This is a genomic window from Ornithinibacillus californiensis (assembly GCF_001038485.1).
In the GTDB taxonomy this organism is placed as follows: domain Bacteria; phylum Bacillota; class Bacilli; order Bacillales; family Amphibacillaceae; genus Ornithinibacillus; species Ornithinibacillus californiensis.
Genome location: NZ_LDUE01000021.1, coordinates 173,014 through 230,684, shown reverse-complemented (window position 1 = coordinate 230,684; position 57,671 = coordinate 173,014). Strand labels below are relative to the sequence as shown.

The 57,671-nt window shown below is 38.4% G+C and carries 55 protein-coding genes and 1 riboswitch (1 of these 56 running past the window's edge); of the genes, 40 read left to right on the top strand and 15 right to left on the bottom strand.

Features of this window, described 5'->3' with window-relative positions; translation table 11 throughout:
• Window positions 1-134: 134 nt before the first annotated feature.
• On the bottom strand, window positions 135-983 hold the full coding sequence (locus TE34_RS06080) for an N-acetylmuramoyl-L-alanine amidase (protein WP_053074981.1): 849 nt from the start codon (window positions 981-983) through the stop codon (window positions 135-137).
• Window positions 984-1,129: 146 nt separating this feature from the next.
• On the opposite strand from TE34_RS06080, the gene TE34_RS06075 reads away from it, so the two are divergent.
• From TE34_RS06075 to TE34_RS06050, 6 genes are all read left to right on the top strand, one after another.
• Window positions 1,130-1,906 (top strand): 3-hydroxybutyrate dehydrogenase, encoded by a 777-nt coding sequence (locus TE34_RS06075; RefSeq protein ID WP_047983932.1) that lies wholly within the window; start codon window positions 1,130-1,132, stop codon window positions 1,904-1,906.
• Window positions 1,907-2,163: 257 nt separating this feature from the next.
• Window positions 2,164-3,078 carry a hypothetical protein gene (locus TE34_RS06070; protein WP_047983931.1) on the top strand — a complete coding sequence of 305 codons (915 nt, stop codon included), beginning with the start codon at window positions 2,164-2,166 and terminating at the stop codon, window positions 3,076-3,078.
• Window positions 3,079-3,099: 21 nt separating this feature from the next.
• The gene (locus TE34_RS06065; RefSeq protein ID WP_047983930.1) at window positions 3,100-3,747 is read left to right on the top strand and encodes a DUF4129 domain-containing protein; all 648 of its coding nucleotides are present in this window, start codon (window positions 3,100-3,102) and stop codon (window positions 3,745-3,747) included.
• Window positions 3,748-3,762: 15 nt separating this feature from the next.
• Window positions 3,763-4,890: a DUF4350 domain-containing protein gene (locus TE34_RS06060; protein WP_047983929.1), complete on the top strand. Its 1,128-nt coding sequence runs from the start codon at window positions 3,763-3,765 to the stop codon at window positions 4,888-4,890.
• Entirely contained in the window at window positions 4,887-5,816 is a 930-nt protein-coding gene (locus TE34_RS06055) for an AAA family ATPase (protein ID WP_047983928.1), read from the top strand. The genes TE34_RS06060 and TE34_RS06055 overlap by 4 nt, the downstream gene beginning before the upstream one ends.
• The gene (locus tag TE34_RS06050) at window positions 5,767-7,125 is read left to right on the top strand and encodes a DUF58 domain-containing protein (protein ID WP_047983927.1); all 1,359 of its coding nucleotides are present in this window, start codon (window positions 5,767-5,769) and stop codon (window positions 7,123-7,125) included. Before TE34_RS06055 ends, TE34_RS06050 begins: the two co-directional genes overlap by 50 nt.
• Here the strand turns inward: TE34_RS06050 and TE34_RS06045 are convergent.
• A complete protein-coding gene (locus TE34_RS06045; RefSeq protein ID WP_047983926.1) occupies window positions 7,103-8,083 on the bottom strand; it encodes a stage II sporulation protein M in 981 nt (326 codons plus the stop codon). The two genes, TE34_RS06050 and TE34_RS06045, sit on opposite strands and share 23 nt — an antisense overlap.
• Window positions 8,084-8,164: 81 nt before the next feature.
• Between TE34_RS06045 and TE34_RS06040 the strand changes: the two genes are divergently transcribed.
• Complete coding sequence (locus TE34_RS06040; protein WP_047983925.1) at window positions 8,165-8,956, top strand: RDD family protein; 792 nt, start codon at window positions 8,165-8,167, stop codon at window positions 8,954-8,956.
• Window positions 8,957-9,043: 87 nt separating this feature from the next.
• On the opposite strand, the gene TE34_RS06035 is transcribed toward TE34_RS06040, so the two are convergent.
• Genes TE34_RS06035 through TE34_RS06010 form a run of 6 tightly spaced genes read right to left on the bottom strand, consistent with a single transcriptional unit; the run spans window position 9,044 to window position 13,955 of the window.
• Window positions 9,044-10,270: an ABC transporter permease gene (locus tag TE34_RS06035; RefSeq protein ID WP_047983924.1), complete on the bottom strand. Its 1,227-nt coding sequence runs from the start codon at window positions 10,268-10,270 to the stop codon at window positions 9,044-9,046.
• On the bottom strand, window positions 10,263-11,195 hold the full coding sequence (locus TE34_RS06030; RefSeq protein WP_047983923.1) for an ABC transporter ATP-binding protein: 933 nt from the start codon (window positions 11,193-11,195) through the stop codon (window positions 10,263-10,265). The genes TE34_RS06035 and TE34_RS06030 overlap by 8 nt, the downstream gene beginning before the upstream one ends.
• Before the next feature lie 12 nt (window positions 11,196-11,207).
• Complete coding sequence (locus TE34_RS06025; RefSeq protein WP_047983922.1) at window positions 11,208-12,071, bottom strand: ATP-binding cassette domain-containing protein; 864 nt, start codon at window positions 12,069-12,071, stop codon at window positions 11,208-11,210.
• A 1-nt stretch (window position 12,072) separates the two neighbouring features.
• Window positions 12,073-12,468 (bottom strand): GntR family transcriptional regulator, encoded by a 396-nt coding sequence (locus TE34_RS06020; RefSeq protein ID WP_047983921.1) that lies wholly within the window; start codon window positions 12,466-12,468, stop codon window positions 12,073-12,075.
• 17 nt (window positions 12,469-12,485) lie between these two features.
• Window positions 12,486-13,214 (bottom strand): hypothetical protein, encoded by a 729-nt coding sequence (locus TE34_RS06015; RefSeq protein WP_047983920.1) that lies wholly within the window; start codon window positions 13,212-13,214, stop codon window positions 12,486-12,488.
• Window positions 13,215-13,226: 12 nt separating this feature from the next.
• Window positions 13,227-13,955, bottom strand: a complete 729-nt coding sequence (locus TE34_RS06010; RefSeq protein WP_047983919.1) for a hypothetical protein — start codon at window positions 13,953-13,955, stop codon at window positions 13,227-13,229.
• A 285-nt stretch (window positions 13,956-14,240) separates the two neighbouring features.
• On the opposite strand from TE34_RS06010, the gene TE34_RS06005 reads away from it, so the two are divergent.
• Window positions 14,241-14,747 (top strand): DoxX family protein, encoded by a 507-nt coding sequence (locus TE34_RS06005; protein ID WP_047983918.1) that lies wholly within the window; start codon window positions 14,241-14,243, stop codon window positions 14,745-14,747.
• Between the two features lie 46 nt (window positions 14,748-14,793).
• On the opposite strand, the gene TE34_RS06000 is transcribed toward TE34_RS06005, so the two are convergent.
• Complete coding sequence (locus tag TE34_RS06000) at window positions 14,794-15,171, bottom strand: PH domain-containing protein (RefSeq protein WP_047983917.1); 378 nt, start codon at window positions 15,169-15,171, stop codon at window positions 14,794-14,796.
• A 102-nt stretch (window positions 15,172-15,273) separates the two neighbouring features.
• Between TE34_RS06000 and TE34_RS05995 the strand changes: the two genes are divergently transcribed.
• The 18 genes from TE34_RS05995 to TE34_RS05915 all read left to right on the top strand — a co-directional run bounded on the left by TE34_RS05995 (window position 15,274) and on the right by TE34_RS05915 (window position 33,978).
• Entirely contained in the window at window positions 15,274-15,873 is a 600-nt protein-coding gene (locus tag TE34_RS05995) for a superoxide dismutase family protein (RefSeq protein WP_047983916.1), read from the top strand.
• A 171-nt stretch (window positions 15,874-16,044) separates the two neighbouring features.
• A complete protein-coding gene (locus TE34_RS05990) occupies window positions 16,045-16,794 on the top strand; it encodes a DeoR/GlpR family DNA-binding transcription regulator (protein WP_047983950.1) in 750 nt (249 codons plus the stop codon).
• A 16-nt stretch (window positions 16,795-16,810) separates the two neighbouring features.
• Complete coding sequence (locus tag TE34_RS05985) at window positions 16,811-18,109, top strand: four-carbon acid sugar kinase family protein (RefSeq protein WP_047983915.1); 1,299 nt, start codon at window positions 16,811-16,813, stop codon at window positions 18,107-18,109.
• A complete protein-coding gene (gene pdxA / locus TE34_RS05980; RefSeq protein WP_047983914.1) occupies window positions 18,106-19,122 on the top strand; it encodes a 4-hydroxythreonine-4-phosphate dehydrogenase PdxA in 1,017 nt (338 codons plus the stop codon). The genes TE34_RS05985 and pdxA overlap by 4 nt, the downstream gene beginning before the upstream one ends.
• A 101-nt stretch (window positions 19,123-19,223) precedes the next feature.
• Complete coding sequence (locus TE34_RS05975) at window positions 19,224-20,624, top strand: GntP family permease (RefSeq protein ID WP_047983913.1); 1,401 nt, start codon at window positions 19,224-19,226, stop codon at window positions 20,622-20,624.
• A 266-nt stretch (window positions 20,625-20,890) separates the two neighbouring features.
• Window positions 20,891-21,007 (top strand): putative holin-like toxin, encoded by a 117-nt coding sequence (locus tag TE34_RS21410; protein WP_330218304.1) that lies wholly within the window; start codon window positions 20,891-20,893, stop codon window positions 21,005-21,007.
• Window positions 21,008-21,336: 329 nt separating this feature from the next.
• Window positions 21,337-21,425, top strand: a riboswitch (cyclic di-GMP riboswitch).
• A gap of 139 nt (window positions 21,426-21,564) precedes the next feature.
• Window positions 21,565-21,909, top strand: a complete 345-nt coding sequence (locus TE34_RS05970; RefSeq protein ID WP_047983912.1) for a DUF192 domain-containing protein — start codon at window positions 21,565-21,567, stop codon at window positions 21,907-21,909.
• Window positions 21,910-21,924: 15 nt separating this feature from the next.
• Window positions 21,925-22,125, top strand: a complete 201-nt coding sequence (locus TE34_RS05965; protein ID WP_047983911.1) for a hypothetical protein — start codon at window positions 21,925-21,927, stop codon at window positions 22,123-22,125.
• 90 nt (window positions 22,126-22,215) lie between these two features.
• Complete coding sequence (locus tag TE34_RS05960) at window positions 22,216-22,731, top strand: A24 family peptidase (RefSeq protein WP_047983910.1); 516 nt, start codon at window positions 22,216-22,218, stop codon at window positions 22,729-22,731.
• Entirely contained in the window at window positions 22,728-23,111 is a 384-nt protein-coding gene (locus TE34_RS05955) for a TadE/TadG family type IV pilus assembly protein (RefSeq protein WP_053074980.1), read from the top strand. Before TE34_RS05960 ends, TE34_RS05955 begins: the two co-directional genes overlap by 4 nt.
• 9 nt (window positions 23,112-23,120) lie before the next feature.
• Window positions 23,121-24,023 carry a pilus assembly protein TadG-related protein gene (locus tag TE34_RS05950; protein ID WP_047983908.1) on the top strand — a complete coding sequence of 301 codons (903 nt, stop codon included), beginning with the start codon at window positions 23,121-23,123 and terminating at the stop codon, window positions 24,021-24,023.
• A 9-nt stretch (window positions 24,024-24,032) separates the two neighbouring features.
• A complete protein-coding gene (gene cpaB, locus TE34_RS05945) occupies window positions 24,033-24,713 on the top strand; it encodes a Flp pilus assembly protein CpaB (RefSeq protein WP_047983907.1) in 681 nt (226 codons plus the stop codon).
• Window positions 24,714-24,729: 16 nt separating this feature from the next.
• The gene (locus TE34_RS05940) at window positions 24,730-25,536 is read left to right on the top strand and encodes an AAA family ATPase (RefSeq protein ID WP_047983906.1); all 807 of its coding nucleotides are present in this window, start codon (window positions 24,730-24,732) and stop codon (window positions 25,534-25,536) included.
• Between the two features lie 114 nt (window positions 25,537-25,650).
• Window positions 25,651-26,961: a CpaF family protein gene (locus TE34_RS05935; RefSeq protein WP_407944353.1), complete on the top strand. Its 1,311-nt coding sequence runs from the start codon at window positions 25,651-25,653 to the stop codon at window positions 26,959-26,961.
• A gap of 5 nt (window positions 26,962-26,966) precedes the next feature.
• The gene (locus TE34_RS05930; RefSeq protein WP_047983904.1) at window positions 26,967-27,935 is read left to right on the top strand and encodes a type II secretion system F family protein; all 969 of its coding nucleotides are present in this window, start codon (window positions 26,967-26,969) and stop codon (window positions 27,933-27,935) included.
• A gap of 3 nt (window positions 27,936-27,938) precedes the next feature.
• The gene (locus TE34_RS05925; RefSeq protein WP_047983903.1) at window positions 27,939-28,853 is read left to right on the top strand and encodes a type II secretion system F family protein; all 915 of its coding nucleotides are present in this window, start codon (window positions 27,939-27,941) and stop codon (window positions 28,851-28,853) included.
• Between the two features lie 165 nt (window positions 28,854-29,018).
• Window positions 29,019-30,221, top strand: coding sequence for an MFS transporter (locus TE34_RS05920; RefSeq protein ID WP_047983902.1), 1,203 nt, complete (start codon window positions 29,019-29,021; stop codon window positions 30,219-30,221).
• A 586-nt stretch (window positions 30,222-30,807) separates the two neighbouring features.
• Window positions 30,808-33,978 carry a DEAD/DEAH box helicase gene (locus TE34_RS05915; protein WP_047983901.1) on the top strand — a complete coding sequence of 1,057 codons (3,171 nt, stop codon included), beginning with the start codon at window positions 30,808-30,810 and terminating at the stop codon, window positions 33,976-33,978.
• Between the two features lie 288 nt (window positions 33,979-34,266).
• Here the strand turns inward: TE34_RS05915 and TE34_RS05910 are convergent, their stop codons facing one another.
• Window positions 34,267-35,559, bottom strand: coding sequence for a hypothetical protein (locus TE34_RS05910; RefSeq protein WP_047983900.1), 1,293 nt, complete (start codon window positions 35,557-35,559; stop codon window positions 34,267-34,269).
• A 237-nt stretch (window positions 35,560-35,796) separates the two neighbouring features.
• Entirely contained in the window at window positions 35,797-37,416 is a 1,620-nt protein-coding gene (locus tag TE34_RS05905) for a long-chain fatty acid--CoA ligase (RefSeq protein WP_047983899.1), read from the bottom strand.
• 209 nt (window positions 37,417-37,625) lie between these two features.
• Here TE34_RS05905 and TE34_RS05900 point away from each other — a divergent pair, with 209 nt between their 5' ends.
• The 7 genes from TE34_RS05900 to TE34_RS05870 all read left to right on the top strand — a co-directional run bounded on the left by TE34_RS05900 (window position 37,626) and on the right by TE34_RS05870 (window position 45,328).
• The gene (locus TE34_RS05900) at window positions 37,626-38,567 is read left to right on the top strand and encodes a TAXI family TRAP transporter solute-binding subunit (RefSeq protein ID WP_047983898.1); all 942 of its coding nucleotides are present in this window, start codon (window positions 37,626-37,628) and stop codon (window positions 38,565-38,567) included.
• A gap of 94 nt (window positions 38,568-38,661) precedes the next feature.
• Complete coding sequence (locus TE34_RS05895; protein ID WP_047983897.1) at window positions 38,662-39,189, top strand: DUF1850 domain-containing protein; 528 nt, start codon at window positions 38,662-38,664, stop codon at window positions 39,187-39,189.
• A complete protein-coding gene (locus TE34_RS05890) occupies window positions 39,182-41,188 on the top strand; it encodes a TRAP transporter permease (protein ID WP_047983896.1) in 2,007 nt (668 codons plus the stop codon). The genes TE34_RS05895 and TE34_RS05890 overlap by 8 nt, the downstream gene beginning before the upstream one ends.
• A gap of 435 nt (window positions 41,189-41,623) precedes the next feature.
• Complete coding sequence (locus tag TE34_RS05885; RefSeq protein WP_084710635.1) at window positions 41,624-42,973, top strand: MATE family efflux transporter; 1,350 nt, start codon at window positions 41,624-41,626, stop codon at window positions 42,971-42,973.
• A 133-nt stretch (window positions 42,974-43,106) separates the two neighbouring features.
• Window positions 43,107-43,703 carry a lysozyme family protein gene (locus TE34_RS05880; RefSeq protein WP_047983894.1) on the top strand — a complete coding sequence of 199 codons (597 nt, stop codon included), beginning with the start codon at window positions 43,107-43,109 and terminating at the stop codon, window positions 43,701-43,703.
• Window positions 43,704-43,763: 60 nt separating this feature from the next.
• Window positions 43,764-44,141, top strand: coding sequence for a RidA family protein (locus TE34_RS05875; protein ID WP_047983893.1), 378 nt, complete (start codon window positions 43,764-43,766; stop codon window positions 44,139-44,141).
• 14 nt (window positions 44,142-44,155) lie between these two features.
• Complete coding sequence (locus TE34_RS05870) at window positions 44,156-45,328, top strand: iron-containing alcohol dehydrogenase (RefSeq protein WP_047983892.1); 1,173 nt, start codon at window positions 44,156-44,158, stop codon at window positions 45,326-45,328.
• Between the two features lie 64 nt (window positions 45,329-45,392).
• Here TE34_RS05870 and TE34_RS05865 read toward each other — a convergent pair whose 3' ends face one another.
• The 3 genes from TE34_RS05865 to TE34_RS05855 form a co-directional block, all read right to left on the bottom strand.
• A complete protein-coding gene (locus tag TE34_RS05865; RefSeq protein WP_047983891.1) occupies window positions 45,393-45,638 on the bottom strand; it encodes a DUF1450 domain-containing protein in 246 nt (81 codons plus the stop codon).
• A 70-nt stretch (window positions 45,639-45,708) separates the two neighbouring features.
• Window positions 45,709-47,064 (bottom strand): MATE family efflux transporter, encoded by a 1,356-nt coding sequence (locus tag TE34_RS05860; protein ID WP_047983890.1) that lies wholly within the window; start codon window positions 47,062-47,064, stop codon window positions 45,709-45,711.
• A 348-nt stretch (window positions 47,065-47,412) separates the two neighbouring features.
• Complete coding sequence (locus TE34_RS05855; protein ID WP_047983889.1) at window positions 47,413-48,612, bottom strand: MFS transporter; 1,200 nt, start codon at window positions 48,610-48,612, stop codon at window positions 47,413-47,415.
• A 234-nt stretch (window positions 48,613-48,846) separates the two neighbouring features.
• On the opposite strand from TE34_RS05855, the gene TE34_RS05850 reads away from it, so the two are divergent.
• The 6 genes from TE34_RS05850 (at window position 48,847) to TE34_RS05825 (ending at window position 56,015) form a co-directional block, all read left to right on the top strand.
• Window positions 48,847-49,755 (top strand): DUF1002 domain-containing protein, encoded by a 909-nt coding sequence (locus TE34_RS05850; protein ID WP_047983888.1) that lies wholly within the window; start codon window positions 48,847-48,849, stop codon window positions 49,753-49,755.
• A 292-nt stretch (window positions 49,756-50,047) separates the two neighbouring features.
• On the top strand, window positions 50,048-51,742 hold the full coding sequence (locus TE34_RS05845) for a peptide ABC transporter substrate-binding protein (RefSeq protein WP_047983887.1): 1,695 nt from the start codon (window positions 50,048-50,050) through the stop codon (window positions 51,740-51,742).
• Window positions 51,743-52,133: 391 nt separating this feature from the next.
• The gene (locus TE34_RS05840; RefSeq protein WP_047983886.1) at window positions 52,134-53,069 is read left to right on the top strand and encodes an ABC transporter permease; all 936 of its coding nucleotides are present in this window, start codon (window positions 52,134-52,136) and stop codon (window positions 53,067-53,069) included.
• The gene (locus TE34_RS05835; RefSeq protein WP_047983885.1) at window positions 53,069-53,992 is read left to right on the top strand and encodes an ABC transporter permease; all 924 of its coding nucleotides are present in this window, start codon (window positions 53,069-53,071) and stop codon (window positions 53,990-53,992) included. The genes TE34_RS05840 and TE34_RS05835 overlap by 1 nt, the downstream gene beginning before the upstream one ends.
• A gap of 18 nt (window positions 53,993-54,010) precedes the next feature.
• The gene (locus TE34_RS05830; RefSeq protein WP_047983884.1) at window positions 54,011-55,039 is read left to right on the top strand and encodes an ABC transporter ATP-binding protein; all 1,029 of its coding nucleotides are present in this window, start codon (window positions 54,011-54,013) and stop codon (window positions 55,037-55,039) included.
• Window positions 55,032-56,015: an ABC transporter ATP-binding protein gene (locus TE34_RS05825; protein WP_047983883.1), complete on the top strand. Its 984-nt coding sequence runs from the start codon at window positions 55,032-55,034 to the stop codon at window positions 56,013-56,015. The genes TE34_RS05830 and TE34_RS05825 overlap by 8 nt, the downstream gene beginning before the upstream one ends.
• Before the next feature lie 83 nt (window positions 56,016-56,098).
• On the opposite strand, the gene TE34_RS20580 is transcribed toward TE34_RS05825, so the two are convergent.
• The gene (locus tag TE34_RS20580) at window positions 56,099-56,464 is read right to left on the bottom strand and encodes a DUF3899 domain-containing protein (protein ID WP_084710634.1); all 366 of its coding nucleotides are present in this window, start codon (window positions 56,462-56,464) and stop codon (window positions 56,099-56,101) included.
• A 327-nt stretch (window positions 56,465-56,791) separates the two neighbouring features.
• On the opposite strand from TE34_RS20580, the gene TE34_RS05820 reads away from it, so the two are divergent.
• Window positions 56,792-57,671 carry the 5' portion of a peptide ABC transporter substrate-binding protein gene (locus TE34_RS05820; protein WP_047983882.1) on the top strand. 788 nt of this gene lie beyond the right edge of the window, so only the first 880 of its 1,668 coding nucleotides appear in the window; it begins with the start codon at window positions 56,792-56,794; the stop codon falls past the right edge of the window.

The window sequence follows — 57,671 nt, the reverse complement described above, 5'->3', positions numbered from 1 at the left end:
AGACCCCGCAGCTCGGGACGAGCGAGGAGGCTCACCAGCCGCCCGCGGAAAGCGCAGTATATTTCCGGGGCGTGTTATATGCACTTATTGTTAATGTTCAGATTTACCCTTGGTATAAATACTTTGTCCCAACCTTATTCATGTGGCGAATCCCAAAAATAAGTAATCAAAGCAATGGTAATCGCTCGAGCGACTTGATCCTGATAGTTTTCAGATTGTAGTGTCACTAATTCTGTCGTATTCGTAATAAACCCTAACTCAATTAATACAGCAGGAGATTGATTATCTCGAATTACGCGATAACTACTTTGAATGACTCCGCGATTCCGTAACGAAACTTCTTCAGCAAGTGCTTGTTGAATTTCGTGAGCTAATCTTTTTCCATTATGATGATAATACGTATTGATCCCACCAACATAATCCGCATCAAAAGCATTAAAGTGAATACTAATAAAGGCATCTGCTTCACTTTCATTACTAACTAACACACGATCTTGTAGCGAAACAAAAGAGTCGTCTGCTCTCGTTAAAATGACATTCGCACCAGATTCCTCTAGTTGCTTTGCAATTTTAATCGAGGTATCTAAGATGAGGTCCTTTTCTAACACTCCATCTTGCCCGATTGCACCTGGGTCTTTACCACCGTGCCCTGGGTCAATAACAATCGTATAGCCAGATAATAACCCTTCTGTTAGAAAAGCCTCTTTTTCACTAACAGGGATAAGATGTTGTGATGTAATCCAAGCTTTTTCGCCATTAACGTATGTTTGAAACCAACCATCTTTTGATTGAAAAATCGTTACTTTGTTTCCACGTTTTAGTTTTCCAACAATTTTAGATGTGTTAGAAGGTGCATTATGTACCGTTAACCAATCCGTATTCACTTCATAGGTGCTTCCTGATTTAGCGTGTGCAGCAGCGAAAGCAATGGGTAAAAAGAATAACAATGTTGTTAGTATTGATAGACGTTTTATATCGTTCATGTGAGACTCCTTAAAATAGTATTCCACTGTAAGATTTTCCTTAAAAGCTAAAATTTAAACAGACATTTTTTTACCAGTTGATTTAGCAGGATTTTGTGGGGAGCTGTCGAATTGGTAAAGATGAGACTTACGTAGGAGGAATAGCGATGGTTGACAATAAAGTTGTTTTTATTACGGGTGCGGCAAGTGGAATTGGCTATGCAATTGGAAAGGAATTTGCTTCCAGTGGTGCAAAAGTAATGCTTACCGACATGAATACGGAAAAGCTAGAGGAGGCAGTGAAGGATTTAAAAGAGAGTGGACTAGAGGTATCAGGCTTTACTTGTGATGTAACGAAAGAGGAAGATATTGAGTCAGCAATAAATCATACATTAGAAAAGTATGGACGGTTAGATGTTTTGATTAATAATGCTGGAATGCAGCATATCTCGCCTATTGAAACATTTCCTACTGAGACGTTTGAAAAGATGACGAAGATTATGCTAGTTGGTCCATTTATTGCGACGAAGCTTGTGATTCCACAAATGAAAAAGCAAGGAGATGGTAGAATCATCAATATGGCTTCGATCAATGGTCTAGTTGGTTTTGCTGGAAAGGCTGCTTATAATAGTGCAAAACATGGTTTAATTGGATTAACGAAGGTTAGTGCGTTAGAAGGTGCAGAACATGGGATTACGGTGAATGCCATTTGTCCAGGATATGTCGACACACCGCTAGTTCGAAATCAGCTAGGGGATCTAGCGAAAACAAGAAATATCGAGTTGGAGCAAGTTCTAGAGGAAGTAATCTACCCACTAGTCCCGCAAAAGCGATTATTAGAAGTAGAAGAAATTGCCAACTACGCACTATTTCTAGCTAGCGACAAAGCAAAAGGTGTTACAGGCCAAGCGGTTGTGCTTGATGGAGGATATACAGCGCAATAACGAAGGGTCTGGGACAATAGCATAAGTGTTTATCTAAAGACGAATGTTGCACAATTTAGCGACGGAAATATACGTAGGCTCCTGTGAGAAGTAAAATCGATGTATATTTCCGGTGCAGGATTGGAGCGATTATTTCGTTTTTTCTTTTGTTAAAATACTATTTTACCAGTCGTTTGTAACTAATCCTCGAAATATAATCGTATAGTGATAAAATAGATTGTATATAGAGAATTTTATTTAATTTTAGGGGGATTTACATGGAAGAATATTTTTCAAAACCAAAAAGCTTCGGGGCAGTGTTAGATCAGACTTTCCGACTAAGCAAAAATAACTTTTCTACGTTTTTCATGATTATGCTAATTGTTGTTGGCCCACTTATCTTATTAGATGCGCTTGTATCGCTCATTGGCGGATATGGCCTTTTTCGAGATGTAGCAAATGGTGGTTCTTTCTTTGAGCAACTCACCAATACGATAGATGAATCGATTTATGCAACGCCGACGCTTGGAGAAAGTTTAGGTGAAATGATCGTCGGACTTGGTACGATTGTTTTATATCCAATCGCACAAGCAGCTATCATTTTAGCAATTGATGCGCAAAGAAGAAAAGAAGAGTATACAGCTGGCTCTGTGATTAAAAAAGCATTTAGTCGTTTTTGGCCAATATTCGCTAGTTCTTTACTCTTTGGTGTTATAGTTTTCGGACTCATATTTTTCCCGACGCTTCTTATCTCAGGAGTCGTTGCTGTCACCGTCATGATAAATCCGATCGTAGGTATATTCTTTGGAATCGTATTATTCTTAGCGGTAGCAAGTGTTATTGCATTTTTACTCACTAGATGGGGTCTTTACTTACCGGCGGTAGTGTTTGAGCGTTGTGCACCAGGACTTGGAAGAAGCTGGAACTTAACAAGAAGGAACTTTTGGCGGACGTTCGGGTTAATTGTAGTCATTGGTCTTATCGTGATTATCATTAGTACGGTGTTTGAGTTATTGTTTACTGCATTACTTGGTTATAGTGTGTTATATACCATTCTATTAAATATCATTACTATCATTGCAACGATGTTTTTCTCTGTTGGCTATGCTTTAATCTATTTTGACTTGAAGCTACGCAATGATGGAGATGACTTAATGGACATGATTGATAACTATGAAACTCCTATTCAATAATCCCTAATTAAGGTGATGAAAATGACAGATTTGGATCAAGCAAGAGATAAAATAGAGGATATATTAAACGAGCGTGAATATCAGATATATTATGAGGATAACCGGAACTTTCTAGAAAAATGGTGGGATTCGGTTGTGGAATGGTTTCAAGAATTAATCGCATCGATTTTTAATTCGTTAGAACCATCTAATGGACTTGCCTCAGGACTAGTTATAATTATGGTTATAGTGGTAATCGTGTTGGTTGTACTGGCTATTTACTTCTTAGTCCGGAACTACCGAAGGAAACGCGAATTTCAAGACAGTGAGCCACTTTATCATAATCATGAGAAGGATTGGACATACCGTGAACATTTAGTAGAAGCGAACAAGCTAGAACAAAAGGGGAGCTATCAATTGGCAATTCGCCATATGTTCCTAGCTTTACTGCTACATTTTCATCAAAGAGGGTTTGTTGAGGCGAGGATATGGAAAACGAACTGGGAGTATTATGAGGAACTGAAAAAGTTGCAGAAAGAGCGGGCAGAAAGCTTTTATCAGTTAGCGCGCAGTTTTGAAGATGTTGTATACGGGGAGCAAACGGTTGGAAGTGAATTATATGTATCTTATAAAACAGCTGTTATGCGCTGGATTGAGGAGCAACTAGAAAATGACAAGGTTGAAGGCTAAAGGAGTGACTCAGTATTGCAGAAATCTATAAAAAAGACATGGGTCTGGCTCTTTGTTTTGTTAATCATTTTTATTGCTCTTAGTTTCGTTCTTGGCTCGAAAGAATTAGAGGAATATCCTCCATATATTTCAACATCACCATCACCAACAGGGGTGAAAGGTTTTTATACGTATTTAGAAGAGGAAATAGGTGCTGTTAAACGATTGGAAGAAGCGCCTACTAGTCTGGAGATAGAAAACCAGCAGCTACTCATTATGGTTGAACCAGATCTATTTTCCGAGCAAGCTACGATGAATGACTATATCGCGTTTATGGAAGCAGGCAATACGGTGCTCCTATTGAAACAGAACCTAGAGGGTATGTTTGGACTTAGTACGGAGTATGGGATGCCGGGAGAAGAAGGGACCACAACAATATATGATTCTTTAAGAAAAGAATATAAGGTAACCATGCTTTCACCAATGAGAATTGTACCAGATGCAGAATCGCAAATAGTATACGAAGATGATGATGGAGTAATTGCGATTAAACAAGAGTTTGGTAAGGGGCAGCTAATTGCCGTCAATTCACCAGATTGGATAACGAATGAGTATATTTTAGAACAGGGTAATCTAGATGTAATACATAGCTTAATGGAAGAAGAAGCTTGGAAAACGATTTGGTTCGATGAATACTTACATCAGTCTACTTCATCAAAAAGTCTTATAGAAATATATCCAATGTGGCTACTGGTAACCTGTCTACAGCTCATCTTCCTTACGCTATTATGGTTACTTTATAAAGGGAAGCGATTCGGGCCAATTAGGACCCCGAGAGAAGAGTATGTCAGGTATAGTGATGAGCGTATAACAGCATTAGCTGAATGGTATAAAAAAGGTAAAGTTTACAGGGAATCATTGGCCCATCAAGCAGAATACTTAAGACTTCTCTTGAGAGAAAAATGGGGAATATCCTACCAAACGGAATGGAAAGATTTGATGGAGCCTCTTTCTACGAAGTTATCGAACATAAAAGATGATGAGCTATTATTATTTCTTCATGAGATAGAAACAGTAACCACCAAAGAAAACTTATCCAAGCAAGAATATTTATTATGGACAAAACGAATTGATCGTTTACAGAAAGAGGTGGAGCAAGGATGAGAGCCGAATTAACATCCTTAATGGAAAACTATGAAAAGCGGATTCTTGGCCAATCTACGAATCTACGGTTATTATTATCTGCCATATTGTCAGGAGGACATGTCTTATTAGAAGGTGTCCCTGGAACTGGTAAAACCCAAATGGTAAAGTCTCTGGCGAATCTGTTAGGGGGGGGATTTAACCGTATTCAGTTTACGCCCGATTTACTGCCAAGTGATATTACTGGTAGTACGATTTACAATATGAAGGATAATGCTTTTGAAACATTGAAGGGCCCTATTTTCGCTAACGTCTTGTTAGCTGATGAAATTAACCGTACTCCAGCAAAGACACAGGCTGCACTACTGGAGGCGATGGAAGAAAAGCAAGTGACGATACAAGGAGAAACGTATCCACTTCCAGATGTATTCTTTGTTGTTGCTACACAAAATCCGATTGAATTTGAAGGGACATACCCACTACCAGAAGCACAGCAAGACCGATTCCTTTTAAAGCTACATATTCAGTTTCCAACGTTGGAAGAGGAAACAAATGTATTAAAGAATGTCCTAGAGAATAAACAATTTCTAGAAGATATACAGTCTGTCATGGATATGGATACATTCCTTTCGATTCGTAGAGAAATAGAGGCGGTTACACTAAGTGAAGAGGTAGTAGCCTATATTATGCAGATAGTTCGTCGTACAAGAGAAACGGACTCCATTCGTTTTGGAGCGAGTACTCGTGCTGCGATCGCATTAGGCAAGGCCGCAAGATCCTGGGCTTATCTATCCGAAAGAGACTATGTAACACCTGATGATGTTAAAATGATTGCAAAACCAGCATTGCGACACCGAATCCAATTATCCCCTCATATGGAATTGGAGGGAGTGAACATTGACCAAGTTATTGAAGAGCTTGTGGGCTCGGTTCCTGTTCCAAGATAGGGGAATTGTACCAACGAAGAAGTTCTTAATCGGCTACTTGTTGGTATCTTTAGCTATTACAATGCTAACGTTTGTAGGGATTACCTGGACTTCCGTTTTCGTTTTAAACGGAAGTATCTTGGTTGTTAGTTTAATAGATTTATTATTTACACCAAAGCGAAGCCAACTACAAGTGAAACGGACCATGCAAACTCAATTGGAGCGTGGGATTACGTATGCGGTTCATATGGATGTACAAAATACATCAGACTATAACTGTAAACTAACTTTGATAGATGGTACTCCTCAGTCTTTTCATGCGGATTTTCCATTACAGAGTGTCCTTTCGGGTGGAAGTACGACCCGAATGACCTACAATTTGATTGCCCCTGTTCGCGGGCAGTATCGTCTAAATAAAGTTTATGCACGTTATACGAGTCGACTTGGCCTATGGCAGAAGCAGACAGCAACGGAAATAGTAGATGAAGTTAAAGTTATTCCTGATTTAACCGAAACGAAAAAGTATTTGGAGGACGCGCAAACCTATCTTCTCCATGAAGGAATGAAAATCCGAAAGCGAAAAACGGGGGTTGGAGAGTTTTCGCAAATACGTAATTATGTTGTCGGAGATGATCCAAGGAAAATTAACTGGCGCCAAACTGCAAAAATGCAATCCGTTATGACGAACGAATTTGAACCAGAGCACGGAAAGCATGTCATGCTTCTGATTGATTGTGGACGCATGATGGGCGCGGAATTGAAAGAAGCTAATCGTTTAGAAAAGGCGTTAGAGGCATCCATTACGGTTGCGGCTGCTGCACTCGGTAATGGTGATTATGTTGGTGTAATTGCTTTTTCGAAGAATGTTTCTGTATTTGTTCCACCTGATAAAGGAATGGCACAGTTACAGAAGATTCTCGATGCGGTTTACAATTTAAAGGTAGATGCTTCAGAATCTAATTACCTTCAAGCACTAAACTATTTACAAGCCGTTCAGAAAAAGCGTAGTTTCATTTTGTTATTTAGTGACATCCAAACCTTCCTGCAAGAGGATAAAACGTTGTCCTATTTTGAAGGAATTAAAAAACGTCATTTATTTCTATTGCTAACGATAGAAGATGAGCTGGTAGCTAAGCGGGCAAAGATTGATCCGGATGATGTTAATCTAGCAATGGTCAAAGGGGTAGCACAGCAACAGCTTATTTATAAGAAGCGGCAAAAAGTAAAATGGGAAAAAAGAGGATTTTTGATGGTGGAAGCCAAGGAAGAACGGCTTGCAACAGAGGCCGTCTCCCATTATGTTCAAGTTATGAATCAAGGCTTACTTTAGATTTCTTTTGGTCCAATAGTACTTTTCCAAGCGCAATGTAGGCTATCATACCGATAACAGTAATTCCAGCCACAATGTATTTGGCTTCGAGTGAGATAGCTGCAGGTGTAATAAAACCTTCAATTATACCGGCAATCACAAATAACGGAACAGTCCCGAGGAATAGTAGAACAGATCGTTTTCCATGGTATTTGAGCTGATAGATCCTTGAATAAGGTCCAGGAACAAAGAGCCTATATCCCATGATGAGTCCGGCCCCGCCTGCAATAAAGATGGCAGTTAACTCAATCATTCCGTGTGGTACGATGTAAGCCCAGAACTCATACGTCATACCATAATGCCAAAACAGACCAGCTAATGCTCCCACCAAAAGGCCGTTAAATACTAGTAAATAGATGGTTAATATCCCAAAAGTTATCCCACTAGCGAAGGCAAGGATAGCTACTTGAATATTATTGGTCATGATTTCAGCTGACATTAGCGATGAGTCAATGGAATCATGACCTTCACCAAGTCGCTCTGGATCAACGCCTTGAGAAATGTCAGCTGGTAAAATGGAATAAATATGAAGTGGATCATCTGCAACAGCGAGAAATCCAGCAAGACCACCAGCAAAAAATAACAGGGCTGATACAACGATAAACTTCCATTGTTCCAATAGTAAACCAATAAATCTCTTGGAGAAAAAGTCTCGAATTTGTTTACCGCTAGTAACTTGATTTTTATATAGTAGATTGTGAGATTTTCCTACGAGTTCATTAATATAGAATGTGACGTCTTCATTGGGAAAGTATGTTTGACTATAAGAAAGATGTTGGCTAGCTTTCTGGTATAGGCGATCAAATTCAGCAATATTTTTACTCGTAACATTTTTTCTACTTTTACTTATGAGACGAATATAGTTTTCTAGCTGTTTCCAATCTTCACGATGGAGTTTAATAAATTGTTTAATGTCCAAATTATATAACCTTCTTTCCAAGGTTGTTCGTTATATATTAGTTTAAAGAATAGTAAAACGATAAGCAAGGGGGGACCAATTATGAACCAAAACCAAGTAGAAATTAAAACACCGGAGTTTGTTTCCCTTCAGTATGAGATTGCAGGGTTAGGTAGTCGAGGTGCAGCAATGATTGTTGATCAGCTTTTATTACTGGTAGCCAATCTAGTCATCTACCTCATATTTATTATCGCCAATTTCTCGGATATATTTTATCTAGCCGATTCATTTGTGCCGATAGCAATTGCCATTGCGATAGTTTTTGTGATTAATTGGGGTTATTTCTTTGTAGCGGAATATTTCTTCGGGGGAAAAACACTTGGTAAAAAGCTAGTAGGAATTCGAGTGATTCAAGACAATGGTCACAGTATAACATTATTATCTAGCCTTGTACGTAATCTGCTACGTATTATAGACATGCTTCCAACAAGCTATTTCTTAGGTATGGTATTTGTATTCTTCCATTCCAAGCATAAACGACTTGGAGATATTGTTGCAGGTACCATTGTTGTCCATGAACGTGGGGCCAAAAAGGAAGGGACATCAAAGATAGATAAAGAGATTAATAGACGTGGGTTAACAAAGGAAAAATTGCAACTAGAAGATTGGGCATTACGTTCATTGGGTAAAACAGAATGGACACTACTGCGAACATACAGTAGGAAGTTCTTAAATGTAAAAGTAACAGAACGAGTCAACCTTACCAACCAGTTAGCAGTAAAATTATTGCCAAAAGTAGGTATCGATCCAACAGGTAAAAATGGAATGGAACTCGAAAATATCCTACTAACGCTTTATTTAATCGCAAGAGATGAATGGGAATATGAACTATAATAAAACTCCGAACTAGTATTCAGCTTTCGCTATTAGATATTAGTTCGGAGTTTTATATTTTTATGATGTTGTCAATGCAATTTTAGCTTACGAGCGGATCCACTTCCAAATCTCACCCGGTGTAGCATTCTTACCGTACATTAGAATCCCAACTTTAAAGATCTTTCCAGCAAGCTTCATAAATAACACAATACTGATGATTAGAACTGCCAAAGCAATGATTATCTCAATCCAAGGCCATTCATCTAAGGCGGTTAGTCGCATAATAAGAACACCTGGGGATGTAAACGGAACATAAGACGCAACCTTAGCAACGATTCCATCTGGACTGCTTAACACTGGTCCTATTAAAACAAAGGATAAGAATGGAAGCATCATAACCAACCCTTGGAAGTTGCCACTTGTGGACATATCAGCCATCGTAGCGCCGATACCAACGAAAATAGCAGCAAATAATAAATAACCAAGGACAGCAATTAAGACAAGTAACAATGTTTCTGGTACGAGTAAGTACTCAATAACAGGTTCGTCAATCTTGATTGCAGCAAATGGTACGACAAAGATCAATAATACGAGCACTTGAATAATACCAAGAACGAAATAACCGAGAATTTTACCATTCATTAATTCTCCAGGTGTAACCGATGATAAAATAATCTCTGCAATTTTATCTTTTTTCTCCTGGGATGCACTTTGGAAAATCATCATCCCTGTAACTACAATAGCAAAGAGAATGATTCCTGCGAAAATACCGGGAACTAACTTCTCTAATGGGTTCTCAACAACAGCAGATTGTTCAACTGTAGCACCATAATCTTCAGCAGCAGTTTCTTCAAAAACAACACCAGAAGAGATAATGGCAATTTCTTCTTCGGTTAAGTCTAACTGAGCAATTCGAATTTGTTGCAGTGGACCACTTAAAAGCTGTACTTGAGCACTGAAGCTAGAAGGGATTTCATCCGTAGTATAAACGGGAATCACACCACTTTCCATTGCTTCAGGAGTTAAAAAGATATAGGCTACATTTTCACCATTTTCCAATTCATCTTGGATATCAGTCTCTGTCAGTTCGGTTCGATTTAATACCCAATCTAACTCAAATTGATCAACTGTCTGTGCAAGCATATCAAAACTCTCAAGTTGGTCATTTACAAATACTGTAGTCTCTGCAGGTTCATCATCCGAATCAAATAAACTACCTAAAAACCCAAAACCTAGAATTAATAACGGGGTTAGAAATAAACCAATAACGAATGATTTGTTCTTTAGATTACGTTTAATTTCCCATTTTGCTATTTTCATTGAATTACGCATCTAAATCACCTGCTTCCTGGATTAAGTTCTTGTTCGTTGCGATATCAATAAATATTTCATGTAATGATATTCGGTTAATTTTTAGTTCACTTATATTGAGGTGTTCTGGTAAACTCTTCAGCCATGACGTAGGTTCTACATCCTGATCAAGATATAAAATAGAAGTTTCATCTTTATCTTCAACACGCTGAACTTGTGGAATACTTTCAAGTTCAGATAAATTGTTTTTTCCACGAATTGTACATTTAAAGTTTGCATATTTCGTTTTTACTTCGTCTAATGTACCGTAAATTACCTTTTGACCGTTTTGAATCATAAATAAGCGGTCGCACATTTCCTCTACTAGGTTCATTTGGTGAGAGGATAGTAGAATAGCTGTCCCTTTATCTGCTAAACTACGAATCTCATCCTTGAATAATTCCTGACTAACAGGGTCCAACCCAGAAAATGGCTCATCTAGAATGAGAAGTTCTGGTTCATGAAGAATCGAACCAATAAATTGGACTTTTTGTCCCATACCCTTTGATAATTCCTCAACAGAGACTTTTTCTTTACCGGCTAAGTCAAATTTTTCAAGATACATAAGTATACGTTCTTTTGCTTTATCCAGTGGGTAATCTTTTAAATCTGCAAGGTACAATAGAATATCCATTACTTTTACATTTTTATATAGACCACGTTCCTCGGGAAGATAGCCAATTTTGTTTCGTGGAATTTCTTTACCTTGATGATTATGGAAGGTGATGGACCCTTCATCTGGATACATAATTCCCATAATATTTCTGATTGTTGTAGACTTACCTGCACCGTTTGGCCCTAAGATGGCCATGATTTCACCTTTTCGAACTTCAAAAGAAATTCCTTTTAAAGCCTGTTTGTCTTTGAAGGATTTTTTTAAACCTTCAACCGTAAGCATGACTTCCATGTCGTATTCCTCCTATAGCGTTGTCGTAGTATTTAATAACAGGGTAATAACATCATCCATTTCGAGCGAACTTCGATTATTCCATCGCGTGTTATTCGCTTCTAAGTAGCTTTCTGTCGCCTCAGGATTTTCGGAAAGCAGTACATTTCCTTCTCTTGATACCTCACCAGGAATAGGTGCTTCTGGTAATGGTTCACTAATCCAATATCGGGCATACCTTTCCATTAGCTCCTCTTTTTCAAAGTGACCAATTACTTCCCCGTCATGTAATACGAATAAGTAATCGGAAAGTTTCCGAATATCATCAATTTGATGACTAGCAATAATAATGGAGCGATCTCCAGCTTCCATCCAATCCACTAATAAATCAATTAATATTTTTTTAGATGGGATATCCATATAGGACGTTGGCTCATCTAATATTAGTAGTGGTGTATTTCTAGGGATAGTCAGAGCTAGGTTTAACTTCTGCTGTACTCCCTGAGATAGCTTTCCAAACTTTTTATGAAGCGGGATGTTAAATAAGTCTACCATCTTCTGAAAAAGAGTTTCATCCCAATTTGGATAGAGTGGCGCTATCATTTCCTTTAACGCATTCCCGGTAAAGGGATCCCAGCCAATAATCGTTTGTGGCTGATAGGCGATGAGTTTTTTCCAAGATTCATTATTTCCATGAACCAATAAGTTGTTAACTTTGATATTACCCATTTCAGGCTGGGCTAAATTCATAATTAATTTTAGAAGTGTACTTTTACCAGAGCCATTATTCCCAATAAGCGCGGTAATCGTACCAGGTTCAATGGTTAAATTGACTGGACCAAGATGGAAATCGTCAACATCCTTTTCTAGATTTTCAATGTAAAGTAATGGATCCATGCTAGCTGTCCCCTTTCTCTTTTGCTTGTAATATTTCGAGGAAAATCGCCTTTACCTGTTCAAGGGTGTAATCATAGCTTAGTGCAGTTTCTACCGCATTTTCTAAAATGTTATGAACAGAAGTTACTTTTACTTCTTCCTTTAGATCCTCTGATATATCTGCAACGAATGTACCTTTTCCTTGAAGCGTCTTAATAAAACCTTGAACTTCCAAATCCTGATAGGCTCTTCGGGTTGTGATAATACTGATCTCTAAATCTTTCGACAGGGCACGAATAGAGGGAAGAGGGGTTCCTCTTGCCAAATGACCACCTGCAATCAATGCTTTAAACTGATTGACGATTTGGTGATAGATGGGCTCCCTAGAATCCTTTGAAATCTTGATAGGAAGATCCATTGCTACACTCCTTTCCGTTAGAGAAAATCGACCTGTTTAAATTGTTTTATCATTTTGCTCTTCCAGTAATTGAAGCCAACTACTGCCGCGATAATAGAAATGATTGCAGATAGAAAAGGCCACTTATTGGCAATAATGATTGTCCATTCCACTACCCCGTAAGTAAAGAAGAATGGAAAGTAAAAGATGAGTAAAATAACACCTAATAGAAGCAGTATAGATAAAAAAGTAGTTAACTTGCTTACGTTCGTATTAGAACCTATATCGATAATGAGTACACCCAATCCTGTGTATATTCCAAATGAAAGCCAAATGATAGTTAGTGATATATAGGCATCTATTTCCATCATGTCTCTAATAGTAGGACTAATGAGATAAAGTGCAACGAACATATAAAGTTGATATGGAAGTGAGCTTAATAAGTACATGAGTATAGATTTAATCACAATAACTTGTTTTTGAATAGGTAAGCTAAGTGCTAATACAACGGTGGGTGAAGCCCATGTACTGCTGCTGATTTTTTGAAATTGTAGCCCTTTTGCTTTAAACCATATTGGGCCAAAAACAAATAGCATGATGAAGAATAAATCTAAACCAACAAATCTCGCTCCTTGGGCGCTAAATCCTGTATAGAACAGTATAGAAAATAGGGAAAAGTAGAGAAATAACCCAATGAAGCTAAACCAGGAAACTTTTAGCTCTTGTTTCATTAGTTGTAGTGCAAGTCTGATATCGTCTTTTTGCATGAATGTCCCTCCTTATTCAAACATAACGGTCTTAAGTGCTTTCTGCATATTACGTTTCCAAAAGATATAGCCAATAGTCGCAAGTATAATGGATAGGCCTATGGATAAGAATGGATAGTCTCGTGCGGCCATAATAGACCAATAAACAATCCCATGATCAAAAATAACATGGATGAGTGTTAATCCAAACGTGATGACGAATAAAAGGATTAATATCAAAATGCCAAGTCCTGAATTGGTTATCCAAAATCCCCTAAGCCCGATACTGAATCTAGGAACGAAATAACCAATATAGATAGAAAATGATAGCCAAATTATGATGAAGGCTAGAAATGAACCAATAGACAAAGTGTTATGTAGTGGCGTTGCAAAATATAAGATTACTAATGCTGAAAGCTGTACGGGAATGGTGTAAAGACTATGCATAATCAATCTGCTATATATAATAACGATATCTTTAATCGGTAAATGTTTCTGTAATACAACGACTGGTGCAGCCAAGAATCGATGCTGAATATGCTGTGCTTCAAAGCTTTTTGGTTTTGGAAATAGTGGCGCAGCTCCAAATACGATGACAAAGAATAGGTCATATAGTACCAATCCATCTTCTAGGTAAGCGACATACTCAATTATGAAAATGAAGGCAACGACCCCAGTCGCAATATAAGCTAGTAACAGATTGATTGCAGAATTTTTAATTTCCCATTTGGTTAGTTGAAAGGCAGCTCTCCAGTTATTCATAAACATCCTCCTTTAAACAGGTGTTATACTGTATATATCTATATGCACAGTATAACTGTCCATGTTATTGATGTCAACAATGAATTCTAGGTTGTTATATTAAGTCCAAATGGCCCGGTATGACTGGTGTTCACAGTTTTGTCATATATATTGTGAAATGCATCACAAAAACTATTTACATGTATTTATATCCATGCTATTATCAAAGTGTAATAAGGAAACACACTTACAATATATTGTGAAATAGTGAGCAAACTTATAAAAACATATGAGGAGATGAATTCAATGTTAAATTTCATTCGTAATAATAAGGTAGTCGCAGGTATTCTAGCAATCATTCGTATCTACATTGGTTATGCATGGATTACAGCAGGTATTGGTAAAATTAGTGGTGGTGGATTTGATGCAAGTGGATTCATTCAAGGTGCGATAGCAAATGCAGGTGGAGATCATCCAGCAGTACAAGGCTGGTGGGCAAGCTTCTTAGAAACAGTCGCTCTTCCAAATGCAGAAATGTTTAGCTTCATGGTAATGTGGGGAGAAGTATTAGTTGGTTTAGCACTAATCCTTGGTATCTTCACAAACTTCGCAGCTCTAATGGGTATGACAATGAACTTTGCCTTCCTATTCAGTGGTACAGTAAGCACGAACGCACAAATGGTTCTATTAACAGTCTTCCTAGTAGTTGCAGGTTATAATGCTGGAAGATTTGGACTAGACAGATGGGTTGTTCCTTTCTTAAAAAGCCACACTCCAGTACGCAAACAAACTAAAGAAGTTGCAGTTGCTTAACACGTAAAAAAGCTGGTCTTCCACTAGAAGGCCAGCTTTTCTGTTACTATTCACATACAAAGTCCGAGAGCACACTCTGTACTTTGTAAATATTAAGTTGTTTATTGAACGTTTTCTGTATCGGCTCTGAACTCCCCGATACCCACACCTTTAGCTCCGCATCTAAATCGAATGTTCCAGCAGTCTCCACTGAAAAATGTGTGATGCTCTTATATGGAATAGAATGATACTCTACCTTCTTACCCGTCATCCCTTGTTTATCAACTAGTATTAGTCTCCTATTGGTGAAGATAATTAAATCACGGATTAACTTATAGGCATGCTCTACCGTTTCAGAAGCGGATAGTAAATCACCTAAGTCCTTCTCGGCAGCCTTTTTATCAATCTCAGAGGCATTCCCCATCATTCCATCAAAGATTCCCAAAATAATTCCCTCCAATTAGTAAAAATCATCTTTAGTATATGTTTAGTCATTCCTATTCATGTAAAGAATGTAAATGATTAACATACAACTGGAGGGAAAAACATGAATCGAAACTGGTTAATTGTAACGTCGATTATTGTAGTCGGACTGCTTATGATAGTTAGCTACACAGGAAATAACACCGATCAACATACTGCTGATGGAGTGGAAGAACCAAGTATTGAAACAACTGGAATGCTAAAAGAAGCTGGTAAATCTTTGCTTGTCACCATGGTAAATACGGATGGTGAGAAAATAGGTGAAGCAAGATTAGAGCAAAAGGCAGAAGGTGTTAGCATTAACCTAGATGCATCCAAACTACCACCTGGAACTCACGGATTCCACATCCACGAAAAAGGTGCTTGTGACACGCCGACCTTTGAATCAGCAGGTGGACATTTCAATCCTACGAATGCTAAGCATGGATTTGACCATCCAGAAGGGCCACATGCTGGTGATTTACCAAATATAGAAGTAAAGGCATATGGGACTGCAACCGCAACAGTACTTGCTGAGATGGTGACATTGGAAAAAGGGAAGGAAAATTCTTTACTAAGGGATGGTGGTACTGCCCTAATGATTCACTCCAAAGCTGATGATTACAAATCGCAACCTTCTGGTAATGCGGGGGATCGGATCGCTTGTGGGGTAATTGCCGAATAGATCACTAGGACTTCGAGAACAGACTCGAGGTCTTTTTTTGTTTTGTTAGTTTTTAACAAATGATGATAATATTTAACAAAACATCTTGACATTAATGTGAATAAGTAACATAATGGTGGTTGTAAAGAACAATTAATGAATGTATGGATAATAAATAAAAGGACTGATGATATGCAACCATCAGAACGAAGAAAATGGGTACTACAGAAAATACAAGTCGAGGGCAAGGTTGAGATAGACCAATTGTCAGAAGAACTAAGTGTTTCTCCAATGACAATCCGACGTGATCTGGATCAACTGGAGGAGAAGGGGAAGGTTATCCGTGTTCATGGTGGAGCAGTTGGAGCAAAGTCTCTGATTACAGAAACACCTTTTCAAACGAAAGAAAGTCGAAATACGGAGCAAAAGCAGTTAGTAGCGAGAAAGGCTCTATCACTCATTCATGATGGCCAAACCATTCTATTAGACTCTGGGACGACAACCTTAGAACTTGCCCGATTACTTCAATCCAAGACGAACCTTACTATTATTACAAATGATATTAAAATTGCAGCAGAACTAGTAGATAGTAAATTAAAAGTGATCATCACTGGTGGCGAATTACAAAATGATGTTGGTGCATTATTTGGACCACAAACCCACCATTTCTTAAAAAATATCCATGTGGATCTATTTTTCCTAGGGGCACATGCGATTGATTTAAAAACAGGCATTACCTCTCCAACATTTGAAAAGTCGCTTGTCAAACAACTGATGATGGAAGCGGCAGACAGCACGTGGCTAGTTGCTGATTCAAGTAAATTGGGTGAACGAGCATTTTCGAAAGTATGTGATTTACAGGAAATAACCGGTTTTATTACCGATGACGATATTTCGTATGAAACGAAACAGAAAATATCTGAGAGCATGCAGATCTTATAATACGAGGTGATACATCATGAAGGTTGGCGTAGTGGCAGACGATTTAACAGGAGCAAATGCAACAGGAGTACGACTGACCAAGCAAGGATTCACATCTGCTACGGTGGTATTTAATGATAATATTCCAGAAATGGATGAACTAAATGCGGTATGTATTGATACTGACTCTCGATATGCATCTGACCAAATCGTAACAAACAGAGTAAAAAATGCAACCGAGAAATTTCGTGCGTGGGGCGCTGATGTGATTTGTAAGCGGATTGATAGTACCGTTCGCGGGAAAATCGGCTTAGAAATCGATACAGTTCTTGATGGTGTAGGAGAAAATAGTGTTGCTGTTGTCGTGGCATCTTTTCCAGATTCGGGTAGGGTTTGCTCAGGAGGTTATCTACTGGTAAATGGAGTGCCCGTGCAAGAAACAGATGTGGCCAAAGATCCAGTAATACCTATCACACAATCCTATGTTCCTGCAATTTTGAGAGAACAAAGTAAACATAACGTCGCACATGTTGGGCTAGATGTTGTTCTAAAAGATGTAAATAGCATTAAGGCTACCCTAGAACAACATATTAGTAATGGCGTAAGGGTTATCATCGTGGATGCCGTTACAGATGAAGATATTGAAGAGATAGCCGAAGCGATGGCACTTATTCAAGATGTTCCACTTATTCCGACTGACCCTGGTCCTTTAACTGCTGCATATGCAAGGGCTTACTCGCATCAACAAGTGGAGCGAGGTAAGGTTATTGTTACGGTTGGAAGTGTGACTAGTCTATCCGGTCATCAGCTCCGTTACTTAATGGACAAAACTAATTCTAATCCAGTCTATGTTTCTGCAGAGAGGCTGGCAACGATGCAGGATAGCTGGGAAGAGGAAGTAGACCGTGCAGTGAAAGAGGCGTTAGAAAGAATTAAGGAAGATGACGTCCTTATTATTACGACGCACAAAGAAAATAGCAAACTTATCGACTTTAAAGCCATTGCAACAAAAGAAAATACGTCACAAGATGCACTTGCAAAGCGGATTACCGATGGACTAGGAAAAATAACGAGACTCGTTATGGAGCAAACCAATTATCCTATCCAAGGCTGTTTCACAAGTGGAGGCGATGTGACCGCATCACTATGTGCACTGTGTATGGCTTCTGGTATCAAGTTAGAAGATGAAGTATTGCCGTTGGCTGCTTATGGCACATTAATTGGTGGACACTTCCCAGGCCTACCGATTGTAACTAAAGGCGGTATGGTAGGGGATAAAAAATCAATCTTTGCAAGTGTAAAATATTTAAAAACAAAAAGGAGTGCAGCACAATGACACAAGTTAGAGAATTAATCGCTATTCCAATGGGAGACCCAGCAGGTATAGGTCCAGAAATTACAGCAAAGGCACTTTTTAATAAAGAAATTTATGACATGTGTAAACCACTTGTTGTTGGTGATGTAAACGTATTTACAAAAGCTATCGAAATCGTAGAAATAGACTTAAAAGTTAACGTAATTTCTTCACCAGAAGAAGGAAAATACGAATATGGCACAGTCGATTTAATCGACCTTAACAATATTAATATGGATGAGCTAGAATACGGTGTCGTACAAGCACAATGTGGGAAAGCTGCATTTGAATATATCGAAACATCTGTAAACCTAGCGAAAGAAGGAAAAGTAAAAGCATTAGCTACTACTCCAATTAACAAAGAATCACTAAAAGCAGCTGGCGTTCCATTTATCGGACATACAGAAATGCTAGAAACATTAACAAATACAAAAGATCCGCTAACGATGTTTGAAGTACGTAACATGCGTATTTTCTTCCTAACTCGTCACTTGTCATTAAAAGATGCCATCGCACAAATGACAAAAGAACGTGTTCGTGACTACCTAAATCGTGTGGATAAAGCAATGCAACGCCTAGGCCTTGAAAATCGCAAAATTGCAGTAGCTGGTTTAAACCCACATAGTGGGGAAGGTGGATTATTCGGAATGGAAGAAGTTGAAGAGATCCGTCCTGGTATTGAAGCTGCGATTGAAGACGGAATTGATGCTGTAGGACCAGTTCCAGCAGACTCTGTATTCCATCATGCGCTAAATGGTAAATTTGATGCTGTATTATCGCTTTACCATGACCAAGGGCATATCGCTGCTAAAATGACAGACTTCCACAGAACGATTTCGATTACAAATGGTCTTCCTTTCTTAAGAACTTCTGTTGACCATGGTACTGCATTTGATATCGCTGGTAAAAACATTGCTGCAAGTTTAAGCATGGAAGAATGTATCAAACTTGCTGCACAATATGCACCTAAGTTTACTTTAGATACAATGGAATAATTTTTGTGAGCATATGTTAACACACTTCTGAGGGTGCCAGTCATCCTCAGTTAAACCTTAGGCTTAAATGAAAGCCATTACAAACAATAGGGGGATACATCATGGAAGTATCAGGAACTCAAATGATTATTGGTTTAGTATTAGGTATTGCATTATTAATTTTCTTCGTATTAAAAACGAAGATTCATGCTTTTATTGCATTATTAATCGCTGCTTCTGTCACTGGTATTGTTGGTGGAATGAATCCAACAGATGTTGTGAGTGCTATTACAGGTGGATTTGGTAGCACGTTAGCCTCTATCGGTATTATCATCGGTTTAGGTGTTATGATGGGGCGGATTTTGGAAGTATCGGGTGCAGCTGAGAAGCTCGCATATACGTTAGTGAAAAAGCTTGGTAAGAAAAAAGAAGAATGGGCAATGGCAGTAGCCGGTTATATTGTTGCGATTCCTATCTTCGTAGATTCAGCATTCGTTATTTTACAACCTCTAGTTAAAGCATTATCACGTAAAACAGGTAAGTCTGTAGTAGCTTTAGGAGTAGCTCTAGCAGTAGGTTTAGCAGCGACTCACCACTCTGTACCTCCAACACCAGGACCACTAGGTGTTGCTGGTATCTTTGGGGCAGACGTTGGACTGATGATTATTGCAGGTCTTATCTTCTCTGTTCCAATTATTATTGTCGGTGTTCTCTATGCAAAATGGATTGGTAATAAGATTCACCAAGTACCAGAAGAAGACGGAGAAGGTTTTGTACGTTTAGATGGAGCACAAGTATACAAAGAATTTTTAGATACGGTTGATGAAAGAGAGAAGGATCTTCCTTCATTCGCAAAAGCGATTATGCCGATTTTGTTACCGATTATTCTAATTTTCTTAAACACAACTCTTGGTGCATTGAATGGTGCTGGAATTTTAGCAATTAATGATACCGTGTTATCATATGTTCAATTCTTCGGTAACCCAGTTATCGCTGTAGCACTAGGATTAATTGTTGCAATCTACACATTAGCTAACAACCTTCGTCAGTCAGAAGCGTTAGATCGTATGGAAGAAGGAATTAAAACAGCTGGTATCATTCTACTAGTTACAGGTGCTGGTGGTGCGTTAGGTAACGTATTACGAGTAAGTGGAACAGGTGACTTTATTGCGGAACAAATTGCAACGTGGTCTATGCCAGCTATCTTAGTACCATTCTTCATTGCAACATTTGTACGTTTAGTACAAGGAAGCGGAACAGTAGCCATGATTACAGCTGCATCTATTTCTGCGCCAATCGTTGCAACGTTAGATGTTAACTTAGTATTAGCAGCACAAGCAGCCGCATTAGGTGCGATGATCTTCTCATACTTCAATGACTCATTATTCTGGGTAGTTAACAGAATGCTTGGTATTAAAAATGTAAAAGAACAAATCTTAGTTTGGTCAGTGCCAACAACAATTGCATGGGCTGTTTCATTAGTGATGCTAGTACTAGCAGACTTTATTGTAGGAATGTTTTAATAAAAACTCTCCCTGAGTATTAGGCTCGGGGAGAGTTTTTTTGTGGTCTAGAATGATAAATGCTAAAGATGAACGGGAAATCACTAAACATTTGTTAGGAAACGCTAAAGAAAGAGTAAAATTCGCTAAAGTTTTATTAATCTTCGCTAAAGATTATGTTAACCAGCATAAAACAAGTTTAAAATAAGAACGTGTGTTCGCATTTTGGGAAAAGCTATGCTATAATCGAGCACAAGATAAGGTTCCTAGGCTAATGTAGATGAAAAATGAATATGGAGGGGATGCTTCTGCGGATATATGAAGTCATGATGGTGCTTGGAAACTTTGGTACGTTACTGTTAACTCTAATTGCCTTAGTTCTCACCATGATTAACAGAAATTAAATAGACCCGCCAACAAAGGAGGGTCTCACGATAGTTAGGCTAATTCCATATAGGAACCTTACCTGATGAGTCCAGTTGCATCTGGGCTCTATTTTTTACTTAAAGTAAGTATATCATATTCGTATATTTATTAATAAATTAGTCGGTCATATGCAAAATAAATCCCAAAATAATAAAAATGGTTCTTTTATAATGGTATTTATTACCTATTTTTCCAATAGGGTAGGTTAGATTATTCAGAAAATAGTAATTTTGTCGGATATTATCTTTTTTTGTTGTGCTCTAAGATGGTATCAAGAGATCAGTCGGACAATAAAATAAAAACTGAATCTCGATAAAGGCAAAGCTCGGCGAAAGCCAGTGACGCAAAGCTATAGGGGCTACATGTTGAACGACATGTTGCTAGCCAGTTACCGAAAGATCAGGGAAGATATAACTTATATAGGGTGTTAGTTTCTGTAATCATATTTTAGGTGATGACCCTTATTTTGGTATATCTAAAAACCCCGCTTTCGGTAGAGGCGGGGTTAATTTTTTGTCGAATGGAGGTGTTATAGGTGCAGTTGATCAATCTAAGTGACGATAAGATAATAGCTTCTCATATTAAAACAGCCTATTCGTTTGGGAAGCGATTAAAAGGACTAATGTTTACCAAAAGCTTGGATTGGGATGCTGGTCTACACATTAAACCCTGTCTGTCCGTACACACGTTTTTCATGAAATACGCAATTGATGTTCTTTATCTCAATAAAGAAAATGAGGTTGTAGCATTTGATGAAGCATTGCCACCAGGAAAAGTTGGTAAGCGATACGCGGGCGTTGCTTCCGTTCTTGAATTAAAAGAAGGAACGATAAGCAAAAGCCAAATAGAGATCGGTCATAAAATTATCTTAAAAAATTAAAAGGAGAGATATCACATGGTAGAAAAATTAAAAGCGTTATTCACAGAAGAAGAAGGACAAGGTATGACAGAGTATGGATTAGTTTTAGGGGTGTTAGCTGTAGGAGTTGTAGCAGTGTTAATTACTTTCCGTGGGGAGATTATTGACACATTTGAACAGATAGTTGCTTCTTTACAAGATGCTAAAACTACTACAACTACTACTACTACTCCATAATCAAAGACGATTAAATAATTCCACAAAAATAGCTTTACGCAAATGTAAGGCTATTTTTGTACACAAGCATATAGAAAGGGGAGCATTGAATTGCTAGATATTTTATTACTTGTCGTACTGCTAATATGTGTTATTACCGATCTTAAATCACGTAAAATATACAATAAAATCATCTTCCCTTCTTTGCTCCTAGCCTTTCTACTAAACGGAATTCAAAATGGGTGGGATGGATTACTTCATAGTGTTGTTGGACTACTAGTTGGATTTTCTATTCTTTTGATTCCGTATCTGATGGGCGGCATGGGTGCAGGTGATGTGAAGTTACTAGCAGTTGTTGGCGCAATGAAGGGGTCGTATTTTGTATTTATATCCGCATTGTATATGGCTTTAATTGGCGGTCTAATTGGATTAGCAATTATACTTTTCCGAAAAGGTATTTTAAGTCGTATAAAGTTTATGATTCTCTCCCTATGTGGCATCAGATACGGAATGAAACCTAAAGTTGGTATTGAAAAAAGCACCCTCCAAAAAACCTATCCATATGGAGTAGCCATTGCTGGTGGAGTAGTTATGGCCATTCTATTAAATGGAGTGGTTCCAATATGATAAAGGATGAAAAAGGACAATCATTAGTAGAAATGGCTTTGATTGTCCCCATTCTATTACTCTTGATTGTCGGTATTTTTGATATTGGTAGAATAACCTTTTCCTATGCGTCCTTGCATTTTACGGCTCAGGAAACAGTAAGATTAGGTGGGCTAGGACATCCTGATTTGGAAATGATTGATTTTGCGAAACAAAATTTTAAAGCGGGTGATTCCGAAATCCTTACAGTTGGGGTAACACCAGATCCAACCTTAAGGAAATCAGGGGAATATATTACGGTCACCTTAAACTATCCAATAGAAATCATGACACCGTTCCTAACCATTCTTTACCCAGATCCAATATCATTAACAGTGGAGTCCACTATTCGAATAGAGTGAGGGAAATTAATGAGGAAGATAAAAGAACTGTTTCGTCGCGAAAATGGAAATGTCTTACTCTTAGCCTCTGTTGCATTAATGGGGCTTCTTGCAATTGCTGGGTTGGTCATTGATGGAAGTAAATTATATATGACAAAAGCAGAACTACAAAAGATTGCAAATGCAGCAGCATTATCCGGCGCGCAAGAGTTAACGGTGGAAAATGAGTCTGTTGTTAGAATGATTGTGGACGAGGTCATTGCTAAGCACGATACGGAAGCAACGCTAGAGAATGTGGAAATTGTAATGAATGACTATGTGAAAGTAAGTCTAAAAGACCAAGTCTCTCTAACTTTTTCGACCATTCTCGGAATAGATTACGTGGATATTACAGCGGATGCAAAGGCAAGCCTTGGAGTAATGGGCAGAGCCTTCGGAGCAGCGCCGTTAGGTATTAGTGATAGCCTGGAATTGATATACGGGGAAAAATACTACCTGAAAGTTGGGTCGGGCGATTCGGAATACGGCAACTTCGGAATTCTAGCATTAGAGGGCCCTGGTGCAAGTACATACGAGGATACATTTCGAAATGGTTATTCCGAGGAATTAAAAGTAGGCGATATTATTAACACGGAATCTGGGAATGTAGTTGGGAAAACTAGTTTGGTTGTCCAAGAAAAGATTAATAGTTGTAGTGATCCAACGGAACGAGACTGTGAACGTATTATCCTTGTTCCAGTTTATCGACCATATGAAAATGATTCCAATAAAATCAAACAAGTTCAGATTACTGGATTTGCATACTTCTATATTGAAGATCCAATGGACGAAAGAGGTACAGTTCCTGGCGTGTTTATAAGGAGAACTGGTACAGGATTTACAGAAACAGGAGCAGTAGACAGAGGTGCATATAGTATCAGACTAACAGAGTAGGTGAAAAAGATGCGTGCTAAGTTTATTTTTTTATTAGCAATCATTATGGGAATTACGACAACGTTTCTATTTATTCGCTATATGGATCATTCGCAAGTAGTAGAAACTAGTCAACCTATAGAAACGGTACAAGTAGTCAGGGCACTATCCGCCATACCTGAACAAACAGTCATTACGGATGAAATGTTAGAGCTGGTGGAAGTACCAGATGATAATATTCATGTACAATCTATTCATAACAAGGAAGACGCTATTGGGAAGTTTACCGTAGATCAAATAGAACAAGGAGAAATTATCTTAACGCATCGTATTCAATCACAACAAGATGAAGCGACATATGTATCACGTAAGATAAGAGAAGGCTTTCGTGCAGTTTCAGTTGGTGTGAATATCGTTCAATCCGTGACTAATTTGATAGAACCAGGTGAATATGTGGATGTCATTTACTCTTATAAGGAAAAGGATGAGGATGGCAACGAAGAAAACATCTCGGAACTGCTATTAACGAATGTTCGTGTGCTTGCTGTTGGGAGAAGGATGATTTCTCCTGATGATGAACCATATATCGAGTATGCACAAGTGACACTGGAAGTCATGCCTCAGGATACTATTCAAGTAGTAAATGCTTATGTAGACGGAAGTCTCCATCTAACTTTAAATCCAACTGTCTATACAGATGAGGAAGAGTAGTAAAGGAGAATGAATAATGACACAAGAACCGGAACACAAAGGTAAGGTCGTCACGGTCTGCAGTGCCAAAGGCGGTATTGGCCGTACACTAGTATCTGCAAACCTAGCAATTGCTTTAAACAAAAAGAATATCAATATAAGTTTACTAGATGCAGACTTTCAGTTTGGCGATATTAGTACGGTATTGGACCTGAAACCTACTTTTACGGTAAAAGACGTGGTTGAAGAAATATCTAGTATTGATTCCAACTCGATTCATAATTATTTAACGAAACACGCTTCCGGTATAAAGGTTTTACCTGCACCTGATAAACCTGAGTATGCTGATCTCATTTCTAGTGAAGCCATCAAACATATAGTGGATATGATGGCAGTGACTTCAGACTACCTCGTTATTGATAACAGTGTTGGAATTCAGGAAGAATCTCTTGAATTACTGGAAAGGTCTGACGTGATTTTATTAGTTACAACTCCAGAGATGGCGGCTTTACGAAATACGAAGTTGATGTTGGAGACACTTGAAAAAATAGGATTAGTGGATAAAACCAAACTATTAGTGAATCGCTATGATATGGATAGTCTTATCAAAGTGGAAGATATCCCGGGGATATTAGATCAAGATGAGGCTCATTTTATTCCAAATAATTTCAAACTAGCCTCTCAATCTCTCAATATTGGTATTCCATTTACTATCAGTCAATCAAAATCAAATCTTTCTAAATCGTTTTATAAACTAGCAGAAACGTTAATTGACAATCAAACGATGTCTGTAAAGAAACGAAAAGGTTCCATCGTTTCTAAGCTTTTCGTATCGAATAAATAGGGGGGATATTGGGTGAGTCTTTTAAATCGTATACAAGAGAAAAACGGAAAAGTGGCAGAGACAGAAACTCATCAAGTGAAAATAGAAGTGAAACAAGACAACACCCCCTCATCCATCGATAGAAACAAATTGAGCACAAGTAAGACGGATGTAAAGGCACCAAAGGAAACGGATAAACATAAACAACTGAAAAGCTTATTGCATAAGCAAATTTTGCAAGAAATAAAAGATATAAATAAAGTAGATGAGATACTTCCTAAAATTGATGAAATGGCAATGGAGATTATTAAAGATGATGAATCGTTTCGTGGCGTAGTTGACCGAAAGAAGGTAGTGGAAGAAATCATTAATGATTTAACTGGTTTTGGTCCCATCAATCCGTTGTTATTAGATAGTGACGTGTCGGAAGTAATGGTTAATGGCCCTAACCGCGTGTATTGTGAGCGAAAAGGAAAGCTAATACGGACAGATATTACCTTTCGTGATAATGAGCATGTCATGAGTATTATTGATAAAATTGTTTCCCCTCTCGGAAGACGAATTGATGAAAGCAGTCCAATGGTGGATGCTCGCTTACCGGATGGTTCCCGTGTAAATGCCATTATTCCGCCGCTAGCTTTAAATGGCCCATCAATCACCATACGAAAATTTTCCGAAGATCCTTTTACGATCGAGGATCTCATCAATTTTGGAACAATCACTACTGAAATGGCCATATTTTTAGAAGCATGTGTAAAAGCTAGACTAAATATTTTTGTTAGTGGTGGGACTGGATCTGGGAAAACTACTAGTTTAAATGTTTTATCCAATTTTATTCCAGACGACGAGCGGATTGTAACGATTGAAGATGCAGCAGAATTACAACTGGGTCAAGACCATGTCGTATCACTCGAATCTAGACCTCCTAATATAGAAGGAAATGGTGCCATAACGATTCGTGATTTAGTTCGTAATTCACTGCGGATGCGCCCGGACCGTGTTGTCATTGGAGAGGTTCGTGGTGCGGAGGCATTGGATATGTTACAAGCGATGAATACAGGGCATGATGGTTCACTTGCAACCGGGCACTCCAATAGTCCGCGTGACATGATCTCGAGACTGGAAACGATGGTGTTAATGGCGGGAGTGGATCTCCCTGTTAAAGCCATTCGAGAACAAATTTCCGGTGCGATTGATATCATTATTCAACAATCTCGCTTAAAGGATGGTTCTAGAAAAATAACGAGCATTACCGAGGTGCAAGGCCTCGAAGGAGATGTGATTGTTTTACAGGATATCTTTTCCTTCAAGCAACAAGGCCTGGATGAAAATGGCAAAGTCATCGGTAAGCTGGTACCAACAGGAGTCAGACCAAAATTCTATGAACGATTGGAAACGTCAGGGATTTCCATTCCGCCAAACGTATTCTTTGAACAAGAGGAGTGACAAGGATGAAGATTCTTATCATGATACTCTTTTTTCTTACAATTTCATTACTATACATGGCACTACTTAATCTTTTTATTTCCTCAAAGAAGCGGATTATCTTGGAAAGGATGGAACGTTACTTTCCGGACGAACAAGATGGGATCCCCTCTAAATTTGAAAAAAAGAAGCGAGTCGTTCAATTCGGTAGGCTAAGGGAAAAGGTGAAAAAGTTTTCTTTAACAAAAGAAAAGAATAATAAACTAGAATTAAAACTATATCGTGCTGGCGTACCGTTGAAACCGGAAGAATATATGATGTTCAGTTGGATAGCAGGTTTACTTGGGGCCGGAGTGTTATTTTTAATTGTGAATCATGTTGCGGCACTACCCGTTGGTCTAATAGTTGGTTTATTGCTTCCAAGAATGGTGATTGAAAAGAAACAGCGTAATCGTCTAAAAGAATTTAATGATCAGCTTCCAGATATGATTATATCGGTCATTGCGGCATTGAAAGCGGGCTTTAGTTTTCCGCAAGCACTGAAATCGGTTATGGAAGAAGCAAAATCTCCCATGAAGGAAGAATTAGCGAAGATTCTAAAAGAAATGCAATATGGGTCTACGACGGAGGATGCTCTTCACCGATTGTATGAAAGAATGCCAAGTGAAGATCTGGATTTAATGATACAAGCAGTTCTAATTCAAAGGCAGGTTGGTGGAAACTTGGCAACCGTATTACAAAAAATTGTAGAGACCATAAAAGACCGAGTTAAGATTCAAGGGCAAATTAGCACATTAACCGCACAAGGGCGTTTGTCAGGAATGATCATTGGTTTATTACCAGCAATATTGGGACTAGCTCTTAGTTTTATAGAACCGGAGTATATTGGCCAATTATTTAGTAATCCGATTGGTGTTACGTTTCTTGTAATTGCAGTGATTTCAAGTGCAGTTGGTTTTGTTCTTATTCGGAAGATAACAACGATTGAGGTGTGACCCATGGCTTATCTGATGTATGGTAGTACCATTCTATTATGTTTAATTGGGTTGATGATGGTCAGAGTCGAAAAGAAAAAGGCTCTGAAAAATAGGATTAGTTCTGTTCTAATAGGGATGCCAGTAAGAGAAGAAATCACTAGTGAAGATATGAAAAAAATGTCTTTCTCTAACAGAGTTGTTCAGCCTATATTGGTACAGCTCAAACTTCGTCTGAAGCGGAGAATAACTAGTGAAAAGAAGGAAAAAATTGATATGAAATTACTTCAAGCAGGCAGTCCAATGGGGATGACTGCAGTTGAATTTCGTATGGCTCAAATGGTAGTTCTAATTGTTATTCCCCTACTTTTTATAGGTTACAGTATGTTACTGGGCTTTTCTTTCGGTGTCACACTGATAGCGGCTTTAATGGGGATTGGTTTTGCCATATATTTGCCATCCTATTATTTAAAGGTTAAGACAAGGTCTAGAGGAAGAAATGCTGTTAAAGAACTACCTGACTTTCTGGATCTTCTAACGGTTAGTATTGAAGCGGGTTTAGGTTTTGATTCTGCACTAAGTAAAATTGTATCTAAAAAGAGTGGGGTATTGTCAAAAGAATTTCAACGATGCTTAGAAGAAATGCGTTTAGGAAGAACGAGAAGGGAAGCGCTATCCGGAATTCGTGATCGAATTGTGGCAGAGGATATCAAGACGCTAATTGCAAGCATTATTCAAGCAGAGCAATTAGGAATTGGTATGGCGCAAATCCTGAATGTTCAATCTGCAGAAGTACGATCACGAAGAAAACAGCGAGCGGAGGAGCAAGCAATGAAAGCTCCGATTAAAATGCTATTTCCACTAGTCATGTTTATTTTCCCTTGTATATTTATTATTGTCCTAGGCCCAGCAGTAATTGGATTTTTGGATGCATTTTAAACCGGATTCTCTTCAATTACCGAGGAGAATCCGGAATTTTTTTGTGGAAAATATTATTTTCAACTTATCATTAACTGTTCCGCTAACTTATTGCTTGTATCCCATTCCATTTCCACTTAGACTCATGTATAATAAATTTCGAGTATCGAAAGAAAGGAGATCACCATGGAAGCACAAGCAGTACAACAACAAGAAGTGAAACAAGAAAAAATTTGGACGCGAGACTTTATTTTAATATGTCTGGCTAATTTTTTTATCTTTTTTGGATTCCAAATGACGCTACCAACGTTGCCCCTTTTTGTAAAAGAATTGGGAGGAAGTGACCAGTTAATAGGAGTTATTGTTGGTATATTTACTTTTTCCGCACTTGTACTTAGACCATATGCTGGCCATGCATTAGAGACAAAAGGTCGCCAGTTCGTTTACATGATTGGATTAGCCGTTTTTGTCATATCTATCGGCTCGATTGCATTTATAGCTAGTATTGGATTTCTTATTGTGATGCGAATTGTTCAAGGAGTAGGGTGGGGATTGTCCACCACTGCTACTGGTACGATCGCAACGGATATTATTCCTGCAAGTCGTCGTGGTGAAGGGTTAGGTTACTTCGGGTTATCCGGTAATATTGCACTTGCATTTGGACCAGGTCTTGGCCTTGCCCTAGTTGGGAAAATCTCCTTTACGACTTTGTTTTTGATTTGTGCTGCATGTGGTTTGGTCGCTCTTCTTCTTTCGTCAAAGGTTCGTTATAAACAAGTGGAGAAAACTCCTGACAAAGCAGTAACCCCAAGATTTGATGTATTTGAAAAAACAGCTATTCAGCCTTCTCTACTCGTGTTATTTATTACGTTTACATTTGGTGGAATTGCTACATTCTTACCGTTACATGCCATTGAACAAAATGTAGGAGGAATTGAAGCATACTTTCTTGTATATGCAGCATTTCTATTTATATCTCGGACTTTTGCTGGGAAGATCTATGATAGAAAGGGGCATTTGTACGTATATCTACCAGGAACATTTATGATATTGATAGCTATGATTCTATTAGCCTGGTTACCTAGTACATTCATATTGTTATTTGCTGCTGGTCTCTATGGGTTTGGTTTCGGTACGGTTCAACCTGCCTTACAGGCTTGGGCTGTTGAAAAGGCTGCCAATAATCGAAAAGGGATGGCAAACGCAACCTTCTTTTCATGTTTTGACTTAGGCATTGGCCTCGGTGCCCTAACCTTTGGGCAAATAGCCTTCCTATTCAATTATAGTACGATATATGCAACAGGAGCAGGCGCCATCTTTATTTCAATGGTCATTTATTTGATGTTAGTTATGAGAGCGAGGAAAATTCAAATAAAAGATCAGTCTTAAGAGGCTGTGATAGGTAAGACGAAGGTTATTAATATAGATAGTACACTACACTAGCCCCGGAAATATACGGAGACTCCTTGAAAAAGAAGAGCACTTTTTCTGCGTGCGATGTATCGCTGCCGAAGTATTCCTTGGGACTGCGGTTACTCGCCCCACCGAAAACATTTGTCCTGCGGGAGGAAAGGCATCGGTGAGACCCCGAGAATGCACCTGCGTCTACAAGTATAGCTACGAAGCAGGCTTCCTCGGTGCAAGGCAGCAAGGAAGTATACTCAAGTAGTAGCCTGGCTCACCAGCCGCCCGCGGCAAGGGAAAACACTGCGAGGTACTTTCGAGCAGATGTTGCCCCTGTGCTGGAAGTAAAAGCGCAGTATATTTCCGGGGCGGGTTATATGCACTAATTGTATTTTCCAAATTTACCTTAGTTTGAATACTTATACCCAACCTTTTTCACATTAAAAGGTATAATCTAGCCTAGCTTTTCCCATCCTTATAAATATTGGAATTGATTGTTTGAATTTATAGCAATCTCCGATACAATAAATATAGATAAAAGTGTTGTTTAAAAAAGGCAGGTTAATAGATTTTGAAAAAACTAAGTGATATTAATATACAAAGACTATTTCCATCCTTAATTTATAAACGTGGATTAGAATATTATAACCGTGGCCAAGTAACCGAGTTAACGTATGACATGAATTACAATGTTTGGAACGCAACCGTACATGGAACCGAAGATTATTTCGTGGAAATTAACATGAAAGACCTAGAAAAAGGAACGGTTGATACGTATTGTGATTGCCTAGCATTTGAATCATACGGTTCATGTAAACATATTGTGGCAACTCTAATTGGGATTGTGAATCAGGAAGCACCTGAAACAGTGATGACTTCGAATTATGATTATGAAATTACCAATCGCTTTATCCGAGCACTTAGCAACATTGGAGACTCTTTAGAAGTGACGGATATATTACCGGAGAAGCAACCACTTCATGTCGAATACATTCTGAAATGGTCCTATGATAAAAATCTATTAATTGAATTAAAAGCTGGAACCACTCGTGATTATGTTGTAAAAGATGTTCACGCGTTTTTACGTGATGTGTTGGAGGGGAATGAACACTTTTTTACAAAGATGTTCGCTTATGCACCAAGTCAGCACCATTTGCTCCCAGAAGATATGGAAATCTTTGAAGTGCTAGGTTCTATTCAAAAGAACGAAAAGATTTATGATGGCTACCACGTATACCATTACCGAGGAAACGTGAGTGATAAACGGTCACTTATCATTCCACCACTTATTGCGGAGCAGTTATTAGAGAAGCTTATCCAACGTGACTTTAAAGTGGAAACGAATAATAAAACCTTTACCAGTCCTGCAATTGAAAAAGGGCGTCTACCGTATCATTTTGCTATCAATAAAAATGAACGAAAAGACCTACTGTTAACGATGCATGAAGTAGAAGACAGTGTGTATTTTAAAAACTATGAGATTTTATTTTATAATGGTATTTTTTATGTTCCTTTAAAAGAACAAATTCCAATCCTAGAACTTGTTAGTCAGTTTGGTAAGGTTGAGCAGCAACTGCCCATCTCCAAAAAACAGGCCGATGCGTTTCTTTCGGAAGTATTGCCATCGTTGAAAAAGGTTGGCGAAGTAGAGATTTCCGAGCAAGTATCATCAGAAATTATCCAGATGCCACTACGAGCGAAACTGTATTTAGAGGCAAATGGGGAATGGATAACAGGGAAATTAGAATACTTGTATGGGGAGCATACCATTGATCCATTCAGTGGTCGTGATGACCATGAAGTAATCATCATTCGCGATGTTGATAAAGAAAAACAAATCATGCAACTTATCGAGTATGCTAACTTTCATTATAATGGTAGGGAACTATTTATCGATGCAGATGAAGAGGAACTGTATGAATTTCTATACAAAGTACTTCCGGTCCTAGATGAATATGTGGAATTATTCCTATCCTCTGAGGTTCGCAACTTTATTATGGATAGTGAACCCGTTCCTAGAACAACGGTTAAAATGGAAGGCTCCTCTAATCTATTAGAAATTGGTTTCGACTTGGATGGGTTAGATGATAGTGAAATCAATAAGATTCTAGATGCGGTAATTGAAAAGAAACGATATTATCGCCTGCAAAGTGGGGAAATGCTTTCGCTTGAGGGTGATGAATTTGTTTCGATTCAAAACTTCTTTAGTAATATGGATATTGGAAAGAAGGATGTACAGGACGGGAAAATTCAAATGCCTGTATATCGCGGGACACAAATCGATGATCTAATTGATACTAGGAAAAACTATGATCCTGCTTTTAGACAGTTACTCCATCAACTAAAGGAACCAGAAGAACAGCATTATGAGTTACCTAGCATGCTGGATGCTACACTGCGGTCTTATCAAAATACAGGATATCAATGGTTCAAGTCCTTAAGTCATTATCATCTAGGAGGTATTCTTGCAGATGATATGGGGCTAGGAAAAACATTACAAAGTATCGCATATTTAGCGTCGGAAATAGGAGAGCATCCACACCTTATCGTTGTTCCATCATCAGTGGTATACAATTGGAAAAATGAGTTTGAGAAATTCACGCCAGCGATGAAGGTCGCTATTATGACGGGAAATCCTCAAGAACGCCACGAAAAAATTAATACCGGCCAGGATGCCAATGTTTGGATTACTTCCTATGCAACCTTAAGGCAGGATATTGACTTATATCGGGAATTACAATTCCAAACGATGATACTTGATGAAGCACAATATATTAAAAACTATGCAACGAAGACATCCAAGGCAATAAGAGAAATCAAAGCAAGTAGACGTTTCGCATTAAGTGGAACTCCTATTGAAAATTCAATTGATGAGCTTTGGGCGATTTTCCAGGTTGTCTTACCAGGATTAATGCCAAACCAGAAAACATTCAAACAACTGTCTCATGACAGAATAGCTTCTATTACGAAGCCGTTTATCTTGCGTCGTTTGAAGAAAGACGTGCTAAAAGAACTACCTGATAAAATTGAAACAGTTAGTGTGTCAGAACTTACAAGTCATCAAAAAGAGCTGTATGTTGGTTATTTAAGGCAGCTTCAACAGGAGACTGCACAATCCATCCAGGAAGGTGGTTTCCAACAAAACCGGATGAAAATTCTAGCGGGTCTTACTCGCCTGAGACAAATATGCTGCCATCCATCCTTGTTTATTGAAAACTACGAGGGGGCATCTGGGAAGTTGGATTTACTAATGGAAACCATTCATAACGCTATCGCAAATGGTAAACGAATGTTGATCTTTTCTCAGTTCACCAGTATGCATGAAATAATCATCGAGAAATTACAGGCTGTTGGAATTGATTATTTCTACTTAAGTGGTCAAACACCATCTAGCGAACGAGTGGTCATGAGTGATCGTTTTAATAATGGAGAAAAAGATATATTTCTCATTTCACTAAAAGCCGGCGGTACCGGATTGAACCTTACTGGGGCAGATACCGTTATACTTTATGATTTATGGTGGAATCCAGCAGTGGAAGATCAAGCAACCGGCCGTGCCCACCGATTTGGACAAAAGAACGTCGTCCAAGTCATCCGCCTTATAACAGAAGGCACCATCGAAGAAAAAATATACGATCTACAACAAAAGAAAAGAGAACTAATCGACAAAGTCATCCAACCAGGAGAAACCATGCTCTCCAGCCTAAGCGAAGACGATGTACGAGAATTATTAAGCATATAAAAAAGGTGCCAATGAGTGACCTAATGTTAGTTTAAACCCTGACATTGGTTACCTAATTGGCACCTTTTTAAGTATTGTTAATTCTATTATGATATATTGGTTTAGCGAGAAAGGTAAAATAAGTATTTCCTCGGAGCAGCCAGTATGCACGGAGACTCCTGCGGGAGGAAAGGCATAGGTAAGACCCCGCAGTGCGTAAGCACGAGGAGGCTTACCAGCCGCCCGCGGAAAGCGAAGTGTATACTGGCTGCGGACTTGGCTGAAAGGTTAATTTTATGAGAAACTGTCTTACATATTAATTTGAAAAAGCTTCCGAGGCCTTCCTTTCACATAAGGCTTTTCCTCACCAACAACCTTAATCACATCACCATTTAACAACTTATTAACCGTCCGCTCCGCACTTCGCTTCGTCACACGATAATAATTCGCAATATCACTAGACGAAAACGGTTCATTATTTCGAAGCTGAACAAAATCAATAAAATTGTACGATAACTCATTATTAAGTTTCGCCTTATGAATTAGCGCCTGATATAGTCTCGATGTATCGAAGACCTTTTTTACTCCTAGAGGACCGATCGTTTCTTGACGGTCATTTACGATATAGCAACTGCTATTAGCATTATGTGTACAAGCCTCTAATGCTAACCTTGCATGATCCTCTGCTTGCTTTGCTGTTAAGCCTAACCCAAAGCCAATTTCAATCGATGTATCTAGCATATTCTCTATCTCTTTGATGAGTGGAAAATCTCTGTAGTGATTAGTTATATGATCTAAGACACCTCTAGTACCAAAAATGACATATTGATTTTCATTATTAGTTAGTACAGATGCATATGTCTTATGCCCAAACTTAAGTAAGACTTGGTAAAGCTTGATTTGTAGTTCTTTAAGGTGTAAGTCGCCTTTGTCTTCCCGTATTTTTTCAATATCTTTTATCCGAACATAACCTGCAACTATCTGTGCGCTTTTACTCATGTTTAAGATGGCTATGGACTTACATTGCTCGATGGCTTTGTCTACATTTCTTTTTGGAATCACCATCTGGTAAGTTGGGACTCCTTTTTTGTTTAGAATCTTTTCTACTTCATGTAAGGAGGTAAGTACATAGTCAATCTTTCCACTATTCCAGAGTTCCTCATGATGGTCAGCAATCTTTTCTAAGTTAATTTTCACATCATGTTTGTAACTATATGTATAAATACTATCACCAGTTAGGTTTAATTCTGTTAGCACTTCTGTCACATGATTTTCGTCAAGAACATCAATAGAGAATCGACGCAGCTGCTGCTCGTGGTGATTTTTTACATGATAGAAGGAAGTCAGTATCATATATTCATCTAAAGCAACTTGGACGGTCGGCAACCGTTTCTTTTTAATTTTACTTTGTGTATACAGATATGGAAGACTTTCTAAAAACAAATAAACATCACACATAAAAGCCCGCTCAACTAGTTCGACTGCTTCGCTTGCTTTGTGATAGATAAAAGGAATTGCTTCAATCTCATCTTGGTTCAATTGGTAATGTTGGAAACGGTCAACTAACTCCGGTCTTCCAAATACAGCAACCTTTATTTTCACTCTTCTTCCCTCCTATAAAATAAAATGAAGGTTTAACACACTTAATTCATTTGAAAATTCAGTAAATTTATGGTAATAAATAAAATGACTATTTAGCGAACTAATTAGCGACAGTTTCGTTAATTTATCTTAGTCTATGTAATTTTCATAATATTGTCAAGTTGGTAAAAAATTTCTTCTTTTATGAAAAGCCTTTCATAGGAGTCATGGAATAATGACTCCTATGTCGTGGCTACATTACCCCTGTGGGCTATATCTTGCTTTTACTTGTTCTCGTAGTTCTCTCTTCAGGAATTTCCCTACTGAGGACTTTGGTATTTCCTCAAAGAACAGAACATCGTCTGGTAACCACCATTTAGGGAACTGTGGTTTTAAGAATTCGATAATATCGTCTTTTTTCACCGCATTTTCTTGCCCTTCATGTAAAACAACACATGCAACTGGTCGTTCTTGCCATTTCTCGTCAGCTATCGCAACAACACTAGCCTCAAAGACGGCATTGTGTGCCATGATAGCGTTTTCAATTTCAACCGAGGAAATCCATTCGCCACCACTCTTGATTAAATCCTTTGTTCGGTCAACAATTTTAATCGTTCCTTCTTCATCGACCGTTACAACGTCTCCTGTATGGAACCAACCATCTTTAAATGCATCATCACTTCTTGCATCTTTATAATACTCGTCAGCAATCCAAGGGCCTTTTAATAGGAGCTCTCCCATTTCTTTTCCATTCCATTCTACTTCACCGCTATCGCCGACTACTTTCATTTGTAGACCTGGAACTAGAATTCCCTGTCTGGAACGCTCTTGAAACTTCTCTTCTAGCGTTAAATCTTGCTGGTAGCTCTTGAGACGAGAAATAGTTACAAGTGGTGTAGTTTCCGTTGCGCCGTAAGCATGGTAAAAAGGTATATTATGTTTCTCTTCAAATGCTTTAATAAGGCCAAGTGGAGCAGCAGATCCCCCGCATAAAACAGCCCTTAAGCTGGAAGTATCATAGTTTCCTTGTTCTAATTCTCTTAAGAGTCCTAACCAAATCGTTGGAACGCCTGCCGTAATGGTAACCTTAAAACGCTCGATAAATTCAGCTAGACGCTTTGGTGTAAATCGTGGGCCAGGCATTACTTGCGTGGAACCAAACCATGTACATGCAAATGGTGTACCCCATGCATTCACGTGAAACTGCGGTACAACAGGCATAGAAACATCCGATTCGGAGAGCCCAGCCGTGTCGGCGAGTCCCAAAGCAAAGCTGTGTAAAACGATTGCGCGGTGAGAATAAACAACACCCTTTGGTTTACCCGTAGTTGCAGAAGTATAACACATACCTGCAGGTTGGTTTTCATCAATATCATTAGCAAATTCATAGGTTGGATCACCAGTTGAAAGTAGTTCTTCGTAGGAGTAGAGTGGTTGAATAGTAGAATCAGGGAGTTCAGCTTTATCGGTCATGACAACAAAAGCTTCTACAGTCTTTAGATGCGTGTGTATATGTTCGATGAGAGGTAAAATATCTTCGTCAATAAATAAAATCTTATCTTTTGCATGATTAATGATATAAATGATATCTTCCGGGGAAAGGCGAATATTAATTGTATGTAATACTGACCCCATGCCAGGTGCCGCAAAATAGATTTCCAAATGTCGATGGTGATTCCAGGCCAATGTACCTATGCGGTCTCCTTTTCTAATACCTAATTCATTCATAATACTCATTAATCTTCTTGTGCGCTGGCCAATTTCTCCGTAATTTAGCCGGTGGAGTACATCGTGCGTTTGTGAAATAACTTCTTTCTTGGGGAAAAACTTTTCCGCGTGTTCCAATAATGAACCAACTGATAGCGGAACTTGCATCATACTTATCATCTCCCTATATTAGTTTAGATACTTGTTTTTATAATATCATATTATTTTGATAATTTGTAATAAAATTAAAACTTAGTAGCGAATCCAGAGAAAACGAGGGTTCACCTATAGTATAACGCTTTCAATTGAAACAATAGTTTGACAACATCAGGCCTTATTCAGTAGAATAAAACTTAGGAAATTATTAAGGGGGTATTTAAATGAAAAAGAAGTATATTCTTTCATTTGCAGTTTTATTAGTACTTTCACTAGCTCTTGCAGCTTGTGGTGGAAGTAAACAATTAACGATGTTAACAGGTGGTACTGGTGGTACATATTACCCACTGGGTGGGGAAATTTCAGGAATTATTTCGGATCAAACAGATTTAGAAGTAACGCCATCATCATCTAATGCTTCTGCAGATAATATCGCAGCTTTAGCAGAAGGTGAAGCTGACCTTGCATTTACGCAAACAGACGTTATGTCTAATGCAGCTGAAGGTGTTAATGGTTTTGAAGGTAAGCAAGTGGATAATGTTTTAGCGATTGGATCTCTATATCCGGAAACAATCCAAATTGTAACATCTGCTGATTCTGGCATAGCTTCTGTTGAAGATTTAGCTGGAAAAGCTGTATCTGTCGGAGCACCTGGTTCAGGTACGTATGTTAATGCGGAGCAAATCTTAGCAGCTCATGGTCTATCCATGGATGATATTGATGCTCAAAACCTAGACTTCGATGAGTCTACTGGTGGAATCCAAGATGGTAACATCGATGCAGCATTCATTACTGCTGGTACACCAACTGGTAGTGTAGAAGGTTTAGCAGCAACAAATGATATTACAATCGTGCCAATCGCACAAGATGTGATCGATTCATTAGTAGCAGAGTTTCCATACTATGCTGCAGACACAATTCCTGCAGGAACTTATGGACTTGAAAGTGAAGTTACTACTGTAGCGGTATTAGCGATGCTAGTTGTAACGGATAGCTTGTCTGAAGATGAAGTATATGAAATAACAAAGGCTATCTATGAAAATACAGATAAAATCACACACAAAAAAGGGGAATTAGTCACAAAGGAATCCGCACTTGATGGAATTGGAATTGACCTACACCCAGGTGCAGAGAAATACTTCAAAGAAGAAGGATTACTAGACTAATTAACGAACAAATAATATAATAAATGGAGAATGGCCGGCTGTTGCCTTGTTAAGGCTTGATAGCCGGTCTATCCATTTTTAGGTTGTGTATCCATTGCAAATACTGTACAAAAAACGTTTTATTATCAGTCTGCTTCTACTGATTATCCTATCATTACTATTTTTTGTTCCTTTCCGAACTGCCTTAGTTTTTTATAAAGAAAACACAAATCAAATTGAAGCCTTCCTGCCAGTAGAGGAGGGTGACTCATTCCAAATAATATTTACACATTCCATTCACCTCACAGATGTAGTTGAAATCTACGAGGTCCTACCAGAACACACAATTAGACAAAATGAAATTATCTACGAACAATACGGGATTGGTATGCCTTCTAACGATGAAGGTGGAACTTTAGTATATGAGGACGATAAAATTCATATAAAAGATATGAATAGAGTTTTTCCATATATTAACCTCCGAAACGGAAAGACGGTTCCGAGACACCGGTTAGTTTGGGGTGACCAGGCCGAACATTTAGTTTGGTTTAAAGAATATTTTGAGCCAGGCGCTAGATTTACCATTAAGGTAGATCGACTTTCATTATGGCAATTTTTGAAAGGAGTGAACATTCATGAGTGAAAAGAATGAACACGTAAAAGAAGAATTAACACCTGAAGAGCAAGAGGCATTATTGCAGAAGTACGACGCAGAATCAAACACGCGTAAATTATCTGGTGGAGCTGCAAAACTTGTCTTTATACTTTTAGTAGCATTTTCATTATTCCAGCTATACACGGGATATTTTGGAGCATATACTGCCTATATACAACGCACCATCCACTTGGGATTTGCTTTAGTCCTTATTTTTCTACTGTTCCCTGCTAAGAAGAAGGGGAATAAACGCCAGGTTTCGTGGATTGACTACACGTTAGCGGGATTATCGCTAATCGTCTGTCTATACTGGCCAGTATTCTATGAATCTTTGGTTCAACAAATTGGCTCGATTTCAACTGTTGAAATGATTATCGGGGGAATTGCTATATTACTAACCCTGGAAGCAACTAGACGCGCAGTTGGATTACCAATAACGATTATTGCTGGTGCAGCACTGCTTTATGCTCTATTAGGAGCATATATGCCAGGTATGCTAGCGCATAGAGGATTGAGTCTAAATCAACTAGTTAATACGATGTTCTTCACAACGGAGGGTATCCTTGGTACTCCGTTAAAAGTATCATCTACGTATATATTCTTATTCTTATTATTTGGTGCGTTCCTAGTAAAAACAGGAGTGGGTACGTACTTTAATGATTTAGCTATTTCCCTTGCAGGTAGAAGAACTGGTGGACCTGCGAAGGTAGCTATCTTCTCTAGTGCGCTAAATGGAACAATCTCTGGTAGTTCGGTTGCGAATACAGTAACAACTGGTTCGTACACAATTCCGCTAATGAAACGGTTAGGTTATCGGAAAGAATTTGCAGGGGCGGTTGAAGCAGCTTCCTCTACTGGTGGACAAATCATGCCACCAATTATGGGTGCTGCAGCCTTCTTAATGATCGAATTTGCAGGTGTTCCGTATTGGGATATTGCTAAGGCTGCATTAATTCCTGCTATCTTATATTTCGCTGGTATTTGGATTATGACACACTTAGAGGCGAAGAAAACAGGCTTAACTGGACTTCCTGAAAGTGAAATTCCACCTAAGATGGAAGTGTTAAAGAAGATTCACTTATTACTACCAATATTAGTGATCATCGTTCTGTTATTTATGGGATATAGTATTGAAAGAACGGCGCTTATTGGGATTCTTTCCGCAATAATTGTTAGCTTACCTTTGAAAGAGACGCGTATTACTCCTAGGAAATTTGTCGATGCACTAACTTCCGGTGCGCGTACAGCATTAGGAGTAGCAGCAGCAACTGCTAGTGCGGGTATTATTGTTGGGGTAGTTACAAAAACCGGTTTAGGATTGAAATTAGGTAATGGTATCGTTGATATTGCGGGGGCAATTGCTCCGAACGTAAACGTACAATTACTACTAACATTATTCTTTACAATGATTGCATCTATCATTCTAGGAATGGGTTCTCCTACAACGGCGAACTATATTATTACTTCTACAATTGCACTACCGGCTATTCTGGCACTAAATGATCAACTAGAATTTGCAATACCGGTTCTTGCTGCACATATGTTTGTATTCTACTTTGGAATTGTGGCTGATATTACGCCACCTGTTGCATTAGCCGCCTTTGCGGCATCGGGTATATCGGGAGGAGAACCGATACGAACTGGATTTAATGCCTCGAAACTAGCTATTGCGGCATTTATTATTCCGTACATGTTTGTATTAAACCCAGAAATGCTCATGATTGGCACTACGTGGTGGGGAATTGTTTGGATACTTATTACGGCCTTCACCGGAATGATAGCCATCGGAGCTGGATTAATAGGATTCTGGTATAAACACCTAAATAAAGTAGAGCGAGCTATATCAGTAATTACAGGTCTGCTACTCATGTATCCGGAAGGTAATAGTGATATCATCGGATTAGTATTATTTGTTCTAATGCTAGTTTACCAATTCATCTTCAAAGGCGACCGCGGTGCACATAAACAAGTACAGACAGAAGGTTAATAATGCAAGTAATACTTTATAGATTAACTTAATGGATGTAACTGTAAATTTCGTTTAAGCTCGGAGCAGCCAGTATACACGAAGACTCCTGCGGGAGGATAGGCATAGGTGAGACCCCGGTGATGCACCTGCGTCTGCCAGTATCGCTACGAAGCAGGTTTCCTCGGTGCAAGGCTGCAAAGAAGCAAATTCAAGTAGTAGCCTGGCTCACCAGCCGCCCGCGGCAAGGTAGACACTGCGAGGTCTTTTCGAGCAGATGTCGCCCCTGTGCTGGAAGTAAAAGCGAAGTGTATACTGGCTGCGGACTACGATAAAAATGTACTTTGATAAAAGCTTGAATTAATTTGGGGGATATCTCAAGGATGAGATATCTTCCTTTTTTATTCAAGGATGTTAAAATGAAACTGGGAATATGAAATGAAGGGTTGTTTTTAAGTGAAGAAACAACATGACTTTACACAAGGGAATATATGGAGACAGCTAATGGTTTTTTCTGGCCCAATCATGCTGGCGAATCTACTGCAAACCTCCTATCAATTAGTAGATAGTTTGTGGGTAGGTAATTTACTTGGAGCAGATGCTTTAGGTGCCATTGCAATTTCTGGTACAATCATTTTTACCGTATTATCATTTATTATTGGTTTAAATAATGCGGCATTAACCATTCTCTCCCAACAAAAAGGGAAAAAGAATACTGAAGGCTTGAAGCGATATTTAAATGCCTTTATCGTATTGCTTTCCATCATGGCTGTGTCTTTAGGGGCAATTGGGTTTATCTTTGCAGAAGCTTTATTAAATCTATTAGGAACTCCAGTGGAGATATTAGATTTAGCTACTTCCTACTTACAGATTAATTTTCTAGGAATGTTATTTCTATTTGGTTATAACTTTATTAGTACCGTTTTACGAGCACTAGGGGATAGTAAAACGCCATTACGTTTTGTTTCCGTTGCTGTCCTGCTTAATGTGGTAATGGATCCTCTTTTTATAGCTGTGTTTGATTTTGGAATACAAGGGGCTGCATTTGCAACCATCATTTCCCAAGGTGTTGCATTTCTATATGGAATCTACCATGTATTAAGGAAGAAGCTCGCACCATTTACGATTCCGAAATTACCAAGGTGGCAGGAAATCAAGCTGATATTACATCTAGGAATTCCGTCTGGATTACAAATGTCTGTCATCTCGGCAGGTTCCGCTGCAATTATGAGTGTAGTAACATCATTTGGCCCAGCAACGGTAGGTGGATTTGGTGCTGCCCAACGACTAGATAGTATTGTTATGCTACCAGCACATGCTTTAGGTACAGCGGTCGGAAGTATGGCTGGGCAGAATATCGGTGTCCAAAATTGGGAACGAGTAAATAAGATTGCCAGGTTAGGTGTTATTTATAATTTTGCTGTTATGGTAGCCATTGGACTATTGGTGGTGCTTTTTGCCGAACATGCGGTACGATTGTTTATACAAGAAGAAGAGGCGGTTCGTTTCGGAACGAGATACTTACAAATCATTGCCTTGTGCTATCCGTTTCTGGGGATAAACTTTATTCTAAATGGGGTTGTTCGAGCAGCTGGTGCGATGTATCAAGTGCTAGTTCTAAATATTATCTCATTTTGGGTATTAAGGTATCCACTAACCTACATATTCTCTAAGTTTATGGGAGACACGGGAATTGCAGTAGGTATGGGTGTTAGCTTCATGATTAGTAGTGTTTTTGCATACCTTTACTTTCGATTTGGTAAATGGCGAGAGAAAGTGTTGTTTAAACAGAAAAAGCAAGAATAGTTATACACAAATTGTGGATAGTGTGAGGATAAACGCAATATTTTGTATTGGCAATCGACAAAATATACGAAATATTGATATCTAGGTTATTGATTTTGTGGATAACTTATTTTTGACTGTGGGTTGATGGAGAATGAAAAAACAAACAAAAAAAGCGTTGAAACAGACATTTTATCTTGCTATAGGTCTAGTTGGGATATTTCTAGTGTTTTCACTTTTAGTTGAGGAGCAAGAGCTTACGGTGAGTAAAGATGTTCTTCAATATAAACCACTAGTTGAAAAGTATGCAGAAGAATACGGAATTGCAGGACACGTGGATGTCCTACTTGCAATGATGATGCAAGAATCTGGCGGTAGAGGGACTGACCCTATGCAATCATCAGAAAGTTTTTGTGGACAAGTGGGATGTATCGATGATCCGAATCTTTCCATAAAACAAGGTGTCTATTATTTCTCGGAGACATTAAAAGAAGCAGGCTACGATGTAGAGCTTGCGATTCAATCGTATAATTTTGGGAAAGGTTTCATTGATTATGTTCATGAGACTACGGGCCAATATACGCAAGAAGCGGCTATTGCTTTTTCGCAAAAGATGTATGAAAATGCAACAGATAAGTCAATCTATAGCTGTTTAAGAGAGGAAGCAAAACAGTATAATGCTTGTTACGGAGATATCTATTATGTGCAAGCTGTCATGGGCTATTTAGAGGAAATAAAGGCTTCTCAATAATTGGATATGAGTGGTAAAAAACGTTATGATTTAGTCAGATGATTATAAGGAGGAATAGACATGGTAAAAGAAATCTTCACAGATAAAGCTCCTGCTGCAATCGGACCATATTCACAAGCAATTGGAGCGAGTAACTTAGTGTTTGTATCCGGACAAATTGGCATTAATCCAGAAACTGGTGAGGTTGTAGCGGGGATTGAAGCACAAACTAAACAGGTGATGGATAATCTAAAGCATATACTAGAAGAAGCTGAGGCAAACTTTTCAGATGTTGTGAAGTTCACGATTTACTTAGCGTCGATGGACGATTTTGCAACGGTTAATGAGATTTATGGTAGCTATCTTCAAAAGCCATATCCAGCACGCGCGACAATCGAAGTAAGTCGCTTGCCAAAGGACGTACTAGTAGAAATAGATGCTATAGTAGTTAAGTCATAAGGAGGTAGAAGTCGTTGAATAATTTTACATACTATAATCCAACGAAATTAATATTTGGGAAAGGTCAGTTAGATGCTCTTCCAGAACAGGTAAAGCAATACGGTCGCAAAGTGCTAATTGTATATGGTGGAGGAAGCATTAAACGGAATGGTATCTATGACCAAGTGATAGCAAAATTAGCAGAGATGGATGCTGAAGTATTTGAGCTTTCTGGTGTAGAGCCTAACCCAAGGATTTCAACCGTTCGTAAAGGGGTTGAGATTTGTAAGAACGAGGGAATTGAATTTATTTTAGCAGTTGGTGGTGGAAGTACGATAGATTGTACCAAAGCCATTGCCGTAGGTGCGAAAACAGATGTAGATATGTGGGATATCGTTACGAAAAAGGAGAGTGCAAATGATGCATTGCCATTTGGAACGGTATTAACTCTATCTGCAACAGGATCTGAAATGAATAGTGGTTCCGTTATTACTAATTGGGAAACAAATGAAAAGCACGGATGGGGAGCAGCACCATATACGTATCCGAAGTTTTCAATACTTGATCCAACAAATACGTTTTCTGTGCCGAAAGACCAAACCATTTACGGTATTGTCGACATGATGTCACATGTATTGGAGCATTATTTCCATCAAACTACGAATACGCCAATCCAAGACCGTTTTTGTGAATCCATACTAATCACGGTTATGGAAAATGGACCGAAGCTAGTAGAGGATCTTGAAAATTATGAGCTGCGAGAAACAATAATGCTTGCAGGAACGTTAGCATTAAACAATATGCTAAATATGGGATACCAAGGAGACTGGGCAACCCATAACCTGGAACACGCTGTAAGTGCTGTGCACGATATTCCGCATGGTGGCGGACTAGCTATCTTATTCCCGAATTGGATGAAGCATGTATTAGATGAAGGAAACGTTTCAAGATTTAAGCAACTTGCTATCCGCGTCTTCCAAGTGAAAGAGGAAGGGAAGACCGATATGGAGATTGCGCTTGAAGGAATCGATAAGCTATGTGAGTTCTGGAATAGTATTGGTGCACCAGCGAAACTAGCCGACTACGAGATCGATGAAAGTACCGTAGAGTTAATGGCGGAAAAGACAGTCGTTGCTAGACCAGAATATGGTAACTTTAAGAAGTTAACGAAGGAAGATTCCATAGCTATATTCAAAGCGAGCCTATAATCCGACAAATTATTTCCTGGGTAATAAAAGATGTCGAATAAAATAGAAATAAAAAGAACTAGCCTTATTGATAAACGGCTAGTTCTTCTTTTATCGCTGTACGAATTTTATCAAGACATTCCTCGGGCGTTTTGCCAAAAATACGTCTATTGTTGACAAGTGCATAAGGCTTTACTCGACATAGACCACAAAAAGATAAACAGTCACTCGTTAGTACAGCAACCTCGGGGAACTCTTTCTCCAAGATTTCTTCTATATTTATTGTAGTAATTGTGTTTCCATCACAAATCTCAACGACCACAATACCCATAATAATCACTTTCTTTCACATATAAATGGAATGATTGAATGATAGCATTGCCTGAACATGATTTCAATATTCATGCCTCTTTTTCATTACTGACAAAGCTCATTCGTACCCAACTTCTTTGTTTCCAACGTCTTAGCATTAAGAGTCCTCGTAGCCATTCATCCGCAATAAATCCAATCCAGATTCCAATTAGGCCCAAACCAAGGAAGATTCCAAAGAACCATGCAAATGTTACACTAACTCCCCACATGACTATTATACCAATATACACAGGGAATTTAACGTCACCCGCGGCACGAAGGGAACTAATCATGACGAGGTTAAAGGCTCTACCTGGTTCAAGTGCAATTGTCATTAGTAATAGTACGGTACCTGCTTCAATAATGGACCCATTATCCGTAAAGATGCCCAAGAATGGTTTGGCAACTAAATATACGATTCCAGCAGTTGTAAGAGAGATAAAGATAGAAAGTTTTAAACTCTTCAGTGCGCGCTCATACGCATCTTCAATTTTACCTGCTCCTATCATATGACCAATGAGTATTTGTGTCCCTTGACCGATTGCGATGGAGAATAAAAAGATAAACATCATGATATTTTGCGTATAAACTTTCGTAGTAATGGCAACTGTTCCAAGCTGTGCAACGAAATATGTTATGACCATTTGACTAGCATTATAGGATAGTTGTTCTCCTGCCGATGGTATACCAATTTGAAGTAAGCTTTTAACATGACTCTTTTCGTAACGGAATAAATTTCTAAATTGAAGTTCACCTTCCGTACGCTTAACTAGAAGAATAACCAATGCGATAAATCCGATAAAACGGCTAATTGCAGTAGAATATGCAACTCCCTCTACACCAAGAATAGGGAAGCCAAATGGACCAAATATAACAAAATAATTTCCAATAACATTTAAGATATTCATTCCAATGGTGACCATCATGGTATCTTTTGTATGGCCATAGCTTCTAAGGATTGCGCCCGTTGTCATAATTAGCGCTTGCACAAAGATAAGTCCACCTACTATTTGTATATAAGCAAGTCCTTCACCCATTAACTCTTGTGGTAAATCCATCATTGTTAAGATCGGCTTTGCCCATAAGAATAAGGTTACGCTCAGTAGAAGTGAAAAGATCAAGTTCATACTTAATGCATTAAGAGCAATTTTTCCTGCTGTTTTTGGTTTTTCTGCACCGATGTTTTGGGCAATTAAAACAGCAGCTCCTTGAGCGACAAATCCGAACATGACAATAACAACCGAAAGTATCTGATTCGAAACACCAACTGCAGCAACGGCATTGTCAGAGTACTGACTTAGCATTAAGGTATCCGCATTTCCCATTAACATATGGAGTAAGATTTCAATGGAAATGGGCCAAGTAATTGCAAATAAAGTTAAATTCTTCGTAGTGTTCTGTTTCAAACGATACCCTTCCTTCTAAATTACACAAGTAGAATTAGTTTACAACGGTGGAGCGAAAATAAAAAGAGTTTTTTATCAATATTTTTTCCAAATAGGAAGACTACGAAACTATTGCTTCGTAGTCTGCTTTAAAGGTTATTCTTAAAGTTGGTTCTTGGACCGAGTCCGCAGCCAGTATACACTTCGCTTTCCGCGGGCGGCTGGTGAGCCTCCTCAGAGCTAACGCTCTTGCGGGGTCTCACCTAGGCCTATCCTCCCGCAGGAGTCTACGTGTATACTGGCTGCTCTGAGCATAATTCTAGTCAACCTCTCTTATAAGAGAAATACATTTATTTTCATATTAAAATATCAATGTGATGTTGAATGGCTCTGACTCTTACTATCCGCGTATTCATGTTTATACCATGCGACTAATAAGAACACACCACTTAATAGTAGTAATCCGCTGGTGAAGAAGAATACGGTTGAGATGCCGTAGAAGCCGGCGATAAGTCCTCCGATTGCTGGTCCGATGATATTTCCTAAGAATCGTAGACTGGTATTATAGCCAAGTACTTCCCCTTGCATCGATAGTGGAGCTTCTTGACGAATATATGCGATTCGTAATGGAATAATACCACCAATGGATATTCCTAACAAGAAGCGAACAATAACGAGTTGCCAAATTGAAGTAACGAAGGCTCCTGGTATATAAACAATACCTGCCATAAATAACAGTAAGATGAGGAATTTAATGTAACCATACTGGTCACCTAGTTTTCCCCATTTTCGTGTCATTAATAGATTACCTACACCGGCTGCAGAAAATGCAATACCAGAGAATAATGCAATATTTGCAGGACCGTGAATTTCTTCTACATATAAAGAGAGAATTGGTTGCACACTGAAATGAGCAATTTGCACAAGAGCAGAAATCAACATCACAACAAGTAAAACAGGATGTCTTACAATGTGTAGGATGACTTCTTTTCGTGAATAAGCTTTATGATCTTTATCTTCAGCATGCACTAATCGCTGCTCTTTTACTCCAAATAGAACAATGAGTGCTGATACAATAATAGCGATAGAAACCCATTTAAAGGTAGTGGAATAGCCAAAAGCATCGGCTAATGCTCCGCCTAAGAGCGGACCCATAAGGGATCCAGTAATGCTACCAGTTTGAAGCGTTCCTAATACTCTTCCTGCTATATTTCTAGGTGTTTGTGTCGCAATAAGTGCCTGTGACATCGGAATAAATCCAGTAAAGATTCCCATAAAAAGACGTAAGATAAATAATTGCCAAACATTCGTAGCGAATCCCATTAGGAACACTGAGACACCAATTCCACTAGCAAAGAAGATTAATAGTTTCTTCCGTCCGTATTTATCCCCAACTCTACCCCATAAAGGTGCAAAAATAAAAGCTGCGATAAAGGTTACTAAGAACACCCACCCAGCCCAGTTTTGAACATAAACATCTGAGTATTGACCAAAGGAGTCAATATACAAGGATAGAAAAGGAATAACCATCGTGGTGCTGCCAGCAATAAAAAAGTTAGCAAACCACATAATAACTAAATTACGTTTTACATTGAAGTTTACAGTACTGATCGATATAGCCTTCTTTCTGTTAAATATTTCGTTAGTCTAAATATAATATAACGGATACCGAAATAAATTGGAAGTGTTAATGATTTCCTAGTTAAAAGGTGTTATTTTTTTCATAATGGGTATAATCAAAGTAATAATCTAATATTTTGATAGACAAGTAGTTTGAAATTAAGAGGTGAAGGAGCTGTGAAAATGAAGCATTCTGTAAAAATAGTAACTTATTTTGCGTTGATTCTTAGTTTGTTAGCAGCCTTTGTTATACCAGTGAGTGCTGATGAAGCGATAAATGAAAAGTTAGGCGTTCCAATTGTTGTATACGGGGGGAACTTAACAGATGAGCAAAAAGCACAGACAGAAGAACTCCTAGAAGTTACCAATCCAGAAATGGTAGATGAATATACAGTTACAGGTGAGGATTTAGAAAAGTACATTGGTGGAAACCCAAATTCTAGAATGTTCTCCTCCGCGAAGATTACGATGGAGGAAAAAGGAACAGGTCTCACTGTGTCCATCGTTACGCCAGAGAATATTACAGAAGTAACTAATGAAATGTATGCCAATGCATTATTAACGGCAGGGGTAGAAAATGCGACCGTTGTTGTGGCTTCTCCTGTTAAGGTAACGGGCCATTCCGCATTAACAGGAATTTACAAAGCATACGATGCGGAAGGGGTAGAACTTGACAAGGAGCGAATGAGCCTTGCTAATGAGGAGCTTAATATCGCTACAGAGCTTGTGAAAGATGCTGGTCTGACGAACGAACAAGTTAGTGAATTAATTACACAAATTAAACAAGCCATTGCCGAGCAAAATCCTGCATCGATAGATGATATTGAAAGGATAGTTCAAGAACAGCTGGAAAAGTTGGAGATATCATTGAGTGAAGAAGATCGTCAATTATTAATTAATTTATTTGAGAAAATGCGTAATCTAAACATTGATTTTGATCAAGTGAAAAATCAATTAAATGATATTGCCTCAAAGGTTCAAGATCAACTGGAAGAAATTCTCGCGGATGAGGGCTTTTGGGATAGTGTCGGAAACTTTTTTAAGCAGCTGTTTGATGCGATAGGAAAGTTTTTTGCGAATCTATTTGGTTAATAAATCCATTCTATTAAATAAGGTCTATTTCCCTAATTCATAAATATAATTAGGGGAATAGGCTTTTTTTATTTCTAGTAATCTATATCTTTTGTACCATTTTAAATATACAATAAATTCCTATAAACCAATTATTTCGTTATATTAAAATACATAAATTAGTAGCAATTCATTAAATTTTTTAAAAAAGGGGATGAAAATTTTTTGAATAGGTTGTATAATGATAAAACAAGTTCAAGATTTAGACTGTCTTGAATTGTTAGAACTTTAAAAAATAGGGAGGTCTACAAACATGAAGTTTAAAAAGTGGTCATTACTACTAGTTCTTGTTTTAGCTATGGGCTTATTTCTAACTGCTTGTGGCGATGATGAAGAAGCTAATGGTGGAGATAGCAAAGATCCAGGAACTGAAGAAAACGGAGGCGAAACTGGCGGTACAGAAGATGAAGAAGCCGGTGGCGACTCTGGAGATGTAGAGCAAGTATTAAATGTAAACATTAGAACAGAGCCACCTTCATTACACCCTGGAACAGCAACAGATACAACTTCTGGTGCAATTCTAGACCAAGTATTTGAAGGATTAATGCGTATTAACAATGATGGTGAAGTAGAACCGGCTATGGCTGCAGGTGAGCCTGAGGTTTCTGACGATTTATTAACGTATACATTCACTATCCGTGACGATGCAGTTTGGTCAAATGGTGACCCTGTTACTGCAAATGACTTTGAATTTGCATGGAAATGGGTATTAGACCCTGCTAATGCTGATACTGACTACTCTTATCAGCTATATGTAATTAAAGGAGCTCAAGCTGCGAAAGAAGAAGGCGGCTCATTAGATGATGTTGGTGTGAAAGCTCTAGATGAGAAGACACTAGAAGTTACATTAGCACAACCAACTCCATATTTCTTAGATTTAACAGCTTTCTATACTTACTACCCTGTAAACAAAGCGGTTGCAGAAGCTAATCCTGAGTGGGCACTTGATGCTGGTGACGACTATGTAACAAACGGTCCGTTCACATTAGATACTTGGGAGCACAAAAATAAAGTAGTACTTAAAAAGAATGCTGATTACTGGGATGCAGATACTGTAAAACTGGAAACAGTTAACATGTTCATGGTAGATGATGAAAATACGGCACTAGAAATGTTTAATGCTGGTGAATTGGATTGGGTTGGATCACCTTATGACTCAGTACCATTAGCAGCTATTCCTTCTCTATTAGAAGATGAAACATTAAACATTTCATCTCTTGCTGGTGTTTACTACTATGCATTCAATACAGAAGCAGAACCATTCAACAATGAAAATATCCGTAAAGCATTTGCTTTAGCGATTAACCGTACAGGTATTGTTGAGAACATTACAAAGGGTGGACAACAACCAGCAATGGCTTTAGTTCCTCCATCAATTTTTGAAGAGAACAATGAAGGTTACTTTGCAGATAATGATGTTGAAACTGCAAAAGAACACCTAGAAGCAGGATTAGAAGAGCTTGGTTTGGATGAATTACCACCAATTACTCTTTCTTACAATACAAGTGAAGCACATGCTGTTATTGCACAAGCGGTACAAGATATGTGGATTCAAAACCTTGGTGTTGATGTAACACTTAGTAATGAAGAGTGGAATGTTTACCTAGATTCCATGGGATCTGGCGACTTCCAAGTAGGACGTATGGGTTGGCTTGCAGACTTTAACGATGCCATCAACTTCCTAGAAATTTTCCAAGCAGTTGGTGGAAACAACTACACCAATTGGGAAGATGCTGAGTACCAAGAGTTGCTAGCTGCATCTAGAACTGAAACTGACGCAGCTGCACGTGAACAAATCTTAAAAGATGCAGAAGCAATCTTCATGGATGCTATGCCGATTTCACCAATTTACTTCTACACAAACGTTTGGACTTCTAATGAGAAAGTCAAAGGTATCGAAGTATCTGGACTTGGTGGAGTTCAACTTAAGTGGGCTTACATCGAATAATAATAGTTTGATAGTTTAAAAATGAAGCAAAACCAAGATGGAAAACAGTACTCCTGTTTTCTTATCTTGGTTGCTTCCATTATAGATGATTACCCTTTTGTAACTTGTAAACACAAGGCTTTTCAAGAGATTTAGAGAATAAAAACTTAATAACTACTTTATACATGCAAAAAAGAAACCAATAACTCCTTCTTAGAAATACAGGACAAGAGTATTTCTTTGCATAGACACAGAATGATTATTCTTTTTTCTTGAAAAGGAAAAGGGAAAACAAGGGGTGGAGTGTTTCACCTCTTTTTTTATGTTTGCGAAGAGAAAGTATATTTTCCTTCACGCTTGCATAAGAAAAACTATTAATTGAAATGTAACACTTACATTGGAGGTGTATGGATTGGCAAAGTATATCATGAAGAGAATCGCGTATATACTACTCTCTCTTTACTTAATCATTACAGCGACATTCTTCTTAATGCAAGCTGCACCAGGTAGTCCATTTGCGTCTGAACGTAAAATGACACCTGCACTAGAGAAACAAATGGAAGAAGCATACGGTTTAAATGACCCGATTCATGAACAATACATTGACTATCTCGTTAATGCGATAACATTTGATTTTGGTCCTTCCTTTAAATATGTGGGACAAGATGTAATGGATATTATTTTACGTAGTTTTCCATATTCCATTGTTCTCGGATTAGAGGCCATTTTTATTGCGTTAGGATTAGGGGTTCTTTTTGGGGTATTTGCTGCTCTGAAACATAATAGGTTTGGTGATTATACCGCGATGGTAATCGCCGTCCTGGGGATTTCCGTACCGAGCTTTATCATGGCTACCATTCTGCAATATATTTTTGCTATCCAGTTAGATCTTTTTTCTGTTGCAAGGATGGAAAGCTTCTGGGATACCATTTTACCAGCACTAGCATTAGCAACAACACCACTTGCTTTTATTGCCCGTCTAATGCGCTCAAGTATGCTAGACGTGTTAAGTTCTGACTATATCAAAACTGCAAAATCAAAAGGGATGAGTCAGCGTATTGTTACTTATAAACATGGGCTTAGAAATGCAATGCTACCAGTTATCTCTTATATGGGTCCTTTGGTTGCAGGTATTTTAACAGGAAGCTTTGTCATTGAAAAAATCTTCGGTATCCCTGGACTCGGTAGTGAATTCGTAACGAGTATCACAAACCGTGATTATACCGTTATTATGGGCACGACAGTTTTTTATAGTGTACTTCTTTTAATTAGTATATTAATAGTAGATTTAATTTACGGAATTGTTGATCCGAGAATCAAGATTAATGCTAAAGGTGGTGGGAAGTAATGGCACAACCAAATCTTACAAGCGCAGATTTCGAACCACTGCATATTGACCACGCAGAATCGGAAAAAATCGTCGGTGAAAGTACTTCCTATTGGAAAGATGCTTGGAGACGTTTTCGTAAAAATAAATTAGCTTTGACAGGTATTACTATCTTATTACTATTAGGATTTATGGCTATTTTTGGAGCAGATATTTCAGGAGAAGACTACAGAACGAATGACCTAATGTCAACGAATATAGCACCGTCTGCTGACCATTGGTTTGGAACAGATACGTTAGGACGAGATATATTTGCTAGAACTTGGGATGGAGCAAGAATTTCCCTATTCATCGGGTTAACTGCCGCGTTTCTAGATATCATTATCGGAATTATTTGGGGTGCGGTGTCTGGTTATTTTGGAGGTAGAGTCGACGAGTACATGATGCGTTTCGCTGATATTCTATCCGGTCTACCGTATCTATTAGTTGTAATTCTTCTTATGGTTGTAATGGGTGAAGGGATTTGGACAATGATTATTGCGATGGTCGTAACAGGCTGGATCAATATGGCCAGAATTGTTCGTGGTCAAGTGATGCAGCTGAGATCAGAAGAATATGTTTTAGCCTCTAGGTCTTTAGGGGCAAGTAGTTCACGACTGTTATTTAAGCACCTTGTTCCAAATACACTTGGGCCAATCCTTGTAACGTTAACATTGACTGTACCTAATGCTATTTTTACAGAGGCATTCTTAAGCTTCCTTGGGCTTGGGGTACCAATGCCAGATCCAAGTTGGGGAGTTATGACATCTGAAGCGCTAGGAGCTTTACAGTATTATCCGTATCAGCTCTTCTTCCCAGCATTCTTTATTTGTTTAACGATGCTTGCATTTAACGTTATTGGTGACGGTCTTCGTGACGCGCTAGATCCGAAAGAGCGGAAATAAGGAGGGGAAGATACGAAAATGAAAAAAGTACTTAGTGTAAATAACCTTTCTGTATCCTTTGATACCTATCGTTCAGAAGTAAAAGCTGTCCGTGACGTATCGTTTGATTTACATGAACAAGAGACACTTGCAATCGTTGGAGAATCTGGTTCGGGAAAGAGTGTAACAGCCCAATCTATCATGCGTTTGGTTCCTATGCCACCAGGAAAGTTTGTTGGAGGCTCCATTATATTTAATGATGAGGACCTGACCGAGAAGTCTGAGAAGCAAATGGAAAGCATTCGCGGGAAAGATATCGGGATGATTTTCCAAGACCCAATGACTTCATTGAATCCAACGATGACGATAGGTAAGCAAATAGCAGAAGGATTAATCAAGCACCAAAATATGTCTAAAAATGATGCCCATGTAAGAGGGGTAGAATTATTAAAATTAGTAGGTATTCCTAATCCAGAAAAACGGATCAAACAATATCCACATGAGTTTTCTGGTGGTATGCGTCAACGTGCTATGATTGCGATTGCTTTAGCGTGTAATCCTAAAGTTTTGATTGCGGATGAACCAACAACTGCACTTGATGTAACAATCCAAGCCCAAATTCTAGATTTAATGCGAGAATTACAAAAAGAAACCGGAACGGCTATTATCTTGATAACACATGACTTAGGTGTAGTGGCGAATACTGCACACCGTGTAGCAGTAATGTATGGTGGTAAAATTGTTGAGACAGGTTCCGTAGATGAAATATTTTATAACCCGAAACACCCATATACGTGGGGGTTATTAGGCTCGATGCCAAAGTTAGATAATCATGGTGAAGAATTAAAAGCGATACCTGGTTCGCCGCCAGACTTAGCTGATCCGCCGAAAGGATGCCCGTTTGCGGCTCGTTGTCCATATGTCATGAAAGCATGTGGAGAGCATATGCCAGCATATTACGAGTCATCTGAGACACAAAAAACAGCTTGTTGGCTATTAGATGAACGAGCACCTAAGGTAGAACCACCAGAATTCATTAATGTAGGAGGTTCGAAAGTCCATGGCTAAGACAAAAGAAACATTATTAGAAATTAAAGATTTAAAAAGACATTTTAGAGTGGACCGTAAAAATGTCCTAAAGGCTGTTGACGGGCTATCATTTGAAATCTATCAAGGTGAAACATTTGGGCTTGTAGGTGAATCTGGTTGTGGTAAATCAACAGCTGGTAGAACGATTATGGGTCTTTATCAAGCATCTGGTGGAGAGGTTACCTTTAAGGGTACAAGTGTACATGGGAAAAGGTCAAAGAAAGCATTAAAAGAAACTACCCGTCGGATGCAAATGATATTCCAGGATCCTTATGCTTCATTAAACCCACGAATGACCGTAAAGGATATCATTGCAGAAGGTATTGATATTCATGGCCTAGCTAAAACAAAGAAAGAACGTGAAGACAGGGTTATTGAATTGTTGGAGACGGTTGGATTAAATGCAGAACATAGAAATCGTTATCCGCATGAATTCAGTGGTGGTCAACGTCAACGAATTGGTATTGCACGGGCACTAGCTGTGGATCCCGACTTTATCGTAGCGGATGAACCGATATCCGCATTAGATGTATCCATCCAGGCGCAGGTAGTAAACTTATTGAAAAAGCTGCAAAAGGAAAGAGGGTTAACCTACCTCTTCATTGCACACGACCTATCCATGGTAAAACATATTAGTGATCGTGTTGGAGTAATGTACTTAGGTAATATGGTTGAGATAGCTACAAGTGAGGGATTATATGAAGAGCCTTTACATCCTTACACACAGGCATTACTAAGTGCAATTCCTATGGCAGATCCGCAGGTAGAACGTTCGAGAGAGAGAATTATCCTTGAAGGGGACGTACCAAGTCCAATAAATCCTCCTAGTGGATGTCCTTTCCGTACAAGATGTCCGATGGCGATGGAAATCTGCTCTAGAGCAGTGCCGGAATTTAAGGAACATAAACCAGATCATTGGGTAGCGTGTCATTTATATGGAGAAACAAGTAACTAACATAGTAAAGCTTGTAGGGAAATTAATATTTTTCTCTACAAGCTTTTTGTTTTTCATTGACTTATATTAGTTTCAATTTAGTTTTATATCCAATAGTATATTAAAAGAATAAACAAAAAGATAAGAACTAATGCAATCGCCTGGAAACGAATTAAATGATAGAATCGTTCATTTGTCTTTTCAGAAGGCAGGGGTAATTCTTTCCATTCATCTAGATAATCCCTCCGAAACATCACACTACGGAATCTTCTAAATGAAAAAGTAACCCCGTCATAAAATCCTCCTTTTACTGTGTAGAGGAATAATGTGAGAGTTAAGTATCCCAAAGTCAAATAGAAAAGGGAATTTACATAGTTGACTAAATTATATTGCTCAGAAGTAGTGAAAAATAGGAATAGAGTTAGAATTATATTACAAAATAAGAGTATCCAGTATCGTTTGTTTGTCATTTGATCACCTGAAATTCGGATAGTTAATAAAAGTATTCCCACAATACAACAGGAACTTTCTTATTATAGCACATCCAAGTTTTAAGAAACCTTCTATATAACGACAGTATTTATTGATATCTGCAATGGACAAAACTTAGTAGGTTTAGATACCGGATTGCTTGTAGAGTGCATTAGAATCAAACCTGGTAAAAAATGGTGCCGATTTTTGTCGGAATGCCGTTGTAATTAAATACAATTTGGCGTATAATTACCCGTATTCTGTAATATGAGTTTAGCTTCTATAACCGAAATTTTCGGAAAAAATCAACTTTGGGAGGTCATAATATGAAGCTGAAAAAATTATCACTATTATTAGTATTTGGACTAATGGTAGCTGTATTAGTAGCTTGTGGTGGTAGTGATTCTGGTACACAAGGCGGAGGGACTGACACAGAATCTGCTGATGGAGAAAAGGTTTTAAACTTTATTAATGGTGATGCCATTCCATCAATGGACCCGTCACTAGCAACAGATACTTATGCTTTCCAATTCTTAGGCGAATCGATGGAAGGTCTATATCGTTTAGATAAAGATGCAAACCCTGTTGAAGGTATTGCAATCGATCATGAAGTAAGTGAAGATGCATTAACATGGACGTTTAAATTACGTGAAGATGCTGTATGGTCGAATGGAGACCCTGTAACAGCACACGACTTTGTATATGCATGGCAACGTGCAGTAGATCCAGCAACTGGTTCAGAGTATGGTCCATATATGATGGGCGGCGTTATTAAAAACGCAACTGAAGTTAACACTGGAGATGTTCCAGTAGAAGAACTTGGAGTAACTGCTCCAGATGACTATACACTAGTTGTCGAGCTAGAAAATCCAACTCCTTACTTCTTATCTTTAACAACATTCGGTACGTTCTTACCATTAAATCAAACGTTTGTTGAAGAACAAGGTGATAGCTTTGCAACAAGCACGGATACACTTGTATTCAATGGTCCATTTACTTTAGAAAATTGGAAAAGTACTTCTACAGAATGGTCACTAGTTAAGAATGAAGATTACTGGGATGCAGAAACTGTACAATTAGATAAGGTTAATTTTACAGTAGTTAAGGATGCACAAACGAAAGTAAACTTGTATGAAACTGGTAAAGTAGATCGTACAGACCTTACGTCTGACCTGGTTGATCAATATGCATCACATCCAGATTATA

Bases quoted from the DNA above. Each gene is read 5' to 3' on its own strand.
- TE34_RS05990 (WP_047983950.1), top strand. From the start codon at position 16,045: ATGCAACCATCAGAACGAAGAAAATGGGTACTACAGAAAATACAAGTC.
- TE34_RS05965 (WP_047983911.1), top strand. From the start codon at position 21,925: ATGGTAGAAAAATTAAAAGCGTTATTCACAGAAGAAGAAGGACAAGGT.
- TE34_RS05855 (WP_047983889.1), bottom strand. From the start codon at position 48,612: ATGTGGTTTGCTAACTTTTTTATTGCTGGCAGCACCACGATGGTTATT.
- TE34_RS05835 (WP_047983885.1), top strand. From the start codon at position 53,069: ATGGCACAACCAAATCTTACAAGCGCAGATTTCGAACCACTGCATATT.
- TE34_RS05880 (WP_047983894.1), top strand. From the start codon at position 43,107: ATGAAAAAACAAACAAAAAAAGCGTTGAAACAGACATTTTATCTTGCT.
- TE34_RS05825 (WP_047983883.1), top strand. From the start codon at position 55,032: ATGGCTAAGACAAAAGAAACATTATTAGAAATTAAAGATTTAAAAAGA.
- TE34_RS20580 (WP_084710634.1), bottom strand. From the start codon at position 56,464: ATGACAAACAAACGATACTGGATACTCTTATTTTGTAATATAATTCTA.
- TE34_RS05920 (WP_047983902.1), top strand. From the start codon at position 29,019: ATGGAAGCACAAGCAGTACAACAACAAGAAGTGAAACAAGAAAAAATT.
- TE34_RS06055 (WP_047983928.1), top strand. From the start codon at position 4,887: ATGAGAGCCGAATTAACATCCTTAATGGAAAACTATGAAAAGCGGATT.
- TE34_RS05985 (WP_047983915.1), top strand. From the start codon at position 16,811: ATGAAGGTTGGCGTAGTGGCAGACGATTTAACAGGAGCAAATGCAACA.
- pdxA (WP_047983914.1), top strand. From the start codon at position 18,106: ATGACACAAGTTAGAGAATTAATCGCTATTCCAATGGGAGACCCAGCA.
- TE34_RS06005 (WP_047983918.1), top strand. From the start codon at position 14,241: ATGTTAAATTTCATTCGTAATAATAAGGTAGTCGCAGGTATTCTAGCA.
- TE34_RS06015 (WP_047983920.1), bottom strand. From the start codon at position 13,214: ATGCAAAAAGACGATATCAGACTTGCACTACAACTAATGAAACAAGAG.
- TE34_RS05940 (WP_047983906.1), top strand. From the start codon at position 24,730: ATGACACAAGAACCGGAACACAAAGGTAAGGTCGTCACGGTCTGCAGT.
- TE34_RS06075 (WP_047983932.1), top strand. From the start codon at position 1,130: ATGGTTGACAATAAAGTTGTTTTTATTACGGGTGCGGCAAGTGGAATT.
- TE34_RS05875 (WP_047983893.1), top strand. From the start codon at position 43,764: ATGGTAAAAGAAATCTTCACAGATAAAGCTCCTGCTGCAATCGGACCA.
- TE34_RS05925 (WP_047983903.1), top strand. From the start codon at position 27,939: ATGGCTTATCTGATGTATGGTAGTACCATTCTATTATGTTTAATTGGG.
- cpaB (WP_047983907.1), top strand. From the start codon at position 24,033: ATGCGTGCTAAGTTTATTTTTTTATTAGCAATCATTATGGGAATTACG.
- TE34_RS05975 (WP_047983913.1), top strand. From the start codon at position 19,224: ATGGAAGTATCAGGAACTCAAATGATTATTGGTTTAGTATTAGGTATT.
- TE34_RS05905 (WP_047983899.1), bottom strand. From the start codon at position 37,416: ATGATGCAAGTTCCGCTATCAGTTGGTTCATTATTGGAACACGCGGAA.
- TE34_RS05955 (WP_053074980.1), top strand. From the start codon at position 22,728: ATGATAAAGGATGAAAAAGGACAATCATTAGTAGAAATGGCTTTGATT.
- TE34_RS06065 (WP_047983930.1), top strand. From the start codon at position 3,100: ATGACAGATTTGGATCAAGCAAGAGATAAAATAGAGGATATATTAAAC.
- TE34_RS05865 (WP_047983891.1), bottom strand. From the start codon at position 45,638: ATGGGTATTGTGGTCGTTGAGATTTGTGATGGAAACACAATTACTACA.
- TE34_RS05930 (WP_047983904.1), top strand. From the start codon at position 26,967: ATGAAGATTCTTATCATGATACTCTTTTTTCTTACAATTTCATTACTA.
- TE34_RS05995 (WP_047983916.1), top strand. From the start codon at position 15,274: ATGAATCGAAACTGGTTAATTGTAACGTCGATTATTGTAGTCGGACTG.
- TE34_RS05950 (WP_047983908.1), top strand. From the start codon at position 23,121: ATGAGGAAGATAAAAGAACTGTTTCGTCGCGAAAATGGAAATGTCTTA.
- TE34_RS06035 (WP_047983924.1), bottom strand. From the start codon at position 10,270: ATGCGTAATTCAATGAAAATAGCAAAATGGGAAATTAAACGTAATCTA.
- TE34_RS06070 (WP_047983931.1), top strand. From the start codon at position 2,164: ATGGAAGAATATTTTTCAAAACCAAAAAGCTTCGGGGCAGTGTTAGAT.
- TE34_RS06040 (WP_047983925.1), top strand. From the start codon at position 8,165: ATGAACCAAAACCAAGTAGAAATTAAAACACCGGAGTTTGTTTCCCTT.
- TE34_RS06010 (WP_047983919.1), bottom strand. From the start codon at position 13,955: ATGAATAACTGGAGAGCTGCCTTTCAACTAACCAAATGGGAAATTAAA.
- TE34_RS06080 (WP_053074981.1), bottom strand. From the start codon at position 983: ATGAACGATATAAAACGTCTATCAATACTAACAACATTGTTATTCTTT.
- TE34_RS06020 (WP_047983921.1), bottom strand. From the start codon at position 12,468: ATGGATCTTCCTATCAAGATTTCAAAGGATTCTAGGGAGCCCATCTAT.
- TE34_RS05900 (WP_047983898.1), top strand. From the start codon at position 37,626: ATGAAAAAGAAGTATATTCTTTCATTTGCAGTTTTATTAGTACTTTCA.
- TE34_RS05830 (WP_047983884.1), top strand. From the start codon at position 54,011: ATGAAAAAAGTACTTAGTGTAAATAACCTTTCTGTATCCTTTGATACC.
- TE34_RS06030 (WP_047983923.1), bottom strand. From the start codon at position 11,195: ATGGAAGTCATGCTTACGGTTGAAGGTTTAAAAAAATCCTTCAAAGAC.
- TE34_RS21410 (WP_330218304.1), top strand. From the start codon at position 20,891: ATGAATATGGAGGGGATGCTTCTGCGGATATATGAAGTCATGATGGTG.
- TE34_RS06025 (WP_047983922.1), bottom strand. From the start codon at position 12,071: ATGGATCCATTACTTTACATTGAAAATCTAGAAAAGGATGTTGACGAT.
- TE34_RS05845 (WP_047983887.1), top strand. From the start codon at position 50,048: ATGAAGTTTAAAAAGTGGTCATTACTACTAGTTCTTGTTTTAGCTATG.
- TE34_RS05890 (WP_047983896.1), top strand. From the start codon at position 39,182: ATGAGTGAAAAGAATGAACACGTAAAAGAAGAATTAACACCTGAAGAG.
- TE34_RS05850 (WP_047983888.1), top strand. From the start codon at position 48,847: ATGAAGCATTCTGTAAAAATAGTAACTTATTTTGCGTTGATTCTTAGT.